Annotated in this window: 53 protein-coding genes and 2 tRNA genes (1 of these 55 cut by a window edge); 30 read left to right on the forward strand and 25 right to left on the reverse strand. The window is 42.4% G+C overall.

The annotated features are described in order from the left end of the window. Positions 1–499 precede the first annotated feature (499 nt). From JO154_RS12210 to JO154_RS12220, 3 genes are all read left to right on the forward strand, one after another. Positions 500–1,516, forward strand: a complete 1,017-nt coding sequence (locus JO154_RS12210) for a WYL domain-containing protein (protein WP_291945784.1) — start codon at positions 500–502, stop codon at positions 1,514–1,516. A 30-nt stretch (positions 1,517–1,546) separates the two neighbouring features. Further along, on the forward strand, positions 1,547–3,196 hold the full coding sequence (locus JO154_RS12215; RefSeq protein WP_291945787.1) for an acyl-CoA dehydrogenase family protein: 1,650 nt from the start codon (positions 1,547–1,549) through the stop codon (positions 3,194–3,196). A gap of 338 nt (positions 3,197–3,534) precedes the next feature. Then, positions 3,535–4,017: a hypothetical protein gene (locus JO154_RS12220; RefSeq protein ID WP_291945789.1), complete on the forward strand. Its 483-nt coding sequence runs from the start codon at positions 3,535–3,537 to the stop codon at positions 4,015–4,017. A gap of 390 nt (positions 4,018–4,407) precedes the next feature. On the opposite strand, the gene JO154_RS12225 is transcribed toward JO154_RS12220, so the two are convergent. Genes JO154_RS12225 through mgtA form a run of 4 tightly spaced genes read right to left on the reverse strand, consistent with a single transcriptional unit; the run spans position 4,408 to position 12,666 of the window. Next, positions 4,408–5,691, reverse strand: a complete 1,284-nt coding sequence (locus tag JO154_RS12225) for a TolC family protein (RefSeq protein WP_291945791.1) — start codon at positions 5,689–5,691, stop codon at positions 4,408–4,410. Positions 5,692–5,701: 10 nt separating this feature from the next. Further along, a complete protein-coding gene (locus tag JO154_RS12230; protein WP_291945793.1) occupies positions 5,702–8,791 on the reverse strand; it encodes a CusA/CzcA family heavy metal efflux RND transporter in 3,090 nt (1,029 codons plus the stop codon). A 24-nt stretch (positions 8,792–8,815) separates the two neighbouring features. After that, positions 8,816–9,934: an efflux RND transporter periplasmic adaptor subunit gene (locus JO154_RS12235; protein WP_291945795.1), complete on the reverse strand. Its 1,119-nt coding sequence runs from the start codon at positions 9,932–9,934 to the stop codon at positions 8,816–8,818. 35 nt (positions 9,935–9,969) lie between these two features. Next, complete coding sequence (mgtA, locus tag JO154_RS12240) at positions 9,970–12,666, reverse strand: magnesium-translocating P-type ATPase (RefSeq protein WP_291945797.1); 2,697 nt, start codon at positions 12,664–12,666, stop codon at positions 9,970–9,972. A 327-nt stretch (positions 12,667–12,993) separates the two neighbouring features. On the opposite strand from mgtA, the gene JO154_RS12245 reads away from it, so the two are divergent. Then, on the forward strand, positions 12,994–13,977 hold the full coding sequence (locus JO154_RS12245) for an SUMF1/EgtB/PvdO family nonheme iron enzyme (protein WP_291945800.1): 984 nt from the start codon (positions 12,994–12,996) through the stop codon (positions 13,975–13,977). Positions 13,978–14,034: 57 nt separating this feature from the next. Here JO154_RS12245 and JO154_RS12250 read toward each other — a convergent pair whose 3' ends face one another. The 3 genes from JO154_RS12250 to JO154_RS12260 form a co-directional block, all read right to left on the reverse strand. Beyond that, the gene (locus JO154_RS12250; protein WP_291945802.1) at positions 14,035–14,643 is read right to left on the reverse strand and encodes a hypothetical protein; all 609 of its coding nucleotides are present in this window, start codon (positions 14,641–14,643) and stop codon (positions 14,035–14,037) included. 78 nt (positions 14,644–14,721) lie between these two features. Then, on the reverse strand, positions 14,722–15,486 hold the full coding sequence (locus JO154_RS12255; protein ID WP_291945805.1) for a tRNA(His) guanylyltransferase Thg1 family protein: 765 nt from the start codon (positions 15,484–15,486) through the stop codon (positions 14,722–14,724). After that, a complete protein-coding gene (locus JO154_RS12260) occupies positions 15,476–15,922 on the reverse strand; it encodes an AAA family ATPase (protein WP_291945807.1) in 447 nt (148 codons plus the stop codon). The genes JO154_RS12255 and JO154_RS12260 overlap by 11 nt, the downstream gene beginning before the upstream one ends. Before the next feature lie 367 nt (positions 15,923–16,289). On the opposite strand from JO154_RS12260, the gene JO154_RS12265 reads away from it, so the two are divergent. Genes JO154_RS12265 through JO154_RS12275 form a run of 3 tightly spaced genes read left to right on the forward strand, consistent with a single transcriptional unit; the run spans position 16,290 to position 19,875 of the window. After that, the gene (locus tag JO154_RS12265) at positions 16,290–17,696 is read left to right on the forward strand and encodes a TolC family protein (protein ID WP_291945809.1); all 1,407 of its coding nucleotides are present in this window, start codon (positions 16,290–16,292) and stop codon (positions 17,694–17,696) included. Positions 17,697–17,745: 49 nt separating this feature from the next. Next, complete coding sequence (locus tag JO154_RS12270; protein ID WP_291945811.1) at positions 17,746–18,702, forward strand: biotin/lipoyl-binding protein; 957 nt, start codon at positions 17,746–17,748, stop codon at positions 18,700–18,702. 6 nt (positions 18,703–18,708) lie between these two features. Next, positions 18,709–19,875, forward strand: coding sequence for an ABC transporter permease (locus JO154_RS12275; RefSeq protein ID WP_291945813.1), 1,167 nt, complete (start codon positions 18,709–18,711; stop codon positions 19,873–19,875). Positions 19,876–19,933: 58 nt separating this feature from the next. On the opposite strand, the gene JO154_RS12280 is transcribed toward JO154_RS12275, so the two are convergent. Then, positions 19,934–20,320 (reverse strand): VOC family protein, encoded by a 387-nt coding sequence (locus JO154_RS12280; protein ID WP_291945816.1) that lies wholly within the window; start codon positions 20,318–20,320, stop codon positions 19,934–19,936. 369 nt (positions 20,321–20,689) lie between these two features. On the opposite strand from JO154_RS12280, the gene kdpA reads away from it, so the two are divergent. Then, a complete protein-coding gene (gene kdpA, locus JO154_RS12285) occupies positions 20,690–22,402 on the forward strand; it encodes a potassium-transporting ATPase subunit KdpA (protein WP_291945819.1) in 1,713 nt (570 codons plus the stop codon). 80 nt (positions 22,403–22,482) lie between these two features. Further along, complete coding sequence (locus JO154_RS12290; RefSeq protein ID WP_291945821.1) at positions 22,483–23,850, forward strand: outer membrane beta-barrel protein; 1,368 nt, start codon at positions 22,483–22,485, stop codon at positions 23,848–23,850. A 146-nt stretch (positions 23,851–23,996) separates the two neighbouring features. On the opposite strand, the gene JO154_RS12295 is transcribed toward JO154_RS12290, so the two are convergent. From JO154_RS12295 to JO154_RS12315, 5 genes are all read right to left on the reverse strand, one after another. Beyond that, complete coding sequence (locus tag JO154_RS12295) at positions 23,997–24,197, reverse strand: class I lanthipeptide (protein WP_291945823.1); 201 nt, start codon at positions 24,195–24,197, stop codon at positions 23,997–23,999. 181 nt (positions 24,198–24,378) lie between these two features. After that, entirely contained in the window at positions 24,379–25,155 is a 777-nt protein-coding gene (locus JO154_RS12300) for a bifunctional 2-polyprenyl-6-hydroxyphenol methylase/3-demethylubiquinol 3-O-methyltransferase UbiG (RefSeq protein ID WP_291945825.1), read from the reverse strand. Positions 25,156–25,226: 71 nt separating this feature from the next. Further along, positions 25,227–26,864, reverse strand: coding sequence for a hypothetical protein (locus JO154_RS12305; RefSeq protein WP_291945827.1), 1,638 nt, complete (start codon positions 26,862–26,864; stop codon positions 25,227–25,229). After that, a complete protein-coding gene (locus JO154_RS12310) occupies positions 26,845–27,849 on the reverse strand; it encodes a FecR family protein (RefSeq protein WP_291945829.1) in 1,005 nt (334 codons plus the stop codon). The genes JO154_RS12305 and JO154_RS12310 overlap by 20 nt, the downstream gene beginning before the upstream one ends. A gap of 24 nt (positions 27,850–27,873) precedes the next feature. After that, a complete protein-coding gene (locus JO154_RS12315) occupies positions 27,874–28,431 on the reverse strand; it encodes an RNA polymerase sigma-70 factor (RefSeq protein ID WP_291945831.1) in 558 nt (185 codons plus the stop codon). Positions 28,432–28,582: 151 nt separating this feature from the next. Here JO154_RS12315 and JO154_RS12320 point away from each other — a divergent pair, with 151 nt between their 5' ends. Then, positions 28,583–29,791, forward strand: coding sequence for a cytochrome c peroxidase (locus JO154_RS12320; protein WP_291945833.1), 1,209 nt, complete (start codon positions 28,583–28,585; stop codon positions 29,789–29,791). Positions 29,792–29,929: 138 nt separating this feature from the next. Here JO154_RS12320 and JO154_RS12325 read toward each other — a convergent pair whose 3' ends face one another. Next, positions 29,930–30,367 carry a hypothetical protein gene (locus tag JO154_RS12325; protein WP_291945835.1) on the reverse strand — a complete coding sequence of 146 codons (438 nt, stop codon included), beginning with the start codon at positions 30,365–30,367 and terminating at the stop codon, positions 29,930–29,932. 306 nt (positions 30,368–30,673) lie between these two features. Between JO154_RS12325 and JO154_RS12330 the strand changes: the two genes are divergently transcribed. From JO154_RS12330 to JO154_RS12345, 4 genes are all read left to right on the forward strand, one after another. Next, entirely contained in the window at positions 30,674–31,882 is a 1,209-nt protein-coding gene (locus JO154_RS12330; protein WP_291945837.1) for an IPT/TIG domain-containing protein, read from the forward strand. 149 nt (positions 31,883–32,031) lie between these two features. Next, positions 32,032–32,577 carry a hypothetical protein gene (locus tag JO154_RS12335; RefSeq protein WP_291945839.1) on the forward strand — a complete coding sequence of 182 codons (546 nt, stop codon included), beginning with the start codon at positions 32,032–32,034 and terminating at the stop codon, positions 32,575–32,577. A gap of 80 nt (positions 32,578–32,657) precedes the next feature. Then, on the forward strand, positions 32,658–33,146 hold the full coding sequence (gene msrA, locus JO154_RS12340; RefSeq protein WP_291945841.1) for a peptide-methionine (S)-S-oxide reductase MsrA: 489 nt from the start codon (positions 32,658–32,660) through the stop codon (positions 33,144–33,146). Positions 33,147–33,342: 196 nt separating this feature from the next. After that, positions 33,343–34,608: a PQQ-binding-like beta-propeller repeat protein gene (locus JO154_RS12345; RefSeq protein ID WP_291945843.1), complete on the forward strand. Its 1,266-nt coding sequence runs from the start codon at positions 33,343–33,345 to the stop codon at positions 34,606–34,608. A 95-nt stretch (positions 34,609–34,703) separates the two neighbouring features. On the opposite strand, the gene JO154_RS12350 is transcribed toward JO154_RS12345, so the two are convergent. Beyond that, positions 34,704–35,093, reverse strand: a complete 390-nt coding sequence (locus JO154_RS12350) for a LytTR family DNA-binding domain-containing protein (RefSeq protein ID WP_291945844.1) — start codon at positions 35,091–35,093, stop codon at positions 34,704–34,706. A gap of 194 nt (positions 35,094–35,287) precedes the next feature. On the opposite strand from JO154_RS12350, the gene JO154_RS12355 reads away from it, so the two are divergent. Next, positions 35,288–35,566, forward strand: coding sequence for a hypothetical protein (locus tag JO154_RS12355; RefSeq protein ID WP_291945845.1), 279 nt, complete (start codon positions 35,288–35,290; stop codon positions 35,564–35,566). On the opposite strand, the gene JO154_RS12360 is transcribed toward JO154_RS12355, so the two are convergent. The 5 genes from JO154_RS12360 to JO154_RS12380 all read right to left on the reverse strand — a co-directional run bounded on the left by JO154_RS12360 (position 35,522) and on the right by JO154_RS12380 (position 39,000). After that, positions 35,522–35,881: a hypothetical protein gene (locus tag JO154_RS12360; RefSeq protein WP_291945846.1), complete on the reverse strand. Its 360-nt coding sequence runs from the start codon at positions 35,879–35,881 to the stop codon at positions 35,522–35,524. The two genes, JO154_RS12355 and JO154_RS12360, sit on opposite strands and share 45 nt — an antisense overlap. A 409-nt stretch (positions 35,882–36,290) precedes the next feature. Continuing rightward, a tRNA-Leu gene (locus JO154_RS12365) sits at positions 36,291–36,374 on the reverse strand. Between the two features lie 118 nt (positions 36,375–36,492). After that, on the reverse strand, positions 36,493–37,032 hold the full coding sequence (locus JO154_RS12370) for a YbaK/EbsC family protein (RefSeq protein ID WP_291945847.1): 540 nt from the start codon (positions 37,030–37,032) through the stop codon (positions 36,493–36,495). Positions 37,033–37,205: 173 nt separating this feature from the next. Beyond that, positions 37,206–38,558, reverse strand: coding sequence for a DNA/RNA non-specific endonuclease (locus JO154_RS12375; RefSeq protein ID WP_291945849.1), 1,353 nt, complete (start codon positions 38,556–38,558; stop codon positions 37,206–37,208). A 40-nt stretch (positions 38,559–38,598) separates the two neighbouring features. Further along, positions 38,599–39,000: a nuclease A inhibitor family protein gene (locus tag JO154_RS12380; protein WP_291945850.1), complete on the reverse strand. Its 402-nt coding sequence runs from the start codon at positions 38,998–39,000 to the stop codon at positions 38,599–38,601. Between the two features lie 297 nt (positions 39,001–39,297). Here JO154_RS12380 and JO154_RS12385 point away from each other — a divergent pair, with 297 nt between their 5' ends. From JO154_RS12385 to JO154_RS12415, 7 genes are all read left to right on the forward strand, one after another. Then, on the forward strand, positions 39,298–40,401 hold the full coding sequence (locus JO154_RS12385) for a serine hydrolase (RefSeq protein ID WP_291945852.1): 1,104 nt from the start codon (positions 39,298–39,300) through the stop codon (positions 40,399–40,401). A gap of 245 nt (positions 40,402–40,646) precedes the next feature. Next, the gene (locus JO154_RS12390; RefSeq protein ID WP_291945854.1) at positions 40,647–40,985 is read left to right on the forward strand and encodes a four-helix bundle copper-binding protein; all 339 of its coding nucleotides are present in this window, start codon (positions 40,647–40,649) and stop codon (positions 40,983–40,985) included. Between the two features lie 150 nt (positions 40,986–41,135). After that, positions 41,136–41,561, forward strand: coding sequence for a YciI family protein (locus tag JO154_RS12395; protein WP_291945856.1), 426 nt, complete (start codon positions 41,136–41,138; stop codon positions 41,559–41,561). Between the two features lie 222 nt (positions 41,562–41,783). Then, positions 41,784–42,560: a thioredoxin family protein gene (locus tag JO154_RS12400; RefSeq protein ID WP_291945858.1), complete on the forward strand. Its 777-nt coding sequence runs from the start codon at positions 41,784–41,786 to the stop codon at positions 42,558–42,560. A 21-nt stretch (positions 42,561–42,581) separates the two neighbouring features. Then, a complete protein-coding gene (locus tag JO154_RS12405) occupies positions 42,582–43,040 on the forward strand; it encodes an organic hydroperoxide resistance protein (RefSeq protein WP_291945860.1) in 459 nt (152 codons plus the stop codon). A gap of 97 nt (positions 43,041–43,137) precedes the next feature. Then, complete coding sequence (locus tag JO154_RS12410) at positions 43,138–44,157, forward strand: histidine kinase (RefSeq protein ID WP_291945861.1); 1,020 nt, start codon at positions 43,138–43,140, stop codon at positions 44,155–44,157. Continuing rightward, positions 44,138–44,899, forward strand: a complete 762-nt coding sequence (locus tag JO154_RS12415; RefSeq protein ID WP_291945864.1) for a LytTR family DNA-binding domain-containing protein — start codon at positions 44,138–44,140, stop codon at positions 44,897–44,899. The genes JO154_RS12410 and JO154_RS12415 overlap by 20 nt, the downstream gene beginning before the upstream one ends. A gap of 92 nt (positions 44,900–44,991) precedes the next feature. On the opposite strand, the gene JO154_RS12420 is transcribed toward JO154_RS12415, so the two are convergent. Both JO154_RS12420 and JO154_RS12425 read right to left on the reverse strand, forming a co-directional pair. Beyond that, positions 44,992–46,023 (reverse strand): alpha/beta hydrolase, encoded by a 1,032-nt coding sequence (locus JO154_RS12420; protein ID WP_291945866.1) that lies wholly within the window; start codon positions 46,021–46,023, stop codon positions 44,992–44,994. A gap of 40 nt (positions 46,024–46,063) precedes the next feature. Beyond that, complete coding sequence (locus JO154_RS12425; protein WP_291945868.1) at positions 46,064–46,468, reverse strand: DoxX family protein; 405 nt, start codon at positions 46,466–46,468, stop codon at positions 46,064–46,066. 237 nt (positions 46,469–46,705) lie between these two features. On the opposite strand from JO154_RS12425, the gene JO154_RS12430 reads away from it, so the two are divergent. Continuing rightward, positions 46,706–47,509, forward strand: coding sequence for a DUF5995 family protein (locus JO154_RS12430; protein ID WP_291945870.1), 804 nt, complete (start codon positions 46,706–46,708; stop codon positions 47,507–47,509). 51 nt (positions 47,510–47,560) lie between these two features. Here the strand turns inward: JO154_RS12430 and JO154_RS12435 are convergent, their stop codons facing one another. Then, the gene (locus tag JO154_RS12435; RefSeq protein ID WP_291945872.1) at positions 47,561–47,746 is read right to left on the reverse strand and encodes a hypothetical protein; all 186 of its coding nucleotides are present in this window, start codon (positions 47,744–47,746) and stop codon (positions 47,561–47,563) included. A gap of 446 nt (positions 47,747–48,192) precedes the next feature. On the opposite strand from JO154_RS12435, the gene JO154_RS12440 reads away from it, so the two are divergent. From JO154_RS12440 to JO154_RS12460, 5 genes are read left to right on the forward strand one after another with little or no spacing between them, the layout of a single operon-like run. Then, on the forward strand, positions 48,193–48,534 hold the full coding sequence (locus tag JO154_RS12440; RefSeq protein WP_291945874.1) for a hypothetical protein: 342 nt from the start codon (positions 48,193–48,195) through the stop codon (positions 48,532–48,534). Between the two features lie 32 nt (positions 48,535–48,566). Then, the gene (locus JO154_RS12445; RefSeq protein ID WP_291945876.1) at positions 48,567–49,316 is read left to right on the forward strand and encodes a hypothetical protein; all 750 of its coding nucleotides are present in this window, start codon (positions 48,567–48,569) and stop codon (positions 49,314–49,316) included. 14 nt (positions 49,317–49,330) lie between these two features. Then, positions 49,331–50,542 carry an SIR2 family protein gene (locus JO154_RS12450; RefSeq protein ID WP_291945878.1) on the forward strand — a complete coding sequence of 404 codons (1,212 nt, stop codon included), beginning with the start codon at positions 49,331–49,333 and terminating at the stop codon, positions 50,540–50,542. Between the two features lie 10 nt (positions 50,543–50,552). Further along, positions 50,553–53,867 (forward strand): hypothetical protein, encoded by a 3,315-nt coding sequence (locus JO154_RS12455; RefSeq protein ID WP_291945880.1) that lies wholly within the window; start codon positions 50,553–50,555, stop codon positions 53,865–53,867. Then, positions 53,864–54,721 (forward strand): CHAT domain-containing protein, encoded by an 858-nt coding sequence (locus tag JO154_RS12460; RefSeq protein WP_291945881.1) that lies wholly within the window; start codon positions 53,864–53,866, stop codon positions 54,719–54,721. The genes JO154_RS12455 and JO154_RS12460 overlap by 4 nt, the downstream gene beginning before the upstream one ends. A 210-nt stretch (positions 54,722–54,931) precedes the next feature. Here JO154_RS12460 and JO154_RS12465 read toward each other — a convergent pair whose 3' ends face one another. Beyond that, a complete protein-coding gene (locus tag JO154_RS12465; protein ID WP_291945883.1) occupies positions 54,932–55,723 on the reverse strand; it encodes an SDR family oxidoreductase in 792 nt (263 codons plus the stop codon). A 128-nt stretch (positions 55,724–55,851) separates the two neighbouring features. Between JO154_RS12465 and JO154_RS12470 the strand changes: the two genes are divergently transcribed. Beyond that, positions 55,852–56,820, forward strand: a complete 969-nt coding sequence (locus tag JO154_RS12470; RefSeq protein ID WP_291945885.1) for a helix-turn-helix domain-containing protein — start codon at positions 55,852–55,854, stop codon at positions 56,818–56,820. Between the two features lie 268 nt (positions 56,821–57,088). Here the strand turns inward: JO154_RS12470 and JO154_RS12475 are convergent. After that, positions 57,089–57,172 (reverse strand) — tRNA-Leu (locus JO154_RS12475). A 141-nt stretch (positions 57,173–57,313) separates the two neighbouring features. Between JO154_RS12475 and JO154_RS12480 the strand changes: the two genes are divergently transcribed. After that, positions 57,314–57,671: the 5' portion of a TetR/AcrR family transcriptional regulator gene (locus JO154_RS12480; protein WP_291945886.1), read on the forward strand. 197 nt of this gene lie beyond the right edge of the window; the window shows 358 of its 555 coding nt (coding positions 1–358); the start codon lies at positions 57,314–57,316; its stop codon lies beyond the right edge, outside the window.

Below are 57,671 nucleotides of genomic sequence, written 5' to 3' on the forward strand. Positions count from 1 at the left end.
TTGAGATGAACGATACAAAGATGCGAGGGTATCTGCGCAGTCTTTTTGCGTAGTTCAAAAAAACTTTTATTTTTTAAAAATTATTTATTTCGACACTGTTACAAGTTGACAAAGTAACCAGGCAAAAAGACGCTCCAGGGTAATATCTACGGCGTTTTACCCATTCAACTATTCCACCTTTGTGGAAGCAGGATTTGAACCTGCATCACCGACTTGGATCGAAGTATCCCTGTGCTACGGCACTGATTACTTTGTCAGCAACAATGTATTTTGACAACCGGGCAAAAACAGTAATAAGTGTGTATGATATGAAATATCATGTCGTTGCTAATACGAAGTAACTTATCACTACGGCACCAATTGCCAGTAATTTTTGGATCTAACAACAATGAATGAAAATCAGTCATTTGTCATTGACCCTACAAAGATGCATGCGTACCTGCGCAGTCTTTTTGCGTAGTTCAAAAAAAACTTTAATTTTCAGGAAAATATTTTTGAAATGCCTGTTAACCGGAACGCCCTTATCAGATATAAAGCGATAGACACCTGTCTTAGAAACCGCCGTAGACGCTGGACACTGGAGGATTTGATCGATAAAGTTTCCGAGACCCTATACGATTATGAGGGGATAGAGAAAGGGATTAGTCGCCGTACTATCCAGGGCGATCTCCAAATGATGCGCAGTGATAAGTTGGGATATAATGCCCCCATTATTATAGTAGAGAAGAAATATTATACTTATGAAGACCCGAACTATAGTATCACCAATATCCCGCTCAGCGATGCGGACCTTTCCCGCATGACGGAAGCTGTAGAGGTACTGAAGCAGTTTAAAGGGTTTTCCCATTTTGAACACCTCAACGGCGTAGTACAGAAGCTGGAAGGCCACATATATGCTTCGGCACATAATCAGCATACGATCATCGACTTCGAGAAAAATGAAAACCTGCGAGGGTTGAACCACTTGAATGTTATATATGATGCCATCGTGCATGAATATGTGCTAGATATCAACTACCAGTCCTTTACAGCAAAAGCGCCATCCATGATCTCCTTCAATGGCTGGTGGCTGAAAGAATTCAAGAACCGCTGGTTTGTAGTAGGTAGTAAAACGGGTTTCAATTCTGTCACTTCTTTGGCATTGGATAGAATACACGATGTGAAACAGAATAAAGAAGTGCTTTATGAAAAAAGCAAATTTGGTCTGACCCCAGAAAGCTATTACCAGCACGTCATTGGAGCTACCGTAAATGATATGCGTCCCAAACGTATTCTTATCAAGGTCAGAGGAGAGCATGTTCCCTATGTGGCCACCAAACCCTTGCATACCAGTCAGACGATCATCGAAACAGGAGATAGATACATGATTATTGAATTGCGGCTGATTCCAAACTTCGAATTGGAAAGAGAGATTCTAGGTTATGGCCCTGGCATGGAGGTGATCCAGCCAGAGGGATTGCGGAAGAGACTGGCCGAGAGAACCAAAGAGGCTTCGCGTCTGTACTCAGCGGAATAGCTTAAATTTAGGAAGCTAAAACATCCTGTTATGTTACCTTCCGAATTTGACTTCAATACCGCGTTGAATCAATCACCTGCCCTGGTGGATTTTAATGCCTTTACCACCAATCGGATGCTGAAGGATACCCTCCATGCTTACGGGGCGGATTGGGCGCATCCAGAGGCCGTAAAATTCGGGGAACTGATGGGGAGTGCGGCCATGCAGCAGGCAGGCGCCCTCGCCAATAAACACCTGCCGCAATTACATACCCACGATCGCTTTGGCAATCGCTTAGATTTAGTGGAATTTCATCCCGCCTATCACGAATTGATGGCGCTATCCATCCAGGCAGGCGTACATTCCATTCCCTGGACTACCGATAAATATGGCGGTTACCTGGCACACAGCGTCCTATCTTATCTGAAGCAACAAGTGGATGAAGGGGTTTCCTGTCCGCTTACCATGACCTTCGCAGTAGTGCCTTCCCTGCAAATTAATTCCACCATTGCGGCCGACTGGCTCCCGAAAGTGGTGTCCAATGAATATGATTTCCGTGCTATTCCCTGGATGGAAAAGAACGGAGTTACCTTCGGAATGGCCATGACGGAGCCACAAGGAGGCAGCGACGTACGGAGTAATATTACCACCGCCGTACATGTAGAAAGCGGTATCTATAAAATCACTGGGCGCAAATGGTTTTGCAGCGCACCTATGAGTGATGCTTTCCTAGTGCTGGCACAAGCCCCCAAAGGACTCAGTTGTTTCCTCGTACCCAGATTTACCCGCGATGGGATCAAAAATAAATTGTACTTCCAGCGTTTAAAAGATAAGCTGGGTAATAAATCCAATGCTTCTTCAGAAGTGGAATTCCACGGTGCTTGGGGAGAGCTGATAGGTGAGGAGGGTAGAGGAGTGGCCAGTATTATGGAGATGGTGAGGCATACGCGACTGGATTGCGCCATCGGCTCCGCGGCTACTATGCACAGAGCTGTGGCGGAAGCCATCCACCACTGTCACTATCGGCAGGCATTCGGGAAAAATCTAGCAAACCAACCCCTCATGCGGAATGTACTCGCTGATCTGGCACTGGAATCTATTGCAGCCACCACCCTGGCCATGCGTATCGCGAAAGGATTTGATGACGCTAGGCACAACGAAGACGCCCAACATTTTATTCGTATAGCCACTGCCGTTGGTAAGTTCTGGAACACCAAAAGAGCCGTGCTCGTTCTGGGCGAAGCGATGGAGTGCCTAGGTGGCAACGGTTACGTGGAGGAATCGGTGATGCCTCGCCTATACCGCGATGTTCCCGTTAATGCCATCTGGGAAGGTTCTGGAAATATCCAAGCATTGGATATCCTCCGCGCTATGCAGAAGGAACCTGCCAGCCTAGAGGCCCTCTTGCAATACCTGCAAAAGGGGTTGGGAAGTCATGGCCAGTTGGACCGGCATCTCCATAAAACTATCAGCTTACTTACCAGCAATCCATCGGAACAACAGGCAAGAATAATAGCGGAGTCTGTAGCATTGGCTATTCAGGGAGTTGAACTCATCCAGGTGGCGCCCGCACCTGTAGCTGCGCTCTTCTGTGATGTACGTTTGTCAGCGCACAGATCCATGACGTGGGGCGCATTTTCTGAAACGCCTGTGGACCTACTGGAACAGGCTATCCATCAGGCTTTCGAACGGAATGAGTAAACATAATTCTGATAAATTTACAGGGTTTTAAACATTTTGGAAATATACACTGTTGAATACTTATCAAAATAATCTATTGGTGGAAACCAGAGCTATATTACTTGCTGATTGGATGTAGCAATACCCCTCATCATTATCAGAAATCCTTTGATGATAAAGTCGTGCCGGGACTGGCGGCCTTTATTTTTTTTGTGTTGCTGGTAGGGATAAGGATTGACAGTAACCTCTAAAAATTTAGTCACCGTGTAGTTCCTGGCATGGCTATTTATATTTTCCCTAACACATTTTTCAATATTATTACAGCCTAGTAAGCATTATCCAAACCAAAATAATTGTTGATGAGAAAATACCTATTGCTCTGTATACCCGTGTCTATCCTGTCTTACGGTTGCATCTATTACCCAGCTCATACCCGAACCACAGCCTCCAATCGTACCGAACATGTACGTAGTTCGCTGATGCCTGTTTTTAATGAGAAAAAGCGGAAAAAGGCCATTCAGCCTAGCATTAATTTTATTGAAGCGGTGAAAAACTATCGGGTGAAGAATAACCATTTTCCACAAGATCTGTGGAACCTGGAAAATGATTGTGATTATAATCGGACGGCCTTTCGTACGATGAAAGAAATAGGATTCACGCATCTCTCCATTGATTATATTTTTATGGACTCGATGGTGGTTGCATTTCAACATGATCCTACCAAAATACCAAGTAGGGATGGCGTAAAAGGACAATCTATCGGCATGACTACTACCGGTAAATTTATTTTCACGTATAATAGGGATTCTTCTTCTTTTATGTATAGTAAAATGATAGATTAATTTCGAGATTGCTTCACTGTTCCTCTTTCAACAACGCTTCCCCATAACTGTCACATTACATGGCTTCGTCACATACCCAAGCGCCCACTGCGCTGACTGGCCATTGTTGCTACCCAATGGTTCCTCAGTGCAGGGGCGTTGAGTAATTGTCCTCTTTGCAGCGCAGCTTCCCGGCTGGCTAATTCATGTGGTGCAACCACCTTATCTTGTTGTGAATACAACTACTAGTGTGTAGAAAAATAGTATTATTAAAAGATTACCGTACTAAAGACAATGGTGTACAGCAATAGTTGCATGCCTAATTAAAAATACTTTTTTACGGCTGTTTGGATAAAACATCAGCGCCGCTTTAGAGTAAGCGGCGCTGATAGGGGTTTTCATAGGTAAATATTATTGAATGTCCCATATACCAGCGCTTCGCTCCAGTTCCACTAATGCGGAAGCGTAAGCAAACAGCGCTTGATGATAATTTTGTTGCAGATCGTTATAAGTACGCTGTGCATTGAGTACATCTAATAAGGGCGTATCACCTCTTTTGTAACTGTATATTTTCCCATCGAGGATTTGTTGTGCTTCCGTCAGTAAGCCTTCCTGGAATTGTTTCACCTGCTTATGTGTGTTGATATAGTTGAAATAAGCTTGTGTAACTTCTGTACTGATTTGTAATTTTACTTGTTCCTCTTGGGTGGCAGCCTGCTGAATCCCGTAGCGAGCGGCTTTCAGCTCTCCCTTATAATGATTGGAAAATTTCAAAGGAATAGCGATGCCCGCATTTACACTTTTGTATGCTGGCGTAGGTGCGATCTCGTTAGTAGACTCGCCATTTCCTGTTATTCCTGCATTGATACCCAGATCAATTTTGCGATTTGCTTTTACCAGTTGCAGGTTTTTTTCTGCTGATTTCTTTGCATTCATCGCGGCTACCGCATCTGCGCGATTAACTTGCGCATTTGAAATCAGGTCAGGAAGTGGGAAGACACGGTCCAGTTTGTAAGGCAAATTTTCTGGCATTGGCAAGGTGTCAGCGCGACTACTCCCTAGTTGATTATTCAGCCCTACGAGTGCTGTTTTCCAGGATGCTTCTACTGCATAGTAATCATTCAGCATACTGCCTGCTTCCAGCTTGGACTGCCTGGCATCTACCTCCGTGATGGCGCCCGCTTTGAAGCGAATCGCGTCTGCGTCAGCAATCTTCTTCATGGAATGATAAGAGTCCAGTTGCACATGCATGAGATTATATTGCAAGACAGCATTGAAATACGCCAGGGTAGCGTCTGCACGCAGGTTACGGTAATAATCTGCTAGTAAGGCTTTGGTCGTTTCCGCCTCGCTACGAGCGAGTCCTATCCTGGCGCTACGTTTACCACCTAATTCCAAGGTAGTACCGATACCGGCCGACCAGCCATGTCCCAATTGCATTTTATGGTTTTGGTTATCATACAAACCGCCGCTCAACTCCGGATCAGGAAAGACTTTCGCACTTTCGATAGCTGCAGTTGCGATGCTGACGTTATATTTTTCAGCAGCGTAGCCCAGGTTCTTTTCTCCCACCTGGTGCAGGTATTGCTCCAATGGAATACGTATAGTCGGAAACGTTGTATCCACCTGCGCATTGGCATAAATACCCGAAAGCAACAGGCCGGAAATTAAGAATATGTTGATAGTTCTTGGCATGTCAAAATTTTTATGCTTTTACATAATCATCTTTACCCCAGCGGTTTTCCACTAGGTAGTAGATGGCAGGTAATACCAGTAAAGTAATAGCTGTAGCTACAAATAATCCATATACAATTACAGTAGCCAGTGGTCTTTGTACATCTGATCCGATGCCTGTGGCCAGCGAAGCGGGAAGCAGACCTAGGGCTGCTACCGAAGCGGTCATCAATACAGGACGGAACCTGTTCTTAGTGCCGGATAATACTGCATTCATCAATGGATAACCTTCTTTTCGTAGGTCATTGAAATGGGAGATGAGTATCACACCGTTCTGAATAGCTACTCCAAACAGCGCAATGAAGCCCACTGCGGAAGAGACGTTCAAGGTCATTCCTCGTACATTCAATGCCAACATACCACCAAATAATGCCAATGGTACAATAGACAATATCATTCCCGCCTGACGGAATCTACCGAAGGCGCCATACAACAACAGGAACATAATCGCCAATGCTAATGGTACGATGAAGGTGAGTCGCGCATACGCCCTGTGCTGGTTTTCAAATTGACCGCCCCATTGTATGCGATAACGTTGATGGTCGTACGGTACTTCTTTTTCAATCCTGGACTGCGCTTCCTGAAGGAATGTAGTTAGGTCAGTACCGCGCAGGTTCAGTTTCACGGTCAGGTGTCGTTTGTTCATTTCCCTGGTGATGGTGCTTTCGCCAGTGGCCATGCGGATATTCGCTACTTGCGACAATGGTATTTTCACCCCGTTGGAGGCTGTCAGCATTAGGTTGCTGATTTTATCAGCGGAGTTTCTTTCTGCTTCGCCGTAACGGCATATTACATCATATACTTTATTGCCGACGAATACCTGGGAGACAGCCTTTCCTCCGATGGCTACCTCAATCAGTTCTGTGACATCGCTTACATTGATGCCATATCTGCTCAATGCATCTCTGTTCACAGATACTTGGAGTTGTGGCAGTGGTGGCTCCTGGTCTATTGCCACATCAGCGGCACCCTTCACAGAACGGATCACTGCTGCGGTTTTCTCAGCGATGGCGCGGGTAGAGGCAAATTCGTCTCCATAAACCTTTACTACCAGCTCACTATGCGCACCGGCAATCTTATCCATCACCCCATCAATCATAGGCTGACTAAAACCTACCGTGTAGCCTGGCATGCTAGCGTACTCTTTCGACAAATCTGCAATCAGGTCACTTTTTGTTCTACCGTTTTTCCATTCTCCATAAGGGCGTAATCCGATACTGCACTCAAAGTGGGAGGCAGTCCAAGGATCCGTACCATCGTCATTTCTGCCGGCTTGTATCATCATATAGGTGACTTCTTTATGACGTAAAGTGCGGGCACGCAGTGTATCACTCATCTCCCTAGATTTCGCCAATGAAATACCTGGAGGCAACTGCACTTGCAGCCAGATAGAACCCTCATCCAACGGCGGAAGGAAATCCTTGCCCACGGTAGCACTAAAGAAAATAGCGCCGGCAAAGGCAATAGCAACAGGCCAAAATACGATCTTGGGCTTGCTCATAATGCGGTTGGTCAACGCTTCATATTTTGCGGTTAACCATTCCAGCCATTTGTTGTGATAGATCTTCACCGGTTTGCGATAGGCCGCGAAAGCCAATCCTGGTATGAGTATCAGTGCCACGGCCAGTGCACCCAATAAGGCATAGCCTACGGTGAAAGCCATCGGTGTAAACAGCTTCTTTTCCACTCTTTCAAAAGAGAACAGCGGCAAATAGGCGGTGATGATGATAATTGTAGAGAACAATACCGGTTTGGCTACGGAAACCGCCTGCTTAGCTATAGATGGCTCTTCCAACATATGCTCATGATCGCTTTCCCGCTTTTTCAGGATCGTTTCCAGCATCACGATAGCACCATCCACGATGATCCCAAAGTCCACCGCACCAAGGGAAAGCAGGTTCGCAGGGATATTGGTGAAATGCATCAAAATGAAGGCAATCAACAAGGCGAGTGGAATCGTGATCGCTACAATCAAGGCCCCGCGCCAGCTTCCGAGGAATACGATCAATACAATCAGTACGAGTCCCATTCCTTCCAGGAGGGTATGACTCACTGTATGTAAGGTGGTATCGATCAGGGTAGTTCTATCCAGGTATGGCCTAATGCTCACTCCTGGCGGCAACAGGTGGTTATTCAGATCATCTACGGCTTCGTGTATGCCTTCCAGTACATTGGAAGGATTTTGTCCTTTCAGCAGTAATACAATTCCTTCAACACTCTCGGAATAATCCACTTTATGATCGGTATAACCAAGAATACCTTTCCGTTCCAGCTCTCCTAGTTTAACATTACCTACATCCTGGAGTAGTACCGGCACTCCATTCACCGAACGGATCACAATGCCTCCTAAGCCTTCCAGGTTTTTCACCAGACCGATACCACGCACCACATAGCCGAGATCGCCCTGTGTGAGCACGCTACCGCCGGCATTGGCATTGTTGTTATTGATGGCTGTTTGTATATCTGCGAGGGAAACCTTGAACTGTTCCATTCTTTTAGGGTCCAGTTCAATCTGGTATTGCGTAGTAATGCCACCGAAATTGGTTACATCTGCAATACCAGAAACCTGCTTGATACGTGGGATGATGGTCCAGTTTTGCAGGTCGGTGAGTTCACGCAAGTTATGATGCTGGCTCTCTATGATGTAGCGGTATATTTCGCCAACAGGAGAGGTGAGTGGGTCCAGTCCTGGTTTGGCATTATAGGGAAGTCCCAGATCGCTTAATCTTTCGTTGATGCGTTGACGTGCCCAGTAGTCTTCGGTACCATCTTTAAATACGATGGTCACCACGGAAAGACCGAAAGTACTTTTGCTACGCATGACAGATAGGCCAGGCATGCCATTGAGGGCGCGTTCAACAGGAATGGTAATTTGTTGTTCCATTTCCTCTGCTGCCAGACCTGGTACTTGCGTCACCACTTGTGAGGTGACATCTGCAATATCAGGATATGCTTCTACAGCCAGTTGTTTCCAGGAATAGTATCCGAAGATGGCCAGCAGTACAAATAAAGCTAGGAACAGCCATCGTTTGGCGATGGCAGTAGTCATAATTTTCTTCATGGGAGAATGCTTTGAAATACAGAATTAGCGGATGTCCTGGAGGTACAGTCCGCCGTCTGTAACGATACTTTCATCTTTCGTTAAGCCGGACTGGATCACAGTGGTGTCGGCATTTACAGACATGATTTTTACTTTCCTTTTTACATAACGGTTTTTACCGGTTGCTACAAATACGTAATTGCTTTCATTGGTAAGGAATACCGCTTTGGATGGTATAACCACGGCTGGTGCGGGCTTCTCGAAGAATTCGACTGTTACATACATACCCGGACTCAATAATCGTTTACTATTGTCTGCTTCCATGAGTACTTCGATGCTTCTGGTTTCATCATCCACTACTGGCCCTATATGGAATATTTTGCAGGTCAGTTTTGCATCCGGCATAGAAGGAATGGTGATCATACATTCCGATGCATTGCGTACTTTCTGGATATCTTTTTCTTTTACTTGTCCTGCGATCCATACTTTACCGAGGGCGGCGATCTTTGCTACAGCAGCGCCATCGTCTTTGATGAATTGGCCCAGTACTACTTTGTTTTCCAGGATTTCGCCGTTGATAGGTGCATAAACGGTCAGTGGTTGCCCGAGTGTAATGGTTTCTGGATTCGCTTTAAACACGCGGATACCCATTACTGCATTTTCATATTCCCGTTTCTCTACCTCATAGGCTGTTTGTGCTTCTTCCAGATCTTTGGCGGTACCTACGCCATGTTCCATGAGATCTTTCTGGCGTTGTAATGTTCTTTTAGCCTGTTCCAGTTGAGATTTTTCCTGGAAATAAGTTTTTTGTGCTGCAAAGAAGTCTGGTGAGCTCAGTTCGAATAAAGGTGTTTGCGGCGTGCATTGTTTTCCAAGGGAGAGGTAGGATCTTACTACTCTTCCGCTAAAAGGAGACGCAATTTCCGCAAAGGCGGTAGGTATGGTTTTCACCATACCTGCCGTTGTGAAAGTGTTGCTGTAATCCTGCATGCCGACAGTATTGGTTTTAATGCTACCTGCCACCACACCGCTATCGGCTACTAGGATGGTGTCCATACGTAAACTATTGCTAACAGTCTGCTGAGCGTCCTGGTGGTTATTGCAGGAACAGAATAAGGCAAGTCCTAACGCGCCACCGGCGTGTAAGAATTTCGTTTTTTTCATGTTTGTTTTTATTGTAGGAAGATGCGACTATGGTATTACAGCCACTGACTAAACTTTTTAATGAACCATGTTTTTATAACCTGTGTTAAAAGACAATAACTGAGCAATATGCCGATCAGCCAGGGAAAATAGGACAGCGGCAAAGGTTCCATTTTTAAGGAACTGGCGAACGGAGAGAAAGGAATAGCAATCCCGATCATCATAATCACGGTAGTCAATAGAATCACCGGTGTAGCAGCAATACTTTGAATGAACGGTATCTTCCGTGTACGGATCATGTGTACGATCAAGGTTTGAGACAATAATCCTTCTATAAACCAGCCACTTTGGAACAGGGATTGTTTTTCCGGCATATTGGCTTTGAAGAAATAGAACATGAGGAAGAAAGTAGCATAGTCAAAGATGGAACTGATAGGTCCGATATAAATCATGAACCGGGAAATACCAGAAGCATCCCATTTTTTCGGACGTTCCAGGAATTCTTCGTCCATTTTATCCCATGGAATAGATATCTGGGAGATGTCATACAATAGATTTTGCACCAGTAACTGTACGGGCAGCATGGGGAGGAAGGGCAGGAATGCGCTCGCACCCAGCATACTGAACATATTACCAAAATTACTGCTGGCAGTCATCTTAATATATTTGATGATATTACCGAAAGTACGGCGGCCATAGATCACCCCTTTACGCAATACGGTCAGGTCTTTTTCCAGCAGGATGATATCCGCGCTTTCGCGGGCAATATCCACGGCGGTATCTACGGTGATGCCTACATCTGCTTGTCGGAGGGCAGCGGCATCATTGATACCATCACCCAGGAATCCAACGGTATGGCCACTTTCCTGGAGTAGTTTTACAATCCTGGATTTCTGGTCAGGACTCAGTTTGGCCAGGATGGATACTTCTTTCAGGTGTTGTTTTAGCAGTTCATCATGCATTTTTTCGATATCTCTACCGAGGAGAACCTGATCTACTGGAATGCCCACTTCGCGGCATATTTTCCGGGTCACAATTTCGTTGTCGCCGGTCAGTACTTTGATATTTACGCCTAGTTGTTGTAAGGCTTTGATAGAAGTGACTGCGGAAGGTTTTGGAGGGTCCATGAATCCGATGAAGCCGGTCAGTGTCATGCCTCGTTCATCTTCCACCGTGCAGGGTTGGTCGCCTGGGAAGTATTCTTTGATGGCCACGAGTAATACGCGTAATCCATCTTCATTCAATTTGGAAGAAATTCTTCTGATATTCTGGCGCAGGTCATGTTCCAGTGGAATGGTTTCTTTGTAGTCTTCTGGAATAGCAGGATTTACCGCGCGGTCGCATACTTGGAGCATTTCTTCCACCGCGCCTTTGCAGATCATGAGGTGAGAGCCATCCGCTTGTTTGAGGATAACGGACATGCGTCTACGTTGAAAATCGAATGGTAGTTCATCTACTTTTACGAAATTTTCTTCAGGATGTAAACTGCCATGCAATTCCACATGTTTCAGCACAGCCACATCCAGCAGGTTTTTCAGGCCAGTTTGGTGATAACTGTTGAGGTACGCCCAATTGAGGACTTCATCATCTTCATGACCGAGGATATTCAGGTGTCTTTCGAGCACAATAGTATCGAGGGTCAGGGTACCTGTTTTATCTGTACACAGGACGTCCATGGCGCCAATATTTTGGATAGCATGGAGTCTCTTTACAATCACTTTTCTTTTACTCAGTTGTACGGCTCCTCTGGCCAGGTTGGCGGTAACGATCATGGGCAGCATTTCTGGGGTGAGACCTACTGCTACTGCGATGGCAAAGAGGAGGGCTTCCCACCAGTTTCCTTTGATGGTGCCGTTGATCACAAAGATCAGGGGTACCATGATCACCATGAAACGGATGAGGAGCAGACTTACCTTATTCACCCCTTTATCGAAGCTGGTTTCCGGTGATTTTCCGGTAACGGCTTTGCTCATGGAGCCGAAGAGGGTGAGGTTGCCGGTGTTCACCACGATGGCGGTAGCGGTGCCACTAATCACGTTGGTGCCCATGAAGCAGATATTTTCCAACTCCAGGATGGCTTTATCTCCATTTTCAACGGGGCCGGCGCTTTTTTCAACCGGTAATGCTTCCCCAGTGAGCATGGATTGGCTGATAAACAAGTCTCTGGAATAGAGAATACGACAATCTGCTGGCACCATGTCGCCGGCAGAGAGGTGTACAACATCTCCAGGAACGAGGTTCTTTATTTCTGTTTCAATTCTTCCTTCGTCTTTACGTATGGCCGTGGCAGTTACACGTACCATATTGCGGAGCTTTTCAGCCGCGTTGGTACTGCGCATTTCTTGCCAGAAGCGAATGAAAGCACTGACAAATACCATGATACCCACCATGAGAACGGTTTTGTAGTCACGTTCGCCAGGAGCGGCCATGTATACATCAATAAAGAAGGAGATGCAGGCAATTAAAAGGAGTATTCCAATGAAAGGGTTCAGGAACGCATTGAACAGTTGTTTATACCAGGATGGCGCTTTTTCATGATGTATTTCATTAGGCCCCCAGGTGGTCAATCGTTCGTGGGCTTCTTTGTCTGTGAGTCCCTCTGGTTCGCTGTCCAGCATGGAATAGAGAAATGGCTGTGAAGCTGCGGCGGCATTGCGCAGTTTAACAGCAGCAGCGTTGGCGCGGCCTGCACCAGGAAATTTTTCCCTATACGCCTTTTTGAGCCTGTCGGCTTTTACGGCAGTAAAGTTCATAAAAGGAATTTTAACAGATTAGGAAACCAGGTTAGGGTGAATTGACAAGGGAATCTCCTGGTCAGAAGAGTGCATGGCGAAAGGCCGGATTAAAACGGATATTGCGCATAAAGACTACTGTTGCCCAGCAGCCTTTATGAGCTGCTGGCGGTTAGTGAATTATATGATAGAATTTACTATAATACGGATCTGCGTCCATAGCCAGTTGTTTTTTTAATTACGCTGCAAAAGTAGCGCCATATAATAGGAAACGTGATTAGGAGATAATAAGTTTTTTATTAGAATTTTATTAGAGATTTTTGTTCCTCTTAAATGTTTGTAAACCATATGGAACAACCCACTATTTTTAATCGGCAGGAATGGATAAGATTATCGGAAGACACGGCTCGGCAGGAGCTGCAGCAGTTGGTCAAAGACCGGTTGCCAGGATTTAGTATTAAAGGATTTCAACGTTTTGAACGGTACGGCCAGGAGAATTTTACGGCCATCCTTGATTTTGAAGGAAAGGAGTTTGTTTTTGTCCCGGGAGACATGGTTACCCTGGGTTTTGATGCGCGCTCGATGCCATTGGAATTCTGGAAAGAGTTACTGGCGCCGTATGAATGGCCTGAAGAAGATGTGGAGCCTTACTTTCAGGCGCGTTTTTCTCCAGTACGACAGGTAACGATTGGGCCCATGATTGTAGAAAGGGAAGCGGTCAATAAGGGATACTTTGAAGTACCCCTAGACGATGAACGCCTTACCAGTGAGAAAGACTATGCCAGGGTGCTGAAAGAGGTCAGCGAAACACAACGGGAACAATACAGTTATAATATCGCGGGGCGGTACCAGGTAGTGAAATCAGGAGATAAGATCACGGCTATGCTGTATTACCCGGCTGGGCTGGAGGAATTGGTGGCCGAAGTTACTGCCAGTGGTTTCCGGCTCCCGACGGAAGATGAGTGGGAATATCTCTGTGGAGGAGGTTCCCGTACGATCCATCCTTGGGGGAATAAATTCCTCACTGGTGAAAAGCACCATCATTTTTCCGCAGATCATGACAAAAAGGAGTCTTTCTTCCTGGACCACCCTAATCACTTTGGATTAACCATTGCAAATGACCCTTATAAATTCGAAGTAATGATGGATAGCGAGTGGTTCCTGAAGGCCGGAGATGGTGGCTGCAACATCTGTGGTGGCTCGCCTATGGAAATGGGCTATCTACCTGTATCCTCCTATTACAGGGAGCCTTATATCTTCGAACCGGATATGAATTATGAGGAAGAAATAACCGGCGATTACACTTTTATCAGGCGGATAATAAGATTATAATTTCTTGTTTATGTCGTTCCTGCCCGCCGGGCAGGAACGACATAAAAGATCAAATAACTAAATAACTTTCTTCACTACTTTGCCCTTGGCATCCATTGTTTCCAGGTATGGGGTGCCGAGGCTATCCACCATCAAGCGCAGTCTTACTTTGCCATCAGGGCCATTGATTTGAAGGCCGGCAACGCCGTTTGTAGTGTTCAGATTGATTCTATTGACACCGCTGCCAAGAGGGGCGCCAGGTACCTTGTCATTGACCATTAAACCAGCGCTGAAATTCTTACCGGCGAGGTCTTCTTGGGTGATGATACCGATGGCATCATTGTTATCATAGTCGAAGGCCATTACGCGGAAACCGGAGCCATTTGCTTTGGCCATGGCCAGTCCGCCGCATTCGTTCCCTTTTTCATCATAGAAGATAAACCCGGCAGGATTGAACCTGCGTTTGTAGGTTTGGCCACCTACCATTGGAGGGGGCGTGCGTTCTTCATTGGCGATAACAATCCTGTTGTTTCCTTTGTCGTCTACGATGTTGATGCGTTTTACAGAAATTTCATCAAAGGTTTCCTTTACATTTTTAAAGGCCATCAGCATCATAGCCAAGCCTACAGTAGTGATGCAGGAATAGATAATAAGAAAGCGATTCGTGGAGTTGGGTGATTTTAACATATTGAGATGGATTATATACGGGATTTCATATAGCCGACGAAGTTAGTATATAATCCTCACATGTTTTATTGCTTCTTATCAGTTTCCTCCTTCCATAAATTGCTGGACGAATTCATTGTAAGCCAGGCCCACAGGGAGTTCTTTATCGACAGATAATACGCGTCGTTGTACCAGTACCGTTTCTTGTTTAACGGGATTAAATCCTTCTGTCGTCACTTCTTTCCAATAAATTCCTGAGCCTCTTTTTTGCCAAGAAGGAAGGTCATTGAAATTGATGCCATGCGCAAACAGCAGTTCATTTTTATCGGATGTGGAGAGTTTGTTGATGCGTTCTGTTGCTTCAACAGCGGTATGGGAGAGACTCCGCAACAGCCAATAGCAGTGCGCGCTCAGCGAATTGCGATGCGCGTCTTCATGTCTCCATCTAAAATAATCTGATACCAGTGAACTATTTGGGAGTTGGCATATTCTACAATCGAATGTACCAATATCTCCCAACTGCATAGAAAAGCGTGCGCTGGCTTCCGCCGCAAGAATGGAATTGTATTTCCGTTCTTTTCTGCTGAACGCATTTTCATGTAGATGGAATAATAGGGAGATTTCATCGCTCTGCGTATAGCCGTATACGATATTGAAGCCGCATGTCATCAAGTGACGGACTGTTTCAATCATATATTCGTGGAAACGCGGATCAAAGGGTTTTTCAAATGCATGTTTCTCTTTCGTCAGTTTGGTAAAGTTGCGGCCATCAATTCTGGCCACCATATACATTTCAGGGAGAATGCATTTATCGTCATGGGTTTCAAATACCCGCATTTTCTTATCTAGGTCATCAAATTTCATGCTGCCAGGGTTTTATGTCGAATTGGTTATCTTTTATGGTAACGTAAAACATTTCATCAAATCCTTCTTCAGGAGAGGGTATCTGCAGTCGGTTATAGGCGCCTCGTACGCCCTTCTCCGGAATGAGCGCCTTACCGCTTCTGGTATTGTTGCGAATGAGGGCTTCTCCCAAGTTCGACTGAAAGTAATAGCACCGGATCTGATATTGGTGCTGTTTGGCCAGGGATATGTATTTGGCCCGGTCTGCCACCGTGAGATTAGTATTGTCAATGACGAATTTCTGGGAGGTACGTAAGCATGCGTCCAGGAATATGTCTTCCCGGTTTCTGGTATTTAGCAGATCTAAAGAGATGCGTACATGTGTGGCAAAAAAATGCTGCTGGTAAAAGCTGGATTTACCTGTTGCCTGAATCCCGCAAAATATAATAGCTTCCATTACTACTTGGTTGGCAGATTTATTTTCACCGATATTAGTAAAAACCAGAAGATACAACAAATATTCCGTAGCTTCCTAAGACCCATGATACCACCGGATGAGGCAGTTAGATAAATTCACTATATTTGCCGCAAAGCAGATGATTCCAAAGACTGCGATAATTGCTAAAGATTGTCTTTAACCTCATCGTTAGGTGCAATAACTAACAACATTGTTAGCCATAAAATAAGAACGTCATGCGAAAAAGAAATAATGCCCAATCGGTTAATAGGAATGTAATATTGAAACTATTTCCCTTGTTCCGACGTTAAATCGGAATCTGCTACTACTGTACATGTTTTTTGGATTTTAAAAATGCTATCTGTCAATGAAAAGTAAGCTGTCATTCCTGCTCCTGTCACTCCTTTTTTACCACTACAGCAATGGGCAGTCGGCCCCTGGATTTAAGGAGTTGCTGGATAGCGCCATGGTACGGGATGCAGATCTAAGAACGCAACTTACTAAAAACAAGTTGACCGTGCTAGATGAGCATAAGTTGAAAGATGTTTACCTGCCTACCCTGGAATTGAGTGGTATGGCCGGTTATATGAATGCTACCGCACATGTTATTTCACCGGAATTGAACCTGCAACCCTTCCTGAATATCCCGGAAGGTAAATACAACAATAACATCAATGTTTCTGGCTTCTCAGGGCTGGCAAAAGCAGATGCCAAAATGTTGTTGTATTCCGGCGGAAAAGTAAAATACCTGCGTAAAGCGGTAGAAGAGAAAAAGATGTCCGAGGATATCTTGCTGGAGAAGACTTCTGATGAAGTAATTGCGGTGATTTCCAGTGCCTACGACCAGTTGGCGCTGATACATCAATCGAGAAAGGTGTTGGATGAAGGTAAGCGTAGGCTCGATGCCAATCGTAAAACAGCCGATAAGGCTTTAGGTTATGGCCTGATAACGCCTTACGATCATAAAAAAATAGAATTGGCCCAGGCCACCCTGGATGCAAAAATCGCGGAATATGAAGGGAAAAGGGACCTATTGCTAACACAATTGGAAGTATTAACCGGGATAGACAAAGGTCGACTCCAACTGATAGCACCCGTATTGGTAGCAGTGGTGCCAGAAACGCCTCGTAAAACCATTGAAGACCGAGCGGAAATCCGGGCGTTAGACCGCGGTATTACTGCATCCGGTTACAAAATAAAAGCAGAACAAACTTGGTGGATTCCCAAAGTACAGTTAATGGCGTCTACTTATTACCTGGGACTGTATGGCACGAGGATAAAGTCGTCTGACAATATCATACCTCCTATACCGGCCCTTAATTACCCAGGGCATAAATTGGACTGGAGGCCCACCAATTTGAATATATTCCCCATATTCCTGGGAGGCATCGGATTCAAATGGGAGATCTTTGACGGTCGGGAAGGTAAACATGCCATTGAAACGGCTCGCATTGACCGGGAACTGTTAGAGAACCAGAAATATGATGCTAGGCGTAAGCTAACGTTAAATCAGGCAAACAATCAATCGAACTACGAGATTGCCAATGCCCAGATTGCGCTAAAAAGGAAGCAGAAAGAAGTGGCAGGCGATGCCCTAGTACAGGCTGAAAAAGAATTCCGCTACGGTATGACAAAATCTACCCAGTTGATAGAAGCCGAAAACGACCTAGAGATGGCAGAACTGGATTACCAGAATGCTATCTTTAATCAGCGCAGAGCAGCTATTGAAATGATGAGATCCACACAGGAACTGGACGTCAATAAGCTGTATTAATGCTAGCCGCTTCAGGAAAACAATAATCATGACCATTAATCAATAAGAAATGAGAATATCTACCTGCATACTTTTTATCAGCATACTGATACTAACGAGTTGTGGTGCTCGTAAGCGGGAAGCAGATAAATTCGAAGGGAAGGCTAAAAAGGATGTGATCTCCTTTGCTCCGAAAGTTACCGGCAGAATATTGAAAATCTATGTAGCCGAAGGGCAAACAGTAAAGAAAGGGGATACCCTCGCCCTGCTGGATGTACCAGAGGTTTCCGCTAAAATAGCCCAGGCGCAGGGCGCAGTGAATGCAGCCACCGCACAAGAACTGATGGCTAAAAACGGTGCTACCGCAGATCAAATGAAACAATTGCAGGCAAAGTACGATGGCCTCAAAGAGCAGTATGAATTCGCATTGAAATCCTATAAGCGGGCTACCAATATGTTTAACGACAGTCTGATGGCGCCACAGGCCTATGACGAAATATATGCTAAATATAAAGGAGCTAAAGCCCAGTTTGATGCGGTAGTGGCAGAGTTGAACGATGTGAAAAAAGGTACCCGCAAAGAGAAAGTGGAAATGGCCGCCGGACAAGCTTCTCAGGCGAAAGGCGCTTTGCAAGAAGCGAATGTAGCCTACTCCGAGCGTTATGTGATTGCCACCAATGATATGGAAATAGAAACCATCAGTTTGAGACAAGGTGAACTGGCCACCGCCGGATTTGCATTATTCAACGGTTATATTCCTGGTAGTACCTTCTTCCGATTTACAGTACCAGAAAGCAAAATAGGACAGTTTAAAAAAGGAGAGGAGGTACAGTTGCAGGTTGTGTATAATAAGGAACAGGTGAGTGGTACCATTTCATCAATCAAGCAACTGACCCGCTATGCAGATATCACCACTGCTTACCCCGACTATCAATTGCAGGATGCAGTGTACGAGATCAAAGTACAACCGAAAGAGATGAGCAAAACCCAGGATATACTGGTCAATGCAAGTGTTATACTGAAATAATCACGCATGAAAGAATTTATCCGATTATTAAAACGTGAGTTCAGGCTGTTCATCGGCAATAACACCTTGCGTACTGTATTCTTCCTGGCTCCTGTGTTTTATGCTACCTTACTGGGCTTCGTGTATAAAAGCGGGAAGGTGGAAAATATACCGGTGATTGTAGTAGATAAAGACAACACTCCACTATCCGGACAGCTAGTAGAAATGCTGGACGATAACCGGAGTATTAAGGTGGAAAAGTATCTGCAGGAACCCTCCAGTATTGAAAATGAGGTTATTCGGAAACAGGCCGCTGCGGTGGTGATCATTCCCTCCCGATTTGAAGCAGATATCCTCCAGAAAAAATACCCGGAAGTAAATGCTTACATCAATACCGGCAATGTACTGACCGCCAACTTTGCCTCCAAGGCCTTGCAACTCACGATCGGCACTTTCTCGGCAGGGGTATCCATTAAAGGATTACAGAAAATGGGTATGCCGGCAGTTAGGGCTGCTACGCAATATGAACCGTTTAAAACGAATTATATTACCCTCTTCAATACCACCAGCAACTACCTCATATTTATGTGGCCTGCTATGCTGGCAGTGGTATTGCAACAAGTTATCCTCCTGGCAATGGCGGTAAGCTTTGCCGCAGAATTCCAACGAGGATCATTTGTAGAAGAATATAGGAACATGCGCAGATGGGCATTCCCTATCATGTTGATTAAAGTGATTCCCATCTGGTTTTTCTCCATATTGATTGTATCTGTATACTATCTGATGCATATACTTTTCAGGGTTCCCTTACCAGAGGGTATATGGAGCTTTATCTGGTTGACAGCATTCTTTGTGGGGTCTGCATCTTTCATGGGGGTGTTTGTCAGCATACTGATCCCGGATGCATTAAAAGCCACACAGATATTAATGGTGATAGCTTCACCGGCGTTTATCATCAGTGGTTTCACCTGGCCGCTCAATGCTATGCCGACTTTCGTCCAATGGATGGCCAATATTATCCCACTGACGCCATTTTTGCAAGCATTTAAGATACTATTGATTCAAAAAGGAGATGTGGTGCTAACGTATCCGTATATACGGCATCTGGGTATATTAATTCTCGTATATGGATTCCTGGGATGGTTGGCGTTGAAGATAAAGCTGCGACTGATATTCAAGGCTACTACGAAATAATCTAACTAGCAATAATAAAAGCGGCTGCTGATCTTCTGTATCAGCAGCCGCTTTTCTATTATACGTATGGACCAATAACGGACAAGATATTTCCGGCTGGGTCTTTAAACCAAGCGATGGTAGGACCGTTGCCGCGCATGATACCTTTTGCATCCGTTTGAATGTCGCCGGTGTATTGTTCAAAGGTAATACCCTTGTCTATCAGGTTGTCTACTGTTTTGTCTACATCATCTACTTGAAAATTCAGTACGGTAAAAGTGGCTGGTTCGTGATTGGGTTTAGGATAGACGATTATCTTTTGGCCCCCGGGTATATTCAATGTCAACATTGACATGGGGGCAGGGGATTCATCCGTTTGTACTCCTAGAAGATCCTGATAAAATGCTTTTGCTTTCGTCAGGTCATCAACTGAAAAGCTGCTGAACGCAGATGTAAATCCAAGCATGGCTGTGAGTTTTCATGTAATTTACCTAAATCACATTAGAATTGTAGCGGAGAGTACCTTAAGCGCTTATTTTTTGTAACTTTATAGAATAAGAAAAAAATCTTTCCTTTGTGTGCAATAATTTATGCTATCAAGGAAGGATATAAATAAATATACGAGTTGCTGACGGACCGGCTTTGTATAATTCCCAGATGAATGACCTCATATTTCAATTAAGAAGGCAACTCTCCACCAACATGTTATAGCTGCAGTTATTTGATTTTGTGTGTTTGGTAAGGCAGCGTTTATTGAAAACATATGAAAAATCATAGCAGTTACGGTCTTTCGTAATGCTATTATTACAATAAGCCCTGAAAACTTAGTTAAACTATGATCACCGAAATAGCAGGTATTACCGCTACCTTTCTTATCACCTTATTGTTGGCTGTTTTTCTGGGGAAATATATCTCCCGTGTATTTACTGGGGAAAAGACATTTACGGATTTTTTAAGTCCATTGGAAAAATTCATTTTCCGGTTTGCTGGTATCAACCCTAAGCAAGAAATGACCTGGAAGGAGTTCCTGAAAGCCATGTTAACGGTCAACATGCTTTGGTTCGTATATGCGTTTGTGATGTTCCTCCTGCAAGGGCATTTACCTTTAAACCCGGATAAGAACCCAGGTATGACAGCCGACCTGAGTTTTAATACCGCAATCAGTTTTGTAACGAATACTAATCTGCAAGATTATTCTGGTGAAACAGGCGTCTCCTATCTCACCCAACTCTTTGTCATTACCTTTTTGCAGTTTGTCAGTGCAGCCACTGGTATAGCTTGCCTGGTGGCGTTGCTCAATGCATTGAAAGAAAGAACTACCAATAATGTAGGTAATTTCTGGAATTTATTCATTAAAACGATTACAAGGATACTATTCCCGATTTCCCTGATTGTTGCCATCCTATTGATTTATCATGGTACCCCAGCGAGTTATTCTGGGAAGGATACCGTTATCACGATGCAAGGTGATACTGTTCAGGTATCTCGTGGCCCTGCTGCTGGGATGATTGCTATCAAACACCTGGGAACGAATGGAGGGGGATGGTTCAATGCTAACTCCGCACATCCGCTGGAAAACCCTGATTATTTTACCAATATGCTGGAACTGATTGCGCAGGTATTGATCCCTATGGCAATGGTCTTTGCTATGGGATATTACATCAATAAAAGAAAGTTTGCATTGGTAACTTTTCTGGTCATGACAATCGGAACTTTTTGTCTGCTTGTACCCACTGTGGTCTCCGAAATACATGGTAGCCCAGCCATAGCAAGAATGGGTATCTCGCAACCTACAGGCGCCATGGAAGGTAAGGAAGTACGGTTTGGCCCTGCTGCATCTGGATATTGGAGCATATTTACCACTGTGATATCCACTGGGTCTGTCAACTCTACACATGATAGCGCCATGCCGCTTTCGAATCTGATGCAATTACTCGGCATGATGGTGAATGCATTTTATGGAGGATGTGGCGTTGGCCTGCTGAATTATTTCATCTATGTTATTATTGCGGTGTTCATATCCGGATTGATGGTAGGGCGTACCCCGGAATTTATGGGACATAAAGTAGAAGCCAGGGAAGTAAAAATAGCTGCCATTGTCACGTTGTTATCTGCTTTCCTGATCAAAGGAGGTACGGCATTGGCATCTTACGTGCTAGTACATGATCCCAATATCGACTGGGCGTTCAAGCCTTCAGGGTGGTTGAATAACCCTAGCTACCACGGTTTTGCGGAAATGCTCTACCAGGTTACCTCCTCCAATGCCAACAATGGGAGTGCGCTGGCAGGGTTGAATGGGAATAATATCTTCTGGAATGTACTAACAAGCTTTTGTATGATAATAGGCCGCTTCCTACCGATCATAGGTCCTGTAGCAATTGGAGGGTTGCTGGCAAGGAAGAAATATATCCCGGCATCAGCAGGAACCTTGCGGGTTGATTCTTTTACTTTTGGTGCGATGATCTTTGCCGTTATTGTCATCATTACCGCACTATCTTATTTTCCACCATTAGCACTAGGTCCGTTGGCTGAATATTTCAGTAGATAACCCTTGGGTTAATCCATCATAAAAAGCATACGATAAATGTGCAAATACTTCAGACTTGTTTTCAACCATAAAATAGCGTTATGAAAAGATTTATACTGATGATAATAGGGATCATTGCTGGCATTCCTGCATTATACGCACAAGAAAATGACCCAACCCCTAAAATTCCTTTTGCCGGTATTGAAACCAATTGGCAGAATGGTAGCGACCGACGAGATTCTTCCATATTTTCAGGTAAATATTTTACACCCAGCGTGATGGTGGATGTGAATTACACACACTCTTTCAATTACCCGAATGACCATACCGTTGTTGGCTCCACCGCACTGGCCAGGAATGACGAAATACAATTATCCCATCTGAGCATAGGAGGGGACCTGAATTATAACAATGCCAGGGCAAGAATAATGCTGCAATTCGGAACACGCTCGCAAGTAGTACCTAGAAATGATCTCAGCCCATTCCGCGGTCAATATAAGCTGGCAGATGTCTATCGTTATTTAAGTGAAACGTATGTTGGCTATCACTTTAATGTATGGTATGGTATTAACGTGGATGCTGGTTTGTTCATGTCTTATATAGGTCTTAACTCTTATTACCAGGTAGAAAACTGGGAATATCAGGCTTCATTTACATCGGATAATACCCCCTGGTTTTTTAATGGAATACGTATACAGATATACCCATCCAAATACCTGAAAATTGAGCCTTGGATCATTAACGGATGGCAGAGTTATGGCATGTTCAATAAACGCCCTGGAGTAGGTGCTAATATTACCTGGAATCCATCCAGCCGTTTTAAGCTACTCACCAATGATTATTATGGTTCAGATGCAGGGGGAATTCCTACCAGAAACAGATTCCACTCTGATAACAGTATGTTGGTAAGGTATTTTAACAAGCCCACTTCAAGAGGTATTTCGCGGATGGCCTTTTCCCTGACCGGAGATATCGGCTTTGAAAAAGGTGGTGGCGTAAACGCATTTAAGAACAGCAACGACTCCTTAAAAGGTCCAGCACAATATTTTTTAAGCGGCATGTTTTACAATAGGATCTGGTTTGACAGGAATAAGTTTGCCTGGACTATCGGTGGTGGCGTGATGACTAACCCTGGTCGGTACCTCGTACTGCTACCTACAGGACAAGCCAGCCCACTACCTGATCCTAATAATCCTACCCAAACGGAAGGTAAATACCCATTTGATACTAGCCCTGGAACCAAATTTCAAGGTTGGGATTGTTCTACAAATTTTGATTGGATGCCAAATCAAAGTATGTTGTTTCGATTAGAATATGTGCACCGGCATGCTAATGTGCCTTACTTTGCCGGACCAGGAGGGGTTACTTCTCCTGATGGATATACTACCACCCCGTTGCCTCCCACTTGGCGGCCAGATCTGGTGAACTCGGAAGACAGGGTTATCGTAGCGCTACTGTTCAGATTATAAGAGTCATGGCCACTCATTGAACTAAATCATTCGAAAATAGAAAGCGGTTGTAAATCTAAAATTTACAACCGCTTTTGTATCCAGGAGATACTCGATTACCTGGATTGCAATACATCAAGATAAAACATTCCTGTGGCCATCATTATTTAATAGCATATTATGCAGATAGTGTCTGCTGGATCTGCAATGGTCTCACAGGTAAGCTGCCTAGTAGGGCCGGCACAGATAATTTGTTTGGTAACTGGCTGCAGACCGCCACCAATCTGTGATTGCTGGGATGCATTTAAATAGGCAATTGTTGTCTTGTTGAATGCTAATTTTTTTTCGAGCGTGATTTTCTTTTTCATAATGAGGAGTTTTACAATTTGGGATGTAGGGTGAACGATAATCAATCCAATTAGTCATCTTGAGGTACTGAATATAACAAAAAAAAGAGGTAGGATGCCTGTTGAAATTAGCACTTGATAAATATAAAAAAGGTTGTAAGTGAAACTTACAACCTTAGATAGTCCGCCATTTGATAATACCTTATTTCGTTGCTGTTACAAAGTAATCAAGACAATCATCATTGAGTTGTTGGGTATAAAAATCGTCGAAGCGAATATTGGCGGTTACATCTTCTATTTTTCGCAATAACAATAGCCTGTTTAAGTTATTCAACAATGTATATGGTATCCTCAACATAAAGGCAGGTAATCTATGTTGTAGGTTAAAAATGTCGTATTTGGTGAAAGATTTAACGCTTTTCTTATTTTCATTGTAGTAATCCATTACCACCTGGTTGCCTTGAATTCCTTCCACAGTATAGTTTTCAAAATGTGCAGCTACTAATGAACACATTTCTTTAGGCAGGTATTCTCTTACATGAAAAGGATTCCTGGTAAGTGAGGTGAGTTTGTTGGGAGTTGTCAATAATAATTTACCACCTGGTTTCAGTACTCTTTTAATTTCTGCTAATAGCCCACCATCGTTTTTTATATGTTCTATCACCTGGAAACAGATCACGGTGTCGAATGAATTATCCGCAATGCCTGATAAATTGGGCAGATTGCATTGTAAAAAAGAAGTGTTATTAGCGAAGACTTGCCCCGCCGGTTTTTTCTTATCTACAGCAAGGTAGTGCTGCGCATAGGGCGAAACCATTTCCATGCCATATCCTTCACCACAGCCAAGTTCCAGGATATGAAGGCCCGTTAGCCTGTGTACGAGTATGTGTTTATAGGCAAATACATGACGTTGAAAAACATAGTTATTAATAAAAGAAGAATTGTTGGCCCTTTCTGCGGTTTTCAGTAATGCGATCATTATTATGTAGTATAAATAGTAAAGGAATTAGATCAAATACCTTACTACTACACTTAACAAAATAAAAACCCTTATCGTCGTTTGGAAAAATTTATATTATAGAAGATCCCTAGCTGAAACCCTATCCAGGATTGATTATGCTCGGCTCCTCCAAGGTCATAATTATTACTAATGGTATATAATGGGGTGATCGGATTCAGGTATTTTCTTAATGGATCTTCATCCATGATAGGAGCGCGCCGTTCCCCATTAATATAATAAGTAGTCCGTAATAGAGAATAAGTAATCCCCAGTTGGAGGCTCCATTTCTCATTCAGTTGTTTTTCAGCGGTCAGTCCGATCCTGGAGTGCCTGGATTCGGCTTGCTTATGTAATCCCGCTGTATCATATCCCTTTTCCATCCTTCCAGTAGTTCCTGTAAGATGCAGGCGCCAGTCTTCCGAGAGTCCCACAGCTATTCCAGCGCCATAGCGGAAGCCTGCAGTTTTAAAATTGGTGTTCCAGGAGGCAATCCCATACAGAAAACGAAAGCCCCCTTGAATGGTAGTGTTGAAATAAAAAGTTTCATCTGCGGAGAAACCAGCTTTGATCACTGGGCTGAATAACGGCCTGGTACCCTCAGTTTGCACTCCGCCATTGCGTTGTAAACTTGGAAGCTGGATGTTGGGAAGGTGCACATTCGTAAGACCTTTCCATGCGGATCGCAAGAAAGATGTAGGTAGACGCGTAGTCGTCGGTGTTGTAACAGGCGCTTTATTAGATGACTTGGCGGCGGTTGCTGTTGATGTTGATGCTACTATGGTAGCTGTTGTAGATGGTGTAGATAGTGGCGTTATAGCTTCATCAGTTTCCTTTTTATAAATGGTAGTATCCCTATGGTTGCCTCGGAAATTAAATGACAGACCACTAAAGTCCGGCCACTGTAGGGAAAATCCTGGTCGTGTGCCCGTTGACGTTACCAGATAGTATCCTGGATCTGTATTCCGGCCTCCGATGTTGAATCCCGGTAGGCGTATATCTCTTAACGATATAGGAGAATAGTTAATGTGATACGTAGTATCCGTATTGCGCTTCCCAAGGGAAAGTGTTGGACGTGTACCTTTCGTTCTTACTGAATCTACTTTATGATGGGCTGTATCAATTTTCTTCATCAAAACTTGCGGAGTGGTATCATTATCTTTCAGGATAGTATTGGGTACAACTGTATCTGCCAGCAACTTTCTTTCAATTACATCATTGACCTTTAGTGGTGGTGCTTTAGGTAATTGTTTATTTTTGTTGTCTTTCGTCTTGATGATAGATATCGTTGCCTTCGTAGAGAAAGCAGAGGTAGGAGAAGGAGGTACACCGTTTGCCACAGCCACTTTGCGGGGAGGATTATCTACAAAGATAATATGTGCTCCTAACACAGTATAATAGATACCCGTCTTTTCACGGATGGTACCCAGAAGATCGCCCAGCGACTGGCTACCTTTCTGTATATGTACGATTCTAGATGGTGGAAACTTATGGGTATTCAAGGAAAACCTGACGCCTGTTTGCCTGGTGATCAAATGAACTAAGGAATCAAAACGGATATCCCCAACGGGCATGGTGATGCTCCTTTGTAGGTTTACAGCCCCATGCTGGGCAAATGTATCCTGGCATACTGCCAGCAAAATGATGAATAAACTACCTGCTACAGCCTTATTAATTCTGCCCCTTACCACTGATATATATCGTGTTATTCTCCTGCCTGCATTCAACATTTAATGTAATTGAAATAACCTCTAAAATATATTGTAATGGATTATTTTCAAAAGGGCTACTCATCGTTCTGTTTTCAAGTTCCTTATTTTCGAATACAAAATTTACGTTATAGGCCTTTCCCAGTTCGGTGGTCATGTCTTTCAATGTCGCATTTTCAAAATTGAAAACACGGGTAGCATAGCCCATAACGTTCATGTCAATTGTGTCCATTACGGAGAACTGTTGGCTGCTAACCTGGAATACCCCTTTCTGGCCGGCTTTCACAGTAATATTGTTATTTCCTTTATACATCAGGATAGCGCCGGTTTTTACAGTGGCTTCTATCTTGTTACTATCCTGGATCACATTGAAAGAAGTACCTAGTACTTTAATATGGATGTCGCCCGCCTGAATTACGAAAGGTTTTTGCGGATTGGTGGCTACATCAAACCAGGCTTGTCCATGGAGGGTGAGTGCCCGGTTACTATCATTGAATTGTTGGGTATATCTCAGTTGAGAGTGGCTGTTGAGCACTACTATGGAGTGGTCTGGCAAGGTATCGCGTAAAATTTCTGTGTTGGTTTGTTTCACCACCTCACTGATCATTTTATCAGCCGTCTTTTTATGGAAAAAAAAGTAAGCGGAAGTTACGCAAATCAATCCCAATACGGCAGCCGCAACATATTTAAACGGAAATGCATTTTTGATAGGATATACCTTTGCAGTGTCCTTATTTTTTATAAGACGTTGCCATTCCAACAGCGCCTGCTCTTTATCAGGGAGCTGGTAACCCGTTCCGGGAACAATACTTTCCCATATATCGGTCAATTCCTGGAACAAACGACGGTTTTCAGGAGTATCAGCAAGCCATTCGTCGATAGCCATTGCTTCTTCCGGAGAAGCATCGCCCGACAAATATTTGCCCAATAACTCAATATCAACTGGAATATGGCTCCTGATGCTCATTACTGTATAGAATTAATTCCCATATTAAACATTAACGATAAAAAAACTGAATATAATTATCATGATTCCTAAAAGCTTCTTACGCAAGGTTTTTAAGGCCTTACCTATCTGCGCTTCAACTGTTTTCACCGACAAACTCAACTCTGCGGCAATTTCCGAATACTTCTTCCCTTCAAACCTGCTTTTTGAAAAAATCAGTTTACACTGTGTCGGTAGATTTTCAATCTCTTGTAATATCTGGTTGCTTCTCTCTTTACTGATCAAATCATTACCAGGATCATATAAGGGCTTATTATTCTCTGCTACATACTTCTCCTTTATCTTTTCATGTCTTTTCATATTCAGACATTGATGATAAACGGCTGTATATAGGTATGACTTCACCGATTGCTCCTCCTTCAATTCCGTTCTTTTCTCCCATAATTTGAGGAAAACAGCCTGCACAGCGTCCTTGGCTTCATCATTATCCCTCAAAATCGTATAGGCATAACGGTGCAACACTTCAAAGTAAGCGTTAAAATATTGCACAACTACACCTCCATCCTGGTGTTGTTCCTCTTTTGCAGCTTTATGTAGATCCAATTTTAAGCCCGGTTACTATTATTCACTTGCAAGTTATACAAATAATACACCTCAGTTATCGAAAACCCTTATGTCCTCCGGAAAAAATATTTTCTTATCCGGACATAAGGGTAAAGGGCGTATGAAGTGTACCATTAGAAAGCAATGAAATATGAAACGGAAGACACCTATCTTGTTATGCATGTTGATGACGGTCACACTATTCAACATGATGTCCTGTAGCAAAAAAGACGCAGCGGCACCCTCAAAAGATCAGCCAGGTCCTTCACCGGATGGCAACGGTGGTAGTACTAGCGCTCCTCATTTACCAACGCAATTATATGATTATGTAAATACCATTAATGGTATGCCGTCTTATATACGGAATTTTGTAAACAGCACTCCGGAGGTAGACAATATGCCGAAAGACAATGCTATCACCAATGCCGGAGCTACTTTGGGCCGTGTATTGTTTTATGATAAACAGTTATCCGTAAACAATACAATCGCTTGCGCCTCTTGTCATCTGCAAAAAAATGCTTTCTCCGATCCAGTGGCTTTCTCAAAAGGATTTGAAGGCAAAACGACCCGCCGTAATTCAATGGCCTTAGTGAATGTAAGGTTCACCGCGGAGAAAGCTATGTTTTGGGATATGCGTGCCGCTAGCCTGGAGGCACAAACATTAATGCCTATACAGGATCATATTGAAATGGGGATGCCATCTCTCGCCGAATTGGAAACGAAGCTGAAAAAAGTGGATTTTTATGCGCCATTGTTCAAGGCGGCTTTCGGCAATGAAGATATCACATCCGACAAAATATCTAAGGCTTTATCACAGTTCGTGCGTTCTATCGTATCATTCAATTCTAAGTATGACCAGGGACTGAATAATAATTTTGCGAATTTCACGCCACAGGAAAAGAAGGGCCTATCCTTATTCCAGCAGAAGTTCTGTGGAGAATGTCATAATGATCTGGGTCACTCAGGTTTTGATCAATTCCCCACAATGTTGATAGTGGAGAATTCTGGCCGCAACACGGGTTTTGGCTCCAACAACGGACTGGATGAGAAGTATACAGATAATGGCATTGGTGAGATTACTGGGCAGGCAAAGGATCAGGCTACCTTTAAAATTCCCACTTTGCGGAATGTGGCCTTAACTGCTCCTTATATGCATGATGGCCGGTTTGCGACATTAGATGCTGTACTCAATCATTACTCGCATGGTATTAAACCTGGGCCCAATACAGGTGTGCAGCTCCATAATGGTCCTATCAATTTAACAACACAAGAGCAACAAGATATCATTGCATTCCTGAATACACTTACTGACCAGTCACTTATTACGGATCCAAAATACTCAGATCCATTCCACAGTTGAGTAATAAATAGATCAAGTGGAAAGGTGTGGTTTGCTTGCCTATTACCGCTTTCCATTGCTATGGCGCTGTTTGCAACTACCATAAAAAAGGCGTTTGGCGGCGTCTTTTATGGTAGTTGCTGGTGTCTGGAGGCATCATCATCCTGTCCTGTAGTCTTCGTCTTGATTTATCAAGTTTTGCTCCAGGTAGTTGACATCTCCTTTCAAGAAAGCCTGCACACAGGAGAGTGCAAACGGTGTATCCATACCATCCATTTGTGTGGCAAACCTGGGGTTGAGTACATCTTTCTTTTTAAAAAATCCTTTACGCTCCATTTTCGAACGCATATATCCTATGCCAACACGGCCCCACAGACATCCGGAAATGCAAAGCGTTTCCTTTTCCCCGAGGTTATTTTGCCGGTTGATTTCGATAAAATAAAATGGATTTTCAGGACTACTTCCACTAGCTTCGATCTGCTGGTAAAGACCTTCCCAGTCGATCTCCTGGTATAAGGCCATTGCTTTTTCACTATTGCAATCAGGATAAGCAATAGGGTTGCGGGTAAACGGAGATTGTACTTTTATTTCGTACATAAACTACTTTTTCAAGAATACAGTTAAATATACGCCGTTCATCCAGGAACGGCGCCAAACAATAATAGGCAATATTTTTTATCCAAGGTTAATACTATTATTTATTTGCGAGCCCTCTTGTTAACCGTAATACTTGATAATTTCCAGGGACATCTTATTTTCAGCACGCTCCTTATAAAATTGTTGTCTGGAAAGGCTTACAGCGGGGATTACCCATTGTATTATGAAAATAGAAACTGTTGATCTTTCTCCTGACATTACCTTAGAATGGAACCTCGACTTAGTTTAAATAGTATTTTCATAGTTATGAGATATCCCCTAATTTACCTAAGATTGATCCTTTGCGCCGTATTAGTAGCATTCCTGTTGCCATCTTGTACTACTGCAATTGTAAATCCCACAGAGAAACCAGATACTATCAGCATAACTTCGTATGCTCCAACTTCGGCTGGAGGTGGTGATACGATAGTAGTATATGGCCAAAATTTCCCTAAAGGAAAGTTGAAATTTAATATTTCCCTTAATGGATTTAACCTTGATATTATCTCATCTAGCAAGGATAGTTTATTGGCCATCGTACCCAGTATGGCCGGATCTGGTCCAATTGTAGTTGCTAGTGAAACGCAGACATTTACAGGACCTCGATTTACTTATAAGTATCTCGTTAATGTAACCACAGTAGCAGGTTCTGGACAGGCCGGAGCAGCCGATGGGACAGGTATAAATGCCAAATTTAATTGCCCTTGGGGAATTACTGCTGATACCAATGGGGACCTGTATATTGCCGATTGTTATAATCGCCTAATCCGTAAAGTATCAGGGGATTCACAACGGGTTTCCACCATGTCCATTCCCACATTTATGAATGGAAAGACTTTTGCTTCACCCTATAATATTACGCTGGACCGTATTGGGCATAATCTGTATGTGACTGATTTCAATAGGGATTTGTTGAAAATATATGCGGATGGTAGTATGAATGTGATTTATACAAATGCCGACGCAGTAACCACAGGAATTGCGGTGGGGCCCGATGGTTTATTATATTTGGGCGACAATATAAAAGGAACTATTCAAAAGCTGGATACCAGTGGAAACGTAATATCACTCTTTGCTTCTGGGCTTGTTACTCCACGTAATATTATCTTCGACAAAGATAGAAATCTTTATGTATCAGGACACCCCGAGAATATCTATAAGTTTACATCCGCCGGTGAACAGTCTCTTATTCAGATTGGACCTTTCAATGGTTGGGAGATTGCAAGAGATGCCAGAGGCAATATCTATGCAGCAGACCATTTTAATAATACAGTGCGCATAATTGAGGCTTCAACAGGTGATAACTTTATTATTGCAGATAGTGGGGCCGCCGCAGATATCGATGGACACGGGGTACAAGCATCATTTAATGGCCCGCAAGGATTGACAATAGATGACAAAGGCCAACTTTATCTGACCACTTATAATTATAATTCCAAAGGGGGAAATAAAATTAGAAAAATTACCATAAAATAGATGGATATCCTACCGGAAAAGTATCCGATAATGCGATAGATAGCAGCATGGAATAGCCGGAAAATTTGCCACTCAACAAGCATTTCAAGTCTTTCGCATAATTGGAATTTTAGCATTTTGATAATAAAAGGATGCTTATCTTTATCAGTATGTTACGGATCATTTTTCTTGCTGCTGTTTTAATGTCTGGTTTGGCTGTAAAAGCGCAGACAGATTCCTCTTTCGGCGCGGTGAATCGCTGGGAATCGGCTTTTAATCGCCAGAAACCCATCAATGATACGAACCATATCCATTCAAAATGGTTTGTAACGAAGTATGCAGGCGTTTCTGTCGGCTTTGTAGCATTTAAGGGAGGAGGCGGTTCTTTCTTGTCAGTGCCCTTGTCGTTGCAATTGAATCGTCAGTTAACAAATAATCTGTTTGCTTTTGGCGCCGTATCAGCTACGCCTGCCGTTTTTCGTTCCAGCATGCCTTATCAGCCTATGATGAATAAGGGGAATAACTGGATGCAGCAAAACAACTTCTCTGCCTGGTCTGATGCTAAAATAGGAGTGATGTATATCAGTAATGACCGGACATTCTCTATTTCCGGAAGTGTTGGTGTGGGTAGAGGCACCTATAATGGTTATTCTCCATTCTACTCACCTATGTATGCGCCAGTACATGCTCCAGTAGGAGGGCATGGAGTGTGGTAGTCATGAGTTGATATTTATTAGAGAACGTCGCGACGCATATTGCATCAAAGTACTAACTTCATCAGGTAAAAGACTATATTATGACCAGTGAAAAAGCCATTCTTGCCGGCGGTTGCTTCTGGGGAGTAGAAGAATTGATCAGGCAGTTGCCAGGAGTAATTACTACCGTAGTAGGATATACGGGCGGTGATGTACCTAATGCTACCTACCGTAATCATGGTACACATGCAGAAGGTATCGAAATAATCTTTAATCCCGAAATATTACCTTACCGGAAATTATTGGAATTTTTCTTCCAGATACACGACCCTACCACCCGCAACAGGCAAGGGAATGATATCGGCACCAGCTATCGTTCTGCGATCTTCTACCTGGATGAACAACAGCATGAAACAGCCACTAAGCTGATTGCTGACCTGGAAGCCTCCGGAAAATGGCCTGGGAAAATTGTTACAACGGTAGTTCCAGCCGGCGATTTTTGGAATGCCGAAGAAGAACACCAGGATTATTTGCAGAAGCATCCCTTTGGATATACCTGCCATTACATTAGACCTGACTGGAAACTGTAAATCCTGACGGACATTGCATTGTCGCTAACATTTATAAATAGAAAAGGTCATCTCTATTAGAGATGGCCTTTTACTTTATCTCCTAAACAGGATAAACCTCCCTCTCCCTTAGTAATTACCATGTATAAATATTAACATTTTATATCAACTACGGATTTCTAATTTGCCCCCTCCAAAAAAACAGTTCACTATGTTTATGAAATCAAAGTTACTGCTAGCATCCCTACTACTGCTTACCTCACAGGCATTTTCCCAATACAGCGGATTTGCAGGCCTTAAATGGAAATTCAAAACAGAAGATAAAATCTTTACTTCTCCAGCCATCACAGGCAACTATATCTATATTGGCAGCACCGATGGAAATTTATATGCCATAGACAAAAGCAATGGGAATGAAATATGGCGATTTAAAGCACAAAGTCCCATCACAGCCTCTCCTCTTGAAGATAATGGCAAAATATATTTCGGTTGTCAGGATGGTAACTACTATGCCGTTGATACTCGAAAAGGCACACTGGCATGGAAATTCAGGACCAACGGAGAAAGAAGGATTGGCCGTATAGGCCTCTGGGGATTGGAACCCGCCGGCACCTATATGGAAGATGAATATGATCTCTATTTCTCTTCTCCCACTACGGACACGAATTCCGTTTATTTCGGCAGTAGCGACAGTTGCCTCTATGCACTCAACAAAAACACAGGAAAACTCCAATGGAAATATAAAACCAATGGCCCTATTCATGCAGGCGTCTCCGTTAGCGACAACAAAGTAATCGCATGTAGCTGGGATACCTGGGTATATGCGCTGGATACCCGCAGTGGTAAAGAATCCTGGAAATTCAAAACAAAAGCAGATACCACCACTCATTTAATGGAAGGCATGCAATCCGCTCCTGAGATAAAAAATGGTATCGTCTACATCAGTTGCAGAGATGCCAATCTCTATGCACTCCAGCTTAGCAATGGTCAGCTCAAATGGAACTACAACGCACGCAATGCCTGGATTGTAGGAAAATCTGTGGCAACAGACAAACTTGTCTATACTGGCACTTCAGATAGTTATCTCATGCTTGCTATTGATACCAATACCGGCAAAGAAATATTCAGACATAAATGTGGTGGATACATTTTCGGAAGTCCTGCTATAAGTGGCAATACCCTCTGCTATGGAGATTTTACAGGAACATTACATCTGCTGAACAGTACTACCGGTCAGCCACTGGATAAATTTACGACTCCTGGTCATCAGCAATACGGACCTACTGTACTGGACACCTTAGGCAGAATAAAATACAAACATATTGCAGCCGGCAAAAATCTTTCTTTATATTCCACTAATATAGCAGTAATGAATGAACTGTACAAGTTGGGCCCACTTGCTGCAACGCCTGTTATTAAAGATGATGTGGTGTATGTAAACAGTGCTGATGGATACCTGTATGCAATTGCCCTGAAGAAATAATATTTTTATTACCGGAGCGCAGGCTCCGGTAATGATTTAAAACGTATAGCCTTGCCAGTAAAGTATTGGGAAGTCCTTAAAAGCGAAAAGAGAAACTAGGGTAGCAACAACTTTTCTTTAATTACTTCGTAATACGAATAGGCACTTTTTATCTTTGTGCGTTTGGTATCTTGCATCACGATGATAAAAGTTCCTTTAAAGTACTTCTGGATTTCATAAATCCTGCATTTATTTACAATGAATCCACGGTGAACACGCACGAATCCTGCTGGTAACCTACTTTCCAGGTAGCTGAGGGAGTATTCAATCAGCTTCTCTCCATTCGTTGTATGCATCGCAACATATTTATCCTTTGCCTCGAAAAATAATACTTCGTCAATTTGTACCAGTTGAATTTTATTGCCTGATTTAACCGGTATGGTGCTGATAATGCTCGTAGCATTTTGTGCAGTTACGAGTTGCTTAATCTTTACCAACAGATCCACATCATTAATTTTACGCTGGGTTAAGCGCTTGATGGTGGTTGCCAGTCGGGCATCATCAAAGGTACATTATAGGTATATTTACAAACCCATTGATCCAAGTTATCCAACAAGAAGTGAATCAACTATGATGCGGCTATATCATAGATCAAAAGAATATTGTTATGGTTGTCCATAATGAAAAAACAAAACTTAGTATGCAAGAATCATTTGAACTAGCAATTAATACTCTTATTAGGAGAGCAATTGAAGAAAATGGGAGTACTATTACTCATACTGAAATTGCCAATACCCTAGGGATTTCATTAGAAGATTTTACAAAATACTATAATTCCGAAAATACTCCTGCGGATATTTTCAAGGTATTGCGTGAGCACTATAAACGATATCTAGGTAATGCAATTTTTGTTAAGAGCATCGAAACATGGGAATTAGATGAAGATGAATTTGAAGATGAGGATGAGGAAATGCTGTAATTTATGTATTTCATGGCAGATGTAAACTGACCTTCTAAACCTATACACCATTATGTGGTTGTAATCCAGGAAATTAACTTTAAACTTATGGGCCGGTATAATAGGGGTGCCGATAGATTGTTCCTCAATAATCCGCTGCGCTTTCTTTGTTTCTAGAATTTTTAATGCTTCTTTATTAAAATTCTTTTGTTCCTGATTTTTCGGATTTACATAAGTAAAGATACCTGTTGACGGTCGTTGCCCAGATTTCCTGCCATAGTCATAGAAGTAGAGGATTTTATCACCTGTTCTGTTTAGCTTTTCTCCGATATTCATAGGTTAACTGTTTTGTGGTTAATGAAGAAAGGACTCAATGAATGTGCCATGCCAAAGGAAAGTAAGTTATACACTAGGAGGGCTATACATTTGTGGTAGAATCTGTGAAAACCTGAACAAAAGAAACTATTAAAATATTTCTCTAGAACTCTTGTCAGTGGTGACATTTCGGCATTTGGATAACTGCCAGGGATAATCGCAGATTTGAAAATGAGACATGGATACTGTAAGGCATTCGTTGTTGTGAACCTTCTGCTAAAACCAAGAAAGTTACTCTCAAAAGTGAGTGTCATTGTGGGTGTCATTTGAGTGTCGTAAATAATGGGAAGAAGCGTGAAATAGCGTGAAAATTTGACACTCGTAGAAAATAAAAAAAGGTTGTAAATCAAAGACTTACAACCTTTTTTAGTGCCCAGAACTGGATTCGAACCAGCACACCCTTGCGAGCGCTGCGACCTGAACACAGTGCGTCTACCAATTTCGCCATCTGGGCAACTGATTTTGTGTTTCAGGGCTGCAAAGATAAGCAGCCGTTTGATATTTCAAAATATTTTTTAAAAATTTTTCTAACAACGGTATGCCCTATACGAAAATTGCCAGTATGTAAAAACCTATATCTGAATGATTTTCGGTGGATGCCCAGCACTAATCAGAAAGTCGTGGATGACCCAATCGGTGCGTATTTTCATATAACTGGTAGTAGTACCATCGCTACAGCCATACCATTCCTCTAACAGAATATCCTGGTCAACAATCACCTTAATTTTATTTTCTGTATCCAACATAATACCGAACACGGTGGCGGCACCAACGGAAGTACCCAGCATCTGGTCCAGTAGTTCCACTGGGGCAAACGATACACGGGAAATCCCCAACGCACTGCTTAAATCCTTTGTCTTAAAAGGCTTATCGGCGGTGGTGATAAACAAGTAAAAATCTGTCTGCTGACGATTACAAAGGAAAAGGGTTTTGACCGTTTTCATGTTTAACTGTTGATCAATACGGATACAGTCTTCCATGGTAATTGCTTCGGCACAGTCCACCCGTTCAAATGGTACTTGCGCTGCTTGCAATGTCTGATACACTCTTTTCTGCAATGTTGTTTTAAAGGTACCCGGTGCTGTATTTTTTACCTCGCTTACAAATGACATATGACGCTTTTTTGTGCGGATGATAATAGTTTCGGGAGACACGTGTCTCCCGAAATTTCTTCCATTGCTACAACAAGATAGTTACATATATCGATTCCAAGAAACTAAAAAGCCGTAACTAGTACGGCTTTTGAACTTTATTGCTTAAAAATACGTCTTCAATATCTTCCGCATCAAGGGTCTATTCTGGTCTCCAGACTATCTTGTAAGGACGGACGCAGATTGGACATGATGTTATACCCTGTTGCTTTTTCAATGTCGCGAACAGTTGTTTTATACAGGGTCCAGTCAGTATTGATGTCGTTGCGGTTGGGGGTATTAACTGCAATAACCCTGGTACTACCATTGATCCTGCTCAGGTCGTTGTTTCCATTGGGAATAACAACAACTACTTTCCATATGTTGGAAGGAACGGTGATACGGCCGTTGTCAATGGTGTTGGTAATACCACCCAGTGAGCCGGTACCTCCCTGGCCATAAGAGCCACAGACAACGTATACCTCATTACCAGCTTTTACCAGGTCGCGGGTATAGTTTTCCAGGTTAGCCCAGGTTTGCTGGTTATTGTAGGGCGCTTGTGGCATCATGTTACTCATCAGGAATGTGGCAGAATTGGCGGTAGCAGTAGCTGTTCTGTCGGCGGACGGACAATTATGTCCACGATCAAATCCAGAGCCAGTATAGCTACTGTTTTGTACCTGGTACCAGCCTGCAGGTAAGCTGGTATCGGCTCGGAAGTCATTGGCTCTGGATAAAGTGCCAAGGTCTGTCGACTGAATATGCCAGCTCACCCAGTTAGGGGTAGCACGGCTACGGCTATACGACAATGCATAATAAGTTTTTACCATCAGGTAGTTGTTCTCCGAAGTAATATCTGCCAATGCGTTACTGGGATTACCCAACAGCAGGTTATTATCGTCGGTAGTATTACCGCCTCCTCCGCCAGTACCACTACCGGCTGAAACGTTTACATCATCGATATTGATTCTGTTAGTGCCGCCAGAAATTTTGCGGATAGAGATGCGCAGACTACCCGTTGCTGTAATATTGAACGTTGCGGTTTGCAGGCTGGTAGAAGTGGTGATGGTATTACCCTGCTGTGTCCAGGTCTGACCGTTGTCGGAGGATGTCCAGAGCTGCCAGGTACTGTTTGCATCTGTACCATAGGTGCCGTGTTTAACGCTGACAGTAACGGCGCCGGTGGCGTTGGAAATGCTGAAATCGGTGGTAATGGCGCCCGTGTTCCTGATGCGAACAGATTTGGAACCGTTTTTTAGATCCGCGGCGAGGGTGCCGATCAAGGCATCATCCAATGTCCAGGACCCGCTGCTCAGGGTTATGCTACCAATGGTATAGGCTGTTTTACTGCCCGATTCAAAATCTTCATTAAGGAGTACTACGGATTCTGTAGTAGCGCTACGTGGAGTGGTAGTTGCCTGAGGCTGAATGTCTGCTTCTTTTTTACAGGAAGAAAACAACAGACCTGTCAGGCAAATGACAGTACAATGCCAGATGAATTTTTTCATAATTCAATTTTAATAGGTGTTTATAAAGGTGACGATTTGCTTACGATTCTATCGCTGTGGTAATCAGTGCGACACAGGTTCCATCTGGTTGATGACAAACAATATATACCGGAATATTGGTGCTCTTTTCCACCCGGAATACCTCGATGTCGGTAAAGTGCTCATTCAGAAATTGATGCAGGGCTTTGAATTTTAGTGCGTTTTCTACAATAGGTGCGTCGTTTGGATCTGGTGTTCTCTCTACTTCGTTGAAAAAATCTGTCGGACTTATAGACTTTACTATTTGGGGTGCTACCTCATGGAGGGTGGCGATCTTTCCTGCTACATCGGCTATAGGAAGCGGTTCCCATTGTTCGATAGTGAGTGGGTATTCTGATTCGCTATAGTACAATATGCCAGTAAGTTTGCTCGTAAGGTTTTCAAATAAAGAATTAGGTTGCATGGACATAAAATTAGCACTTTCCTTCAAATCTTATCATCAAGAAAAGATTGGTAACAATACTATAATGTAGCGTAATAAAATTAGTTTCGGGAGACACGTGTCTCCCGATATTTCTTCCATCACTATAATAAGATAGTTACATATATCAATTCCCGGAAATCATATATACATACAGGTTATAATCCCTGTATGTTAACTTTTATTTTCCCGTAGGGGTAACATTTTCTTATCCCGTCGTATTGGTGCATGCATGTATTTTTTGGGAATTCCCTCATCACCATTTAAAATCTATTCATCATGAGAACCATTGTAATCATGCTGCTGGTAATCGTTTGCTGCTCCTGTCACAAAAATGATCAACCAGCTCCTGAAATACCCGGTCAGGAAACAGGCACTTTTGAAGAAGCCAATATCGATAAAACAAAAATCCTGCAGTTGGAAAATGAGATCAATAGTGGAAAATATAATGTCCACAGTCTCATTTTGCTACGAAAAAACAAACTCATTTATGAACACTATTTCACAGGGGAAGATGCCGTATTTCCCAATCCTGTTGGGAAAGTCCCCCATACGCGAGATAGCCTCCATGATTGTAGAAGCGTTACCAAAAGTATCGTTTCCGCTTGTATAGGACTGGCCCTGATGCAAGGGAAAATCAAAAGTCTGGATGATAAGATCTTTGATTACTTCCCATCTTATAAACAATATGCCACCGGCGATAAAGCAGATATTACCATTCGGCATTTATTGACCCAGAGCTCAGGACTAGACTGGAACGAGCGTGTCTCTTATGCAGACCCCACCAACAGCGAGCGCCAAATGTTGGAAGCTAAGGACCCAACTGATTTTGTCCTGCAATCTAAAAGTATAGCCAAGCCTGGTGCGGTGTTTAATTATAGCGGCGGAAATACGCATCTACTCGGACAAATCGTGGAACGTAGTACGGGAATGAATATACGCGAATTCGCTAAGCGTTATCTTTTCCAACCGTTGGGGATCACTAATTTCTTTTGGACTACACGTCCGGATGGTATTGCCTGGATGCCCTCAGGGCTGCGTATGCGCCCCATCGACATGGCAAAAATCGGCCGACTATACCTCCAACAAGGACAGTGGCAAGGCCAACAACTGTTACCTGCTTCCTGGATCGCACAGTCCACTCATTGGACGATCAATTCATCTGAAACCGGTTGGGGGTATGGCTTTCAGTTCTGGTGCAACCGTCCTCAGATTGCTGGCCAACAAGTAGATATGGCGCAGGCTGTAGGCAATGGTGGCCAAATGATTTGTATGATTCCCGCTATGGATCTGGAAATTGTAATGACCGCAGGCTATTACAATGATGAAACCGATCCCGCGAATGACATACTGGTCAAAGAGATATTGACCGCTATCAAATAACAGACTGCTGCATATTTTGAGCATTGGCATAGTTGCATGGCAGCTATGCCAATGCTCCATTTTTTGAAAGCAATCTCCGCTTTTCCCTTGCCACAATTCGTAGATGACTTTCCCCTCCAGCTTGATGGTTGTTTAAATCAATACTATAATAATCAAAGGAATGTGGTACGTCTTACGTATGGTATAGTATTTTCGGCTATGCTGGTTGATAAGATTTGTTTTCACCACCTTTAAAACGCTTTATTATGGCAGAACAACATTTTCAGGAATGTATAGATGCATGTAATGAATGCGCGGTTGCCTGCAATCATTGCGCTATTTCCTGTGTGGACGAAAAGAATGTAGCGGTATTGTCCAGGTGTATTAAACTGACCCTTGAATGCGCAGCTATTTGTAATGCTGCTGTGCAAGTAATGAGTATAAACGGAGAATTATCAGATCATATGTGTCAGATATGTGAAGACGCGTGTCACCGATGTGCAGAAGAATGTATTAGGCATGGAGATATGGAACATTGCATTATCTGTGCCGAGAAATGCCGTACATGTGCAGCCGTATGTGCCAGAATGGTGGTACATGCGTAGGCAATTATGACCATCAAATAAACAGGATAATTTTCTTCTTACCGCCAACATGAAAAGCTTTGCAGTTGGATGCAGAGCTTTTTGTTTGAGTGTAATTTCAATAAAAAAAATTATCTTGTCACGTTCAACCAATTTAAACCAATACGTAATATGAAAAGGGGTATTTTCCTTGTAGCATTCATCTGTCTTTGCACGCTCATGTCTTTCGGGCAAACTGCTAATAGTACTACTGATAAGCAATATCTACTGATCTTCCGATTTAAATCGAACTTTATGCCGCCTTCACAAGAAGCAGTGAAGAACAATATCAAGAGCTGGCAGGAATACATGGGAAACCTTGGTAAAAGTGGAAAATTGGTGAGTGGTTTCAGGCCATCCAACGAAGGTGAAACAATCAGTGGTACCGCCAAGACCTCGCAAAAAGGGCCTTATGTGGCCAATAATGAACTGATTAGCTCTTTTATTATCATCAAGGCTTCATCCATGGAAGAAGCTGGAGAAATAGCTAAAAAGTGCCCTATTTTTGATTTTGATGGCAGTGTGGAAGTAAGACCCATGATGAATATGGCCAACTAATAGTAAAATGGTCTGTTGTTCCTGCCCAGCGGGCAGGAACAACGAAAAAGATAAAAACGGGAAGAGACGTCGCAGACGTCTCTTCCCGTTTTTGTAATTCCCCTCGTTTCCATCCACCTGTACGAATGTCCGGTTCAAGGCTTATTATGTCTACTTAAAGGGAAAATACCTTTCCCACTGCTTTCATGACCAGTAATTTTGGTGTATTAAAAATTACATGGTATGAAATTATATAAGAATATCACCGTACTCGCCAGCGTTACCTTATTATCGCTTTCGCTTATTACATTAAAGCTCAATGCCTGTACCAAGCAGCAAAAGATACAACCGGATACAGTGAAAGGCTTTGCTGTATTGGAATTGTTTACATCGGAAGGCTGTTCCAGTTGTCCCCCAGCAGAAGAACTGTTAGCGCAAATTCACGAGGAAACGGCAGGTCAGCCAGTATTCATCCTCGCATACCATGTAGATTATTGGGATCGCCTTGGCTGGAAGGATCACTTCAGTAACGCCGCTTTTTCAAAACGCCAGTACGATTATAGTCGTCACTTTAACGGCCGCGTATACACGCCACAGGTGGTGGTGAATGGCGCCACCGAAGGAGTGGGCGCTGATGAGGCTTTCGTACGAAGTTCCATAAAGAACATGCTGACTCAACCCAGCAGCGCATCGCTCTCCATAAAGATTAGCCAACAAGCAGGTAAAACCAATCTAAACTACGAGACCAATAGCAATAGCAGCAACATGCGCCTAGTAATAGCCTTTGTGCAAAAACATGCTATCGTAAACGTAGTGCGCGGAGAAAATGCAGGTCGCACTTTGTCGCATGCACAGATTGTGCGGAGTCTTTCCAGCTTCCAATTAGGAAAAAGCAGAGCAGGAACGGAAAGCATTGATCTTCCCAAAGACTTTAATCCAAACGACTGGGAGATGATCGGCTTATTACAGACCGGCGATGCCGGTGAAATATTAGCGGCAACGCAAGCATCAATTAATTAATAACTTTTAAAATATAAAAAAATGGAAACAACTACCATCCAGAACGTAACAGCCATAAATGTAATCCCAGTTAAGAAAGTAGTCTATACCGGAAAGGTGCAGGTAACAGGTGGAAGAGATGGCTATGCCAAAAGTGATGATGGCCGCTTGCAGATTGATTTAACCTCCCCTGGTGCTACTGGCATAGGAACCAATCCAGAACAGCTCTTTGCTGCAGGATGGTCTGCCTGCTTCATCGGCGCCATGACCTTAAACGCTGCAAAGCTTAAATTAACGCTCCCTGCAGACCTGCGCGTAGATACAGAAGTGGACCTTGCCACAGGAGAAGATGGTTACTTTTTACAAGCACGACTAAACGTTACGCTCCCCGGAATGCCATTGCAGGCTGCACATGCCCTTGTGGAGGCTGCACATCAGACCTGTCCATATTCGAAATTATCCAAGGGGAATATAAATGTGCAAATAAATGTTGCTATATAAATGCTAAGAAAAATATAGTACATAGAGATCCGATAATGGTCCCCTGGAAGTGCATCTTTCCGGGGGACTTCTTCATTAAATCGATTAACTTGGCTTTATGAAAACGACTGATGTAAAGATTTCACCTGCTATAATCTGGTCCAGTTCCATCATTTTGGGGGTATTGTCATCCATCCCGCAATTTGCCCAGCATAGCTTTAGTATGGCGGAAGCAGTTGTAAACGCAGCCTTGACTGCTTCATTTGCCGTTATTATGTGGTATGTGAACCTCTACATGCTGTCTTGGTATGCTCGTAAATCGCCCAAACAACGCATTTCTTATTATCGGCTATTTATCACACTCAGTATAGGCATTATTGTTATGTTCGGATTGGCGTGGATACAGCAGTTGATCCTTACACATATTAACTTTGGCCCTGTGATGTTGATGGTGGAAGTAAGAGGCTTGTTGATTAACTTAATTTGTTACATGTTTTTGCACCTGTTGCAACAAAACTATGAGAACAGGTATGTGACGATGCAATTAGAACAAATGAAAAATGACAACCTGGCCGCCCAGTTTGAATTGCTAAAGCAACAAGTGAACCCACATTTTTTGTTTAATAGTCTGAATACATTGAAAGCCATGGTGGAAAGCGGGGAGAAGGAAGCGGTAGATTTTATCCTTAAGCTGTCTAATTTTTACCGATATACGCTGGAAAGCCGTAAACAGGACCTGATACAGGTAAAAGAGGAAATGGAAATTGTCAGGGCATTCCTCTATCTCCAGCATGCCCGGTTTGAAGGAGGCTTCACTTTCACTGACCAACTGGATGATGCCACCCTGAAGACGCTTATTCCTCCTTTTACATTGCAGTTGTTGATCGAAAATTGTCTCAAACATAATATCGTTTCCCTTGAAAAGCCGCTGCACATCCGATTATATGCGGAAGGGCAAACAATTGTGCTGGAGAACCCTATTCAATTAAAGAGCGGCGAACACTATTCGATGGGAGTGGGACTTGAAAACATCCACCTGCGCTACCAGCATTTGCTGGATAAACAGGTGGCCGTTTCAGATGATGCCAATATTTTTCAAATTAAATTACCATTCATTTATGAATATCCTCATCATTGAAGATGAATTAAGAACGGCGAGATCGTTGGAGAAAATAATTAAGGAGATACAGCCCAATGCCAGTATTACCGGCCCATGCCAAAGTATCGAAAGTGCGGTTAATGTTCTCTCTCAGGGAATATCCCCTGACTTAATATTTATGGATATCCAGTTGGCAGATGGACTGTCATTTGAAATATTCAAGCAGGTTGCCGTTAAGAGTCCGGTTGTTTTTTGTACCGCCTTCGACGAATACTCCATCGAGGCCTTTAAGCAAAATGGAATCGACTATATATTAAAGCCATTCTCTAGTAATGATATTGCAGATGCTTTCAAAAAAGTAGATTCACTTAAGCATTTCTATCAGCAAAAATCGGCTTCCGACTTTAGTGAATTGGTAGCTAAATTGGCTGCACCAGCAGGTAAGAGTAGTTTCTTGGTATTTCAAAGCCAGAAGTATTTGTCTGTTCCCACTGATAACATCGCTTATTTTTATGTTAGTAATGATGCTACTTGTATTGTAACCTTCGATAAGAAAGAATATGTGATCAATCAATCGTTGGATCAGGTAGCTGGGCTTGTTTCCGCGGTACAGTTCTTCAGAGTAAACCGACAATATCTGGTCAACTTCAAAGCCATCAAGGAAGTGGAACCTTTCTTCATGCGCAAATTGTATGTAAAACTTGTCATGGAAACAAAAGAAAAGTTATTGATAAATAAGGAGAAAACTCCCCGGTTTCTTTCCTGGATGGAAGACCGCTAGTTATTTTCATAGCTTGCTTGCTATCACAGTATAAATGAAAAGAGGTTGCACCCACGGTTCAACCTCTTTTCATTTATCGAAATTCAAATGTCTTATTTCGCCAAGTGATCAGCCTCTATAATGGCATCTGCAAAGGCTTCAGGTGCTTCTTCCGGGAGATTGTGGCCAATACCTCCTTTAATGGTGTGGTGTATGTACTTACCGGTAAATATCTTGGCATAGGCAGTTGGGTCTGGATGTGGCGCTCCATTGGCATCTCCTTCCAGTGTTACAGTGGGTACAGAAATGGCGGGTTTGGCAGCCAACTTTTTTTCCAACCCCTCATATTGTTTTTCTCCTTTGACAATTCCAAGTCGCCAGCGGTAATTGCTAATTACAATCGCCACATGATCTGGATTGTCAAATGCTACGGCAGCCTTGGTGAAATCACTATCTTCAAAATGCCACTGTGGAGAAGCAGTTTGCCAAATTAGCCTGGCAAAGTCTCGTGTATACGCTTGATAGCCCTTTCTTCCTCGATCTGTAGCAAAATAAAATTGGTACCACCAGTCCTGTTCTGCTTTTGGAGCTAATGGCGCGCTGTTTGCCTGCTGACTACCGATTAGGTAGCCACTTACGGATACCAGTGCTTGGCAACGTTCCGGCCAAAGCGCAGCAATAATATCAGCAGTACGTGTGCCCCAATCAAAGCCTCCAATAATAGCTTTCTGAATCTTAAGTGCATCCATAAATGCAATAATATCTGTGGCAAATACCACCTGTTGGCCATTACGCGCTGTATTGTGAGCAAGAAAGCGTGTAGTACCATAGCCACGGAGATAGGGTACAAAAACATGATACCCTTTAGCTGCCAGCAAGGTGGTTACCTTGCTGTAGCTGCGAATATCATAAGGCCAACCATGCAATAGGATAACAGGCTGGCCATTCGTAGGCCCCGCTTCAACATATCCCACATTTAATACGCCGGCCTTCACTTGTTTGATGGAATCGAAATTAATTGTGTCGGCACTATTGTTATCACTTATCGCTGCGAAGGCTGGGGATTGGAAAGTGAGTATTGCAATACCTGTTAGCATTGTCAAGAGTGCCACAGATCTCCAATTATGGAATGATAAAGTTTTCATACTAGCTTTTTAAAGATTGATAATTGCCCTGTTTCCGATACTATAAATTACTGTTGCTTTCTGCTGGCAAATAGGTGGCAGTATACAATTTCCGATACATAACGTAGGTAACTGAAATAATGGTAAATGCAATGATGGCATCGATGGTAGCGCCAAATCCCAGCACTGCAATTTTTGAAAAGAAGGCAAAGAGAATATCGAAGAAGATACCGGCGAATACCCATTCTTTTAATCGGAGTAACCTGTTAGGTGTCAACAATACAATCACCCCTGAGAGCTTGGCAACGCCCAAGATGTAAATAAAATGAGGAGGGTACCCAAGCTGCCTGGTAATGCCCCATACAATGGGACTGCCTACCAGTTCAAAAATTCCGCTTGCACCAAACCATAAGGAGATGAGTATAGCGCCTGTCCAATAGATTGCTTTAGAAGTGTTTAGGTTCATAGTATTTGTGTTTTTTGTTTTAAGAACAACACAAAGTTGCACTACCTACTTCCTGCTTCATAGAACGAATCCCTCGAAGTGGACAAAATACAGGGCCAGTTAGACAATGTTTCCGTTAAGGTTTTTTATATCTTCAGAAAGAAGGGGTTTATTGGCGTAATCCAAACAAATTATTACATTTATCCATAAGCAATTCCTAGTAACCTTCAGTATCGCGACCATCAAAAACAAGTGTATATGTCTTCAACCCCAATAGTAGCAAGTACTTTAGATGATGTATTGGCAAAACTGGAAGATATCATCAGTAAGGCCATGAAAAATGGAGACCGTAGTGGTTATTTCGCCGCCCTGTATTACAAAGTGACTTTGAAAGTAAAGGAAGGTATAGCGGCGGGCCAGTTTGGCGATGGGAAAAGTATTACCAGGCTAGATATTCAGTTTGCGAATCGGTATTTTTATGCGTTTGACCAATGGCAGCAAGGAAAGCCGGTCACAGGATCTTGGGCGGTTTGTTTCAATGCCACAAAGAAACGTTCCTATTTAATTTTACAACACTTGTTATTGGGAATGAATGCACATATCAATCTCGACTTGGGAATTGCTGCTTGCGAAGTGTCGGATGGCAACTTGGATCATCTCAGAACGGATTACAATAATATCAACCTGATTCTATCTTCACTTACATATGGGGTTATCAGTCAGTTGAATCTCTTGTCTCCCTTTATGTCGATACTTGGTTTTAGAGGTACCAAATCAAATTCCATGTTGGTGCAGTTCAGTCTTGGTAATGCGAGGGATGGCTCCTGGTGTTTTGCAGAGGAGTTAGCTTTACAAAAAGGCAACGCATACGATGATTTTATTGTCAAACGAGATAATGAGATAGCGGAGCTAGGAGGGAGTCTGATTAAGAATAGCGGCTTTCTGAGAATTGGCGTATGGCTCATTCATGTTTTCGAATGCAAAAGAGTGAGCTATATCATTGATGTATTGAATGACTTTAAGAAGCCTTATAAGAAAGAATTGAAAGGTTTTAAACTATAACAAGGGCTTATGAAGGGTTGCTCTGAGAGAGCAACCCTTCAATGGGTTAAATTATGCGCAAGAATGACCTAAACATACAGTATTGCAAATAGTGTAGTTGATGGTAGCGCACAAAGTGTTTGGCTGTGACATCAATGCTGCTCCGCCAAGAATTTGTTCTGGCTGTTGTACCATGGAGGCAATTGGCATCTTTTTTAAAGTTAATTTTTTCTCCAGGTTAATTTGTTTCTTTTTCATGCGTGAAATTTAGGGTGAGGACCTAAGTTAAATGTTGCTGCTGCAAGAAGTTTGCAGTGAGGGATTGAATTTGTGGGGATGGAGTACCTACAGGGCCGGAATAAAAAAGTTGCCAAGCAATCTTTTTGTTAAGTATCTAGGTAGCTACCAATGGCATTTTCTCATGTAATATCTCGTGAACGAAGGTTATCACCTAATGATAGTAATTCCTTAATTGGCCCTATATCAGCTAAAAATCTTTTCTCTTTATTATTTTTTAATTTAAAAGTCATATCTTTATTCTACACTGTAGAAATATATTCTATGTATGTATCGATTGCATGTTTCAATTATTTGTAACTCCAAATATTCATTACTCAACAGACCGGTCTTAGTATCATAAATTTCAACTAAATATTATAATTAATACAAGATAAATCCCTCTCGATTTCTCCATTTGTATTATTATGAAATACTTATTTTTTTTATTGACGACGGTGTTACTATCCGTTAGTGTTGCGTCTGCTACTAATTTAAGAGGTAGGATCGTAAGATATGACCCTGAGAGTGGGCGTGTTTATCCTCTCTACAATGTTCGCATAGACTTGTGGATATGGAATGGTGCCCAGTGGGTGAGCACTGGCTATAATTTCACCAATGCAGATGGGTTTTATTTCTTTATGAATCAGCCAGCAGGCTATTTCTTCAAGGTACAGGTATTCAATATACTTTATCCCAACCCTCAAAGTTGGATTATTGCAAATGTGATATCTCCTTATTTCCAGGATATACCACAAATCAGTACTTGACATGATTGTTCTACCCCAAAAAATAAATAATTATGCAACTCCCTCCAAAGTTTTACGTGCAGCACATGTTCGATACTACACAATATCGAGCGAGCTGGACACCGGATATGCCCATTAAATTGGGTGATATCGGCGTACTGGATCAAGGGTTATTTACACTCACTACCACCCTAGAAGATCAGGGACTTACCTTTAAAACTAGGGAAAGTAGTGGGTTATTGTCGCTCGATTACAATTCTAAAAATACTCGGGTAACTGCCTTAAATGGTAGCACTGGTACCATCCCAGTAAGTGGCGTACCAATGCAGGCAAACGTAGAAGTTAAGTTTGAAGGCAGTTCAGGTATCTTGTTCCAGTTCTCTAACTCCAAACATGTGATTATTTCAAACATTGATGAATTGGGAGACGCTATCCTTGAGAAGTACGATGCTGGCTTCTGGAAGAAGGAATGGGTCATTGTCACGGATATTATTCAGACAGATAATACTTCCCTTATAATCTCCACTACCTCCAACAATACCTTGCAGTTGGCTTGCAGTTTACCTATAGCGGGTGGAAGCCTAGCAGTGCCAGGTGCTAAAATAAATGTAATGAATGAAAGCGGAAGTAGTATTAAAATACTGGGAAGTACAGGCTTGGTTCCGCTTTTTAATGTAAAAGGAATTCGGAAACCATTCCTGGGAAACCCTGTTTTCAAATCGTCTGATTACATGACGAGTATGCAGTTGCCATCGCAATTGGAAAATCTCCCCTTCGATACTAAAGAATTTATTACAGAATAAAGAAAATCTGTAAAATGCCATTTACTAATACAGATGAATATAAAATTCTTCTGAGCAAAATCAGATCTGGCGAATGCGCCCTGATCCTAGGGCCTCTTTTTGCAATCACCAAAGAGGAAAAAAAGGTGAATGAGTTGCTCAAGGAAACATTGATTAAAGAGTATAAGGTAGATCTGGATACAGACTATGATAATATTTTCATTGCGAAGTCCGACCTAAATGCGAACGGAAGAGGAGTGCAATTACTAAAACAAAAACATAAACAAACCATTTCAAGCTTTTATCAAGACCTTCAGGAGAACATTCACGAAACGTATCAGCTAATCGCACAGTTGAATTTTAATACTATTCTCTGCTTTACGCAGGACGACTTTATGTATAATGCTTTCAAGGCTACAAACTCCCATTGTATTTTCCAGTATTACCGTAAACCAAACGCTTCTGAAAAGACCGACCAATCAGAAAAAAGTGTGAACGCTTCACTTGATACGAAGATTCCTTTGGTATACAATTTATATGGATACCATCTGCAGCAAGACTCTCTAATAATAGACTATAATTCTTTTTACGAATTTTTCTTCGTATTCATTGGTGATCATCAGCAGGCACAACTATCTGCGCTTAAAGTGCGCCTGGCAAAATGTTCATTGTTCTGTTTCTTGGGTTTCGATCTAAAGAAATGGTACGTGCCTATTATGCTGACCAAACTTCTAGGTATCGATAATAATCAGGTTGATCGCGCGTTTGCAATCACTGTACTGGATGATACAGCGGATAGAGAGAACGCAAACTATATGAAATGGCTTCAGAAGTATCCAATGGAGATAAATCCAATCCACAATGTATCCACCGTAGAATTAATAAAGGAAATCTTCTGTACTGCCGAGACAGAACGAGATGAGGCAGTCCATACTGGTGCAAATCATTCCCTTTTTCGTAAACGAAAACAACAAATTGCCTCTTCCCTTTCTTTAAATGACGCCTATAACAAAGTAAAGAGAGATCCTAGTCCGGATGCACTTATTGAAACATGCGAGGGATTGGGTCATTATCTTCGGGAAGCAAATGACAACAGTAATGTTCACAGACTCGATCTAGTCCAAGGTGATCTCTCACAACTTATATATGATCAGGATAAAATAACCAAAGAGAACTTTGATATCAGGATGAGAGATTCTCGTGAGGCAATTATCAACATCATCCACAATAAACTTGGTACAGTATAACAAGGTTAATATGGCTGAATTAAGACGATATCCCGGTCCGGTTCCTTTTTCAGAGGAATATATGGAGCTGTTCTTTGGTAGGGAAGACGACATCTCTTTGTTGGGGAATCTAATAAAGCTCAATACCGTTACCGTTCTATTCGGACGATCTGGTATTGGAAAGTCTTCACTAATAGAGGCAGGACTTTGTCCTCTTTTTGAAAAACCAGTTCCTCAACCCTCCAATTCAATACCGGAGGAGAGTACTATCATAGCGAAATCTTTCAAAATCATTAAGATTCGCTATATGGTAAATACAGATATAGAAAAAAGCTCCTCCTTAGTAGCACAATTAATCACACAACTGCAAAACTATCTGGAAGACTCCCCTCTATTTATGCCAGCCTTAAAGTTGCCCACTGAAGAAATCAGTGCCTGGCAGCTCTTCAAATCACTTCAATGGAAATACCATGATGAATTTGCAGGAATCTTGCTCATTATGGATCAGTTTGAGCAAATATTTAATGCCACCGCAAATGAGATCAGCCAGTTAAATACCGCTATCGCAGAGATTGTATACAACCGTCCACCAGCCGTTTTCGCCGAGCCCTTTCAAAAACTGATAGATGAGGAATTGGCGCCTAACAAAAAAAGTCTCCTGGATAATGAAGCAGGAGAGTTCCAGCTAAATCTACTGCAAAATGGCCTTCGTCTTCATTTTCTATTAGGCATCCGGTCAGACAAACTATACCAACTGGATGACCTGGGAACGGTAATACCAGATATTTTTCGTAATCGTTATCATTTAAAAAGACTACCAGTAGAAAAATTAAAGCATGTGATATGCAGTCCGGCAACGGCCCAAGGACCTTACTTATCGCGCCCTTTTCTCATCGATGAGGACGTGATCAAGACAATTGAAAGCTTCCTGACTGTCCGTGTAAAAAACAGGCGTCCGGAAATAAAAATCGAAACATTCCTGTTGCAGATTGTATGCCAGCACTTGGAAGATCAGGCCATCTGCCGCCAGGAGGCAAACAAAACGGTTGAGCTACAAGTAAATGATGTAAGTAATTTAAAAGATATCTCCAAAAATTATTATCTCCAGATTTTCAAAAATCGCCCAGGCATAACCGTTCCAGATACGGTTGGTGTATCCTTTGATGGCTTTGAAGCATTGCAGGTATGGTACCTGATTGAAAGAAAACTTATCGATGAAAAAACGATGAGCCGTGTATGCCTGGATAAGGTATTCATCAACTCACTTGGATTTGATGAGGGCTTGCTAGAAAGACTGACAGAAACACGCATCGTTAGAAGAGAAATCAATACCGTTAGTGGTGAAAGCTATGAACTAAGTCATGATTCTTTTATCGATCCCATTACAGAGGTGGCCAGAGATGAAAAGCATTATGGCAGTCTCTCCGATTCAATCGCCATTCATTACGAGACAATGCTTTCAAAGTTCTCCCCGGAAGACAAAAAGCAAATAAAACAGCTCATCAGTACAAGATTCCTGGATACTGCCGGCAATCTTCAAACAATAGCGCTTCCGGCCTCAGAAATCAGGAGGGAATTGCTACATAGACTTATCAGGGAAAAGACGATCATTCGCATTGAATATTGGGATAGGACAGCCAAAAGAGGTAGGAGATATTACTATGTGCTGAACGAGATATATAAAGACGCTGCCTTCAGAATGGGCGCTAAAGACACTGGAATCAAGCAAATGCGGAAGTACAGAACGGTTTCCTACTTAGCCATTGCCAGTCTGATACTTCTAGGAACATTTTTTTGGCTCCTCAGAAACAGCTGGTTACTATATTTCCGTTATAATGCCAGTACCACTGCACAAAAGATCTTTATAAAGCCAGACGATGAACAAAATGGAATTCGAGAGAAAATTTTCCTGCTTGGAGAAACCTTTACACGCCTGAGAAAACAGCCCAAAGAAAGCTTATCCGCGAGTAATAAATTAGTCAGCGAATTCCTCAATAGCAAACTCCTTGGAAAAAGAATTTCCATGCCCGGAAAATTGGTAGGATCTTTCATGAACGGATCTGAAGATGGGGTTTTTCTTGTTTCATATATTGATAAGGACACGATGTCAGGTGTAGCAAACTACACTCCCGACAACTCCTTTATACCACCAAGTGAAAAGCCAAAAGATATAACTCTATACTGGCACAAGGGGGATAGCGCCTTTCATTTCAATAATGTACTTGAAGGCGGTTTTGTTGAAAATGCACCATACATGTTCATTAGAACTCAGGGTAGTTTATCCTTCTATGCTATCTCCAATAGTGCACCTCCAAAACTAACAGATCGATGGGCATTCAAATTTTCCTGGATTACTAAAACAATCCAGAAAGAAAAAATACTCAATAATATTTCAATAAAAAAATACATCCCTCAAACAGTCGCTTACCTGCAGACGACGGCCATACAGTCTTTTTTCTCCCAACTAAAGGCTAACGTCATGGGACAACAAATCCATTTCAAAGTCATGGGGCAGCAGATGTTTTATAGTGAAAAAGAACATCTTTTTTTTACTATAGAACCGATTAGTGAAGCCATTCAAACTTTTAATGATCAGCTACAACCTATCCAGCGATGGCAATTGCAACCTGGAGAAACATTGATTCCGCCCAACGACTATAATTCTCCATATATTTATAGCTATGGTCAGGAAAAAAATCAGCTCTCCTATGTTCAACAATATAATATTCTTGGAGAAAGAATGGCCAGAATAAACATCTCAGCTCCAATCAAAAATGCATCCTTTGATCAGGGCCATTATCTAATTATTCAAACAGCTCAAAAAAGCATCTTCCTGAACCCAAACTTAAACCAACTCCCAACTTCTATTAACGGCACACTTGCTACGGATCAACTACAAACTGTTGTTAGCCGTAAATCAGATGTACTAATCCTTAGTAATAGCAATCTCGCGCTCTATCATCCAAAAGAAAAAACAGACAGCATAACATTAAACGATTTCATTATTGGCACCAGTTTTTCAATTGGCGGTGATACAGTATTTGCAAAAACAACTGCTTCCATTTACTTGCTGGATAGGCATTTGAATATATTAAACAGATTTCCTTGCGATGGATGTACCGTATACAATAATGTAATACTCTCCAATTACAATAGCTATCTAATGCTGACAGACTTCCAGGACCCAATGATCAAAAGTGTTAATGGGGATAATCCGGAAAGCATTGTCACATGGATACGCTATCAGAACAGAGAAAAATGGCACCTAAACGATTCCATTTATAAAAAATACAACTTCGCACAAACAGGTGTATATAATATCTTCCGTAAACTAGCAGGCTTATGACAACAACACTTGATCACCTCATAATTTTTGTAAACAAAGAATCAATAGAAACCATTATTCCTCAATTCTCAGATCAGCTCCCCATGCAAACAGGACTGGCGTTACTCATGGGAGATCTCAATACTGCCATCTCTAATTTTAATGATGGACTGATGAATAGGATGGATTATGAGGTTAAACTGGCAACTCTGAAAAGACGATTACAATTCGTCCTGAAGCAACTGACCCCCACAGAACTCGAAAAACTGTACCATATAAATGATGGGAAGGGCAATAAAAAGATCAATATCCTTTTTGTACAATCACTTCCCAAGACAGAAAACCGGTTGCAGCCCGATTATGAATTCAGAAGAATTAGTGAGATCATAAAAAAAAGCAACAACCAACAAATTTTGTTGGAAATGCCCTTACTCGCAGCTGAATATAATTCCTTTGTAGCGGAGTTAAACAAATACCAGCCGGCAGTTGTCCATTTTACAGGCCATGGGACACCGGAAGGTATTTTCCTGAGTACACCAGATAATAAATCTGAACTAATCAAAATATCAGCTTTCTGCAATTTGTTCAGGACGATTAAGGGGATGACAGACTGTGTGATACTTAATGGTTGTGAAACTTCTATACTCGGTGCCGCCCTTTCACAGGAAGTAAAACATGTTATCGGTATGTCTCTTCCTATCAGCGATATGGCCGGTACCAATTTCGCAGAAACATTTTACACCGCTCTGTGTTCAGCCCCCACCATTGATTACCTGAATGCCTTTCGTCAGGCACTAACTAGACTAGAAGTGAATAATCAAGAGCAGGTAGACACACCGCAGATGTGGGTAGATGGCATATTGCAGGTAAATTGATGTCATTAATTACCCCCCACCAAAAACAAAAAAGCCTGTAAGCTAAACTTACAGGCTTTTCCTTGTGCCCCTTAGTGGATCATTATCGAACCAATTAGTGTTGATGCTTAATAAGTTATCTATATTTTGATATCTATGACTTTATTTTGTAAATGGCGCAAAAAGAGAAAATCAGGTGCTACTACAGGTAACACCTGATTTTATTGAAGTTTAATCTGCAATTACACCCATACTTAGGTTAACAATAGTACCCGTCATAGCACTTGCTCGATCCGAAGCCATAAATGCAGCGACTTCGGCCATTTCCTGTAATGTAGGCAGGCGTTTAAGATGAGTACGTCCCTCAATAATTTTCTGGAATTGCTCGCGAGTAATGTTATTAGCCTTGGCATGAAGTCCATATACTTCTTGTATAGTTTCGCTATCTACCATTCCATGTGGGCGTAAACCAACAACTCTAACACCACGAGGGCCAAGCTCAGCTGACAGATCTCTTATCAAAGCCTCTTCAGCTGCCATGGCAATGGCAACCCCTCCCATATGTGGGATTGCTACCCGCGATGGACTGGAAGTAACATTCATCAGGACACCCGAACCTTGCTCAATCATATGCCGACCAATTACACGCGCTGAAAGAAAATTGGATTGCACGTGCGATAAAATGGGAGCCATAAATTGATCAGTGGGGAGATCAATAAGTGGCACACCTTGTAGCATTGTGTTACGCAGTCCGACGGCATTAAATGAAATATCAACATGTCCTTCTTTAGCAAGAACTGCATCGAGATGCTTTGAGATTGCCCGCTCATCCAGTGCATCAACTTCAGAAACATCTGCATAGCCACCAGCGGCGTTAATTTTTTTTGCCACAATTTCTACATTTGACCTATTGCGGCCGGTAAGAAAAACCTTTGAACCTTCCCGTGCAAAGGTTTCCGCAATCGTACGACCAACTGCGCCTCCAGCGCCATAAATAATGGAAACTTTGTCCTTTAGTAACATAATTCTGATTTTGATTAAAATGACAAGGCAAAAGTAGTGTCCATAGTTTGTTCTATTTATGCGTAAAATGGACAATATCTTGTGTTGATTTGGACAAAATATTGCCATACTTTTGAAGGAAAAAAATAATGAAACAAGTAACCATCATTCTGCCAGCTGGTGAAACGAACCTAAGTAGTGTAATGGGTACGTTGGAGATTCTTAGAAGTGCTGACGAGTATTGGCAAAAATTAGGAAATGGGCCTAAGATGGAAATACGCGTAGCCGCCGTGCCATCCGAATTAAAACATTATGGCCAATTTTATTCGCTTCACCCTTTAGATATCAAAGACATCAAAAAACATGACTTGGTGATTATTCCTTCGGTTACCGATCCGGGCGGCTACGAACGATTAATTAGCAATAATAAAATATTGATTGAATGGCTATGTTTACAATATAAGAAAGATGCCGAAATTGCCAGTATATGTACAGGTGCATTTTTACTTGCAGCCACAGGTTTACTCGACGGAAAAATATGTTCCACACATTGGAAAGCAGAGCGTGATTTCAGGCGATTATTCCCTAATGTTGATTTACATATTGACAAGTTACTTATTGCCGGACAAGGGTTGTATACCAATGGTGGTGCTTTTTCTTTTTTAAACCTAATCCTTTTTTTGGTTGAAAAGTTTTTTGATCGGCAAACCGCCATTTACTGTTCAAAAGTTTTTCAGATTGATTTCGACCGAACGTCTCAGTCACCATTTACAATTTTTCAACCTCAAAAGCATCACAATGATGAGGTGGTCAGCAGAGCACAGGTCTATATGGAAGAAAATCCAGGTGAAAAAATATCCTTTGAAAAACTTGCCTCCAAACTTGCCGTTAGCAGGAGAAATTTTGATCGACGTTTTATTAAAGCAACTGGTAATACACCCGTTGAATATATGCAACGGATAAAGATGGAAGTTGCAAAAAACTTGTTGGAAAAAGGTAGAAAAACCATGTTTGAAATTATGGAGGATGTCGGTTATAATGATGAACGGACCTTCAAAGAAATATTTAAAAGAATAACGGGAATGTCGCCAGTAGATTATAAGGCAAAATTCAATTGAACAATGAAACGGAGCATTTCTAATTACAATTATGATGTTAAAAGCCCAGATTTAAAAATGGGGAATAGGTATTGTGCCTATAGGTATTGTGCCCAATGGAATGGTGTTACTCGCTGCCTGGAATTCCTAGTAAAAGCTAGGAAATGCTTTCAAAAGTGAGTGTCATTGTGAGTGTCATAAATAATGGGAAGAAGCGTGAGTAGCGGGGAAATTTGACACCCGTAGAAAATAGAAAAGCCTGTAAGCTAAACTTACAGGCTTTTCCTAGTGCCCAGAACTGGATTCGAACCAGCACACCCTTGCGAGCGCTGCGACCTGAACACAGTGCGTCTACCAATTTCGCCATCTGGGCAACTGATTTTGTGTTTCAGGGGTGCAAAGATAGGAATATCTTTTATTCTACCAAATATATTTTTAAAAAGCTCCCAACAGAGATAAATTTGCTTACTTACTGGTAAGTAAGTATTTTTGGGCCGTGAGTATCTAACTAATTATGTCTGAAACAAAAGATAAAATCGTTTCCCTAGCGGACCAGTTAATCCGTGTACGCGGCTTCAACGCCTTCTCTTATAAGGATATCGCCGAACCGCTAGAGATGAAAAATGCTGCCGTCCACTACCACTTCCCCGCAAAATCTGACCTGGGAATAGGTGTCATCCAACACGACAGAAACCGCTTCGCTGCTACCATCGCCAAATGGAACAAACTACCAGAACAAGAACAGTTACAGCAATTAATCAATGTATTCCGCAAACATTGCCATGCGGGAAACATATGCCTGATGGGCTCCCTGTCGCCGGATTATAATACCCTCGCGCCAGATATGCAGCAAGAAGTACAACAAATGGCAG

Source organism: Chitinophaga sp. (assembly GCF_019236475.1).
Taxonomy (GTDB): Bacteria; Bacteroidota; Bacteroidia; order Chitinophagales; family Chitinophagaceae; genus Chitinophaga.

Coding starts and splice junctions, on each gene's coding strand:
- JO154_RS12210 (WP_291945784.1), top strand. CDS start 500: ATGCCTGTTAACCGGAACGCCCTTATCAGATATAAAGCGATAGACACC.
- JO154_RS12215 (WP_291945787.1), top strand. CDS start 1,547: ATGTTACCTTCCGAATTTGACTTCAATACCGCGTTGAATCAATCACCT.
- JO154_RS12220 (WP_291945789.1), top strand. CDS start 3,535: ATGAGAAAATACCTATTGCTCTGTATACCCGTGTCTATCCTGTCTTAC.
- JO154_RS12225 (WP_291945791.1), bottom strand. CDS start 5,691: ATGCCAAGAACTATCAACATATTCTTAATTTCCGGCCTGTTGCTTTCG.
- JO154_RS12230 (WP_291945793.1), bottom strand. CDS start 8,791: ATGAAGAAAATTATGACTACTGCCATCGCCAAACGATGGCTGTTCCTA.
- JO154_RS12235 (WP_291945795.1), bottom strand. CDS start 9,934: ATGAAAAAAACGAAATTCTTACACGCCGGTGGCGCGTTAGGACTTGCC.
- mgtA (WP_291945797.1), bottom strand. CDS start 12,666: ATGAACTTTACTGCCGTAAAAGCCGACAGGCTCAAAAAGGCGTATAGG.
- JO154_RS12245 (WP_291945800.1), top strand. CDS start 12,994: ATGGAACAACCCACTATTTTTAATCGGCAGGAATGGATAAGATTATCG.
- JO154_RS12250 (WP_291945802.1), bottom strand. CDS start 14,643: ATGTTAAAATCACCCAACTCCACGAATCGCTTTCTTATTATCTATTCC.
- JO154_RS12255 (WP_291945805.1), bottom strand. CDS start 15,486: ATGAAATTTGATGACCTAGATAAGAAAATGCGGGTATTTGAAACCCAT.
- JO154_RS12260 (WP_291945807.1), bottom strand. CDS start 15,922: ATGGAAGCTATTATATTTTGCGGGATTCAGGCAACAGGTAAATCCAGC.
- JO154_RS12265 (WP_291945809.1), top strand. CDS start 16,290: ATGAAAAGTAAGCTGTCATTCCTGCTCCTGTCACTCCTTTTTTACCAC.
- JO154_RS12270 (WP_291945811.1), top strand. CDS start 17,746: ATGAGAATATCTACCTGCATACTTTTTATCAGCATACTGATACTAACG.
- JO154_RS12275 (WP_291945813.1), top strand. CDS start 18,709: ATGAAAGAATTTATCCGATTATTAAAACGTGAGTTCAGGCTGTTCATC.
- JO154_RS12280 (WP_291945816.1), bottom strand. CDS start 20,320: ATGCTTGGATTTACATCTGCGTTCAGCAGCTTTTCAGTTGATGACCTG.
- kdpA (WP_291945819.1), top strand. CDS start 20,690: ATGATCACCGAAATAGCAGGTATTACCGCTACCTTTCTTATCACCTTA.
- JO154_RS12290 (WP_291945821.1), top strand. CDS start 22,483: ATGAAAAGATTTATACTGATGATAATAGGGATCATTGCTGGCATTCCT.
- JO154_RS12295 (WP_291945823.1), bottom strand. CDS start 24,197: ATGAAAAAGAAAATCACGCTCGAAAAAAAATTAGCATTCAACAAGACA.
- JO154_RS12300 (WP_291945825.1), bottom strand. CDS start 25,155: ATGATCGCATTACTGAAAACCGCAGAAAGGGCCAACAATTCTTCTTTT.
- JO154_RS12310 (WP_291945829.1), bottom strand. CDS start 27,849: ATGAGCATCAGGAGCCATATTCCAGTTGATATTGAGTTATTGGGCAAA.
- JO154_RS12320 (WP_291945833.1), top strand. CDS start 28,583: ATGAAACGGAAGACACCTATCTTGTTATGCATGTTGATGACGGTCACA.
- JO154_RS12325 (WP_291945835.1), bottom strand. CDS start 30,367: ATGTACGAAATAAAAGTACAATCTCCGTTTACCCGCAACCCTATTGCT.
- JO154_RS12330 (WP_291945837.1), top strand. CDS start 30,674: ATGAGATATCCCCTAATTTACCTAAGATTGATCCTTTGCGCCGTATTA.
- JO154_RS12335 (WP_291945839.1), top strand. CDS start 32,032: ATGTTACGGATCATTTTTCTTGCTGCTGTTTTAATGTCTGGTTTGGCT.
- msrA (WP_291945841.1), top strand. CDS start 32,658: ATGACCAGTGAAAAAGCCATTCTTGCCGGCGGTTGCTTCTGGGGAGTA.
- JO154_RS12345 (WP_291945843.1), top strand. CDS start 33,343: ATGAAATCAAAGTTACTGCTAGCATCCCTACTACTGCTTACCTCACAG.
- JO154_RS12355 (WP_291945845.1), top strand. CDS start 35,288: ATGCAAGAATCATTTGAACTAGCAATTAATACTCTTATTAGGAGAGCA.
- JO154_RS12360 (WP_291945846.1), bottom strand. CDS start 35,881: ATGAATATCGGAGAAAAGCTAAACAGAACAGGTGATAAAATCCTCTAC.
- JO154_RS12370 (WP_291945847.1), bottom strand. CDS start 37,032: ATGTCATTTGTAAGCGAGGTAAAAAATACAGCACCGGGTACCTTTAAA.
- JO154_RS12375 (WP_291945849.1), bottom strand. CDS start 38,558: ATGAAAAAATTCATCTGGCATTGTACTGTCATTTGCCTGACAGGTCTG.
- JO154_RS12380 (WP_291945850.1), bottom strand. CDS start 39,000: ATGCAACCTAATTCTTTATTTGAAAACCTTACGAGCAAACTTACTGGC.
- JO154_RS12385 (WP_291945852.1), top strand. CDS start 39,298: ATGAGAACCATTGTAATCATGCTGCTGGTAATCGTTTGCTGCTCCTGT.
- JO154_RS12390 (WP_291945854.1), top strand. CDS start 40,647: ATGGCAGAACAACATTTTCAGGAATGTATAGATGCATGTAATGAATGC.
- JO154_RS12395 (WP_291945856.1), top strand. CDS start 41,136: ATGAAAAGGGGTATTTTCCTTGTAGCATTCATCTGTCTTTGCACGCTC.
- JO154_RS12400 (WP_291945858.1), top strand. CDS start 41,784: ATGAAATTATATAAGAATATCACCGTACTCGCCAGCGTTACCTTATTA.
- JO154_RS12405 (WP_291945860.1), top strand. CDS start 42,582: ATGGAAACAACTACCATCCAGAACGTAACAGCCATAAATGTAATCCCA.
- JO154_RS12410 (WP_291945861.1), top strand. CDS start 43,138: ATGAAAACGACTGATGTAAAGATTTCACCTGCTATAATCTGGTCCAGT.
- JO154_RS12415 (WP_291945864.1), top strand. CDS start 44,138: ATGAATATCCTCATCATTGAAGATGAATTAAGAACGGCGAGATCGTTG.
- JO154_RS12420 (WP_291945866.1), bottom strand. CDS start 46,023: ATGAAAACTTTATCATTCCATAATTGGAGATCTGTGGCACTCTTGACA.
- JO154_RS12425 (WP_291945868.1), bottom strand. CDS start 46,468: ATGAACCTAAACACTTCTAAAGCAATCTATTGGACAGGCGCTATACTC.
- JO154_RS12430 (WP_291945870.1), top strand. CDS start 46,706: ATGTCTTCAACCCCAATAGTAGCAAGTACTTTAGATGATGTATTGGCA.
- JO154_RS12435 (WP_291945872.1), bottom strand. CDS start 47,746: ATGAAAAAGAAACAAATTAACCTGGAGAAAAAATTAACTTTAAAAAAG.
- JO154_RS12440 (WP_291945874.1), top strand. CDS start 48,193: ATGAAATACTTATTTTTTTTATTGACGACGGTGTTACTATCCGTTAGT.
- JO154_RS12445 (WP_291945876.1), top strand. CDS start 48,567: ATGCAACTCCCTCCAAAGTTTTACGTGCAGCACATGTTCGATACTACA.
- JO154_RS12450 (WP_291945878.1), top strand. CDS start 49,331: ATGCCATTTACTAATACAGATGAATATAAAATTCTTCTGAGCAAAATC.
- JO154_RS12455 (WP_291945880.1), top strand. CDS start 50,553: ATGGCTGAATTAAGACGATATCCCGGTCCGGTTCCTTTTTCAGAGGAA.
- JO154_RS12460 (WP_291945881.1), top strand. CDS start 53,864: ATGACAACAACACTTGATCACCTCATAATTTTTGTAAACAAAGAATCA.
- JO154_RS12465 (WP_291945883.1), bottom strand. CDS start 55,723: ATGTTACTAAAGGACAAAGTTTCCATTATTTATGGCGCTGGAGGCGCA.
- JO154_RS12470 (WP_291945885.1), top strand. CDS start 55,852: ATGAAACAAGTAACCATCATTCTGCCAGCTGGTGAAACGAACCTAAGT.